This is a genomic window from Acetobacter syzygii, assembly GCF_000964225.1.
Taxonomy (GTDB): Bacteria; Pseudomonadota; Alphaproteobacteria; order Acetobacterales; family Acetobacteraceae; genus Acetobacter; species Acetobacter syzygii.
The window spans coordinates 1-57,671 of sequence record NZ_BAMZ01000021.1; the positions used below are offsets into that span (position 1 = coordinate 1).

The window sequence follows — 57,671 nt, forward strand, 5'->3', positions numbered from 1 at the left end:
GTTCAGATAAAAACGTCTCCACAAAACCCGGGGCAATTCACACGGACTGACTGACCAGTTTCATAAGAAGCCAGCACAACCCGACGCCTGAACGCGTCATCATAGGCCCGGCGCCGTTCGCCAACAATTTCAATAACCGGATGAAGGGCTCGCGATGCTGTCGCAGCGAATGTCGCTGCGACACAAGCATCATTCTGTTCTGATCGCTCTGTCATGAACAGAACACATCACCACACCATAAACTCAACAAGGCGTCTCACACCGGAAGCTTACGAAGCCGCCAGGCTGATTACCGTTGAAGCGTCTCCATAGGTATGTTATATTTCAATATAACATCTATCCAACCAGGAGCGATCAATGCACACCACCAATCTCCGCAAGGTCGGCGGATCGGTCATGATGGCCGTCCCTCCCGCCGTCCTTGAGACCTTGCATCTGTCCGCAGGGGCTAAGGTCTCAATCAGCGTGTCCGAGGGACGCCTTGTTGTCGAACCGAAAACGAAGACGAAATACACGATGGCCGAACTGCTGGCCGCGTCGGACTATTCTGGGCCGCACACCCAGGAAGATCGGGAGTGGGTCGATGCGCCGGCAGTCGGGGGCGAGATTCTGTGAAGCGCGGCGACATTTACAAAGTCGATCTTGACCCGACCGAAGGCCGGGAGCAGCAAGGATACCGGCCTGTCCTGATCGTATCGCCCGACGATTTCAATAGGGCCACGCGCCTGCCCGTCATCCTGCCCATCACGAATGGCGGGGACTTCGCGCGGCGTCTGGGGTTCGCTGTGTCACTGACCGGAAGCGGAACGGAGACGACAGGAATCATCCGGTGCGATCAGCCCCGCGTTCTGGACATCAACGCCAGGAATGGACGGCTGGTTGAGACCTTACCGGATGAAATCATGGACGAGGTTCTGGCGAAGGTGGTGACGATCTTCGAGTGAGATGACGTGGACGCGACCCCGGCGGCAGCCGGGATACCGTCGCCCCCAAGGCCCCCCCCTTCAGTCTTTCGGAACCGTTAAATTGCCCTAATCAATCCCCGTTACGAGTCAAAAAGGGTGGTTTTTGAACATCAGCTTGTCGTATTGAAACACGCCAAAAACCACTGATTGAATGCTGATCGAAAACGGGGGTTATGGTTATGAAGCGGTATGGCTATGCACGGGTGTCAACTGAAGGTCAGACAAACGACCCGCAACTGCTATCTTTACGTCGCGAGGGGTTGTCAGACGATATGATCACTCAAGACATCATTTCTGGCAGTGTGCCAGCAATGTCTCGCCCCGGCATGTCATCTTTGCTGAAAATGCTGGAAGCTGGAGACAGTCTGATTGCTGCGAAGCTGGACAGACTGGGGCGGGATACTGTGGACGTGATTGGTCTCATTCGGATTTTGAATGAGCGCTGTATAAACCTGAGAATTCTTAACATTGGGGTCGAAACAAACACACCGAATGGCCGGCTATTCCTGACCATTCTTGCCGCTTTTGCTGAGTTTGAACGGGAGATCATCAAGGAACGAACATTGGCTGGACTGGAAGCCGCACGAGCGGCCGGGAAACGGCTGGGCAGACGGCCAAAACTGACAATAAGACAAAGGGGCCACGCTCTGACGATGTCCGCATCAGGGCATACAAACGGCCAGATCGCTGACATCCTGGGCGTTTCTATCTCGACGATTCAGCGTATCACGGCTCAAAATACTCTTCAAAAAGCCGCTTTTTGAACACTTAATGTTGCGAAAACATGATGAGTGCTTGACCAGAACCCGAAAACCACCCTTTTTGAGTCGAGATACCTAAGAAGTTTCTGTGTTTAGTCGATCTCTGATAGGGAAATTGGCGGTGAGGCGATGGATGAGCCTCCCCCTAGCTTCAATGGCATTATTCGGGGAAAATTCGAAGTAATTACGTGATTGCAGAAATTATCCATTTTATAAAATTCCTAAGCGAGGAAGAATACGCCGATGATTTTATCAAAGGCAAATTTAAAATTCGGGACATAATATAGCTTCAGTGGAGGTGATCCAAAAGATGGTCGTGGTGATAAGGGTGAAAGTTTGATTTATTTACTTCATTCTAACGCCATAGAATCCGTATCCATTGGACGCGATACAATCAATTCGGATCACATTAATAGTATTGGAATTTACTCGAACCATTTAGATGACGTGAACTTATTATCTCTGCTCAGTGCAATAGAGAAAAATGGAAATATAAGGAAATTTAGTCAGTGGGCTATTTTAATGAACCCAATTAAATTTATAGAAATACTGACTATAATTTGCAAAAATAAATCAAAACCACTATTACATGCATTACTGCGTTACTGCGTTACGCAGATGATGCAACGCGCAGCAGGCAGACGGATTGAATTTCATCCTTGTTTGTAAAAGATAAATCTTATTCCCACCAAAATGATTACAAGTTTGCACTTACACATCCCACCAACTCGGAAGAGCGCGGGAAGATATATCACTAGTAAATATAGGAGATATATCTGATTTCTCCATAAAATGGAGAACTGATAATATAATAAGGTATTTTTCCAAGGAAGATAATAATGACTAAAGCGTTATCAGGCTTCAGCTTACAAAAACGCCAGCAGGAGCCATAGTCACGCCCTTATCACCAAATCGCCAACACCCGTTCCCGCGTCCTGATCTGCGCGACACGGTTAACAATGCTGGGATTATAATACCGCATCAACATATGTGGGTCTTTGTGTTCTGTGGTCTTCGCCTGTTCAAAGCAATCCCGATGCAATAGCGCAAGGCGGGTGCATCCGACGTGGCGCAGGTCATGAAAAGTCAATTCACTCGCCAGACCGGCACGCTTTGTCGCAGCACGGTCATGATACTGGACATGCCATGTTGTGAAACCGCCATCATCCGCATCGACATCAGGATCGCCAAAAAGCCAGCCATCCAATCGGCGCGGCCGGGTGTTTCGCATAGCGTGGATGTACGCTGAAGCGGCCCTGATAAGCGGCACATCGCGGGCAGAGCCGTTTTGAAGCATGGGATATGGATATGTGTCTCGTGGACAGCCATCGCTTTGAAATGAAGAGCGTCGGCAAGGGTATCGAATGTACGGCTTATAGCCACGCCTTTACGCCGGATTTTGACCTCATATTGAGCCGGGCCGCGATAGTAAATTCCCGGCTCTTTCGTCTTTGTATGCTTCGCCATTTTTGCCATCTCCATGACAAACAGACCCTGCTCGTTTCTGAGGATGATTTTAGCGTTTGTCGCAAATTGTCGCAAAAAAACGGATTTAATGACCTTGGACGAATCAGGAACATCCGTCTAAGTCATTGGAATCATTGGCGGAGAGGGAGGGATTCGAACCCTCGGTACGATTGCTCGCACAACGGTTTTCGAGACCGCCCCATTCGACCGCTCTGGCACCTCTCCGTGGCCATGGCTTATAGGTGTGCTCACGCAAATACGCAAGCGTTGATCCGCAGGATTATTGAGGCATGATTGCTCATGTGGATTACATGCTTCCAGCATCCACGGCACATCCAGCTAGCCCGACAAGGCTCCACAAAGCACATGGATGAGTCAAAATATGTATCAGACATCCATATTAAGTGAGGTTTCATGCGTTTATTCAACCCCACACTCCGGCTGTTTGCGTCTTGACGCTGAGCGCTATCTGGCGCAAGTCAGCGGTCAATCTTGTGTCTTTGTTGACACTGAATGGAATGAGGTGCCTGCGAGGCAACCGGGTTACGGTGCCCGCTTCCTCCTAGGAAAGAGCCGTTGCTTGCCATATGAGCCTGTGCAGCCATTTTTTTAATATGACAGATCGCCACAAACCGCTTCAGATCATGGGGGAAGCCTTTCAGGATACGCCTGTACAAAAGGCTCCTTACCAGACTGCGCCAAAAGCACTCAAAGTGGTCTTTCTTCTGATCGCCCAGCCGCACCAGACGCTCCATTCCCTCCCCATTGCTTTTGAAATGGCGGCCCGTCATCCCAATGTGGAAGTACATGTAACCTGCCCTACCCGGCACCATCTTGATTATGCACGCTCTCTGGGCAAGCTTTATCCTGCAGCGCACGTTATTTACGACCTCCTCCCTCTTCCAGCATGGCTGGAAAAGCTGATTGCACGGAATGGTCCCGGCCCGATTGAGCGACTGGCCGCCTTACTGTTCAGCCGCCGTTATTTTGAGCAGTTCCAAGCTATTGTGGTGCCAGAGCGCACATCCCTTTATCTCAAGCGCATGGGGGTTACCAAACCCCTTTACATATGGACGCGCCATGGCGCTGGCGACCGTGCCATTGGGTTTGCCAAAGACATCAAACGATTTGATTTTGTTCTCCTCTCTGGCAAAAAAGTGGAAGAAAGACTGCTGGAGCGCGACCTGATCACCCCCGGTGAATACCATATGGGGACTTACGCCAAGTTTGATATTGTCGAGCGCCTGCAAAAGCAGAAACCTCGCCTGTTTGATAACAACAAGCCTATTATTCTGTATAACCCACATTTTTCACGCAGCTTGACCTCCTGGTATTTGTTTGGCGAAACCATTTTGCGCCATTTTGCCAATCAGGACCGCTACAACCTGATCTGCGCGCCCCATTACCGTCTGTTCAACGGTCGCCAGAAACAGGCCGATGCACTGGTCAAACGCTATGCCCAATATAAGAACATCCTGATCGATACAGGCAGCACCCGCAGTATCGATATGACCTATACCATGGCAGCAGACCTTTATTTGGGGGATGTCAGCAGTCAGGTCGCAGAATTTCTGATCCGACCTCGACCTTGTATTTTCCTCAATGCGCACCATGCAGCATGGCAGAATAATAAAGATTACCGTTTCTGGACATTGGGTCAGGTTATAGATACCCCTGACGCACTGGACAAAGCATTGGCCAACGCCTTTGCCCACCCGGATGAATACGCAGACAAACAACACGCCTATGTAGCCGAAACCTTTGAACATCTGGATAAAGGCCCAACATCTCCCGGTGCTGCGGATGCCATTGTACGTTTTTTGCAAACCGCACGCCGATGAAGATTGCCTATATCATTAATTCGGTAGAAGGCGGTGGTGCAGCCCTGCCCGTGCCAGCCATAACAAAGGTCATGCGTGACGCCGGTCATCACGTAGAGGTTTTTGCACTTACACGGCGCAACGGTCTAGCAATTGAACCCTTGGAAGATGCAGGGTTAACACTCCATATCCGCCCCGGCACACGCAAAGACCACGTGGCCGCCATCCGCTGGTTAAACCAGCAAATGCACCATTACAAACCCGATGTGCTCTGGACATCCCTCAGCCGTGCCACACTATTGGGCCAACTGGTAGGTCAATGGCAGAACATTCCGGTTGTAAGCTGGCAGCATTCCGCCCGGCTTAAACCGTTTAATGCTGCCCTGCTCAGGCGCTTCAAAACCAAAAGTGCTCTTTGGGTTGCGGACTCATCCTGCGTAGCGGAACAGACGCGTCTGACCTTGGGTGTTCTGCCCGACCAGCTTGTGGAATGGCCTATTTTTCGGGCTGACCCTCATACGCCAACCGCCAGCCCGTGGCAGCCAGGTTCTCCCATACGCATTGGCACACTTGGTCGCCTTCATCCCGTTAAAGGGTACGACACACTCTGTGCGGCTATTGCAAAATTGCAGGCACGCCCAGATCTACCGCCTTTTGAAGTCGTAATTGGTGGCGAAGGCGAGGAACGCCCTACCCTTGAAGGGCTGATCGCACGCGAAAAACTCCCTGTACGCATTCTTGGGCATATTAAAAACCCGGCAGTTTTTCTGACCCACCTGCATCTTTATGTGCAACCCTCCTTATGGGAAGGTTTCTGTTTGGCAGCGCATGAAGCTATGCTGGCCGCCCTGCCCGTTGTTGCCTCGGATGCGGGGGAAATGTCTTCCACCATTACACCACAAACTGGCCGCCTTGTACCACCCACGGATGTCAACGCATTGGCTAACGCCTTAGAAGAACTGCTCCGCCACCCCATGCAACTGGCATCTATGGGCCAAAATGCCCGTTCCACAGTACTGACACGCTTTGGTGCACAACAGTTCGACCAGACTGGTCAACGTATTCTGGCCCGCGTTGAACAAATTGTGGAAGACAAAAAATCCAGAAGGTAAAAACCCTTATTTATTGGAAATTTTTTGTTATTCATATCGGGGTGATCGGGGAATTATTTTCACCCACCGACAAACCATTATACTCACGAAACTTGGGATAATTGTTGTTATGAATTAAATTTTCACAACAGCCCCCCATAATAGAAAATTTCAAGACACTCTAATAAATCTCATGTTTTTTGATTCTCGCTCCCCAAATACTCACAGATTGCATCTGCACCACGTTGCGAAGCCCCCAGAACCGGACTGCCAAAAGTTTCTAAAAACAGTTTTTCCTGCAACGGTCTGTAAAACTCATGCCTGTCAAAAGCCCTGAACACAGCAGGCATAATCTGGTCCGGCGTTTCCACCACTTCCCCCAATGTCCAATGAAGAAAGTTTGGATTACCCCGCCATTCCAGTTTTTTTGGATTCAAAAAAATACAGGGGCGTGGATTAGCCAGAAACTCATAAACCTGGCTACTGCCATCGCCTATATACATGGAAGCTGATGCTGTATATGTCATATCCAGCATTGCTGGAGACCCCGTATCTATAAATACAGTGTGGGTATTTTTCTTTTTTAATGCTTTTTTATAAAATCCAAAACCTTTGTGAAATATTTTAATATGTGGTGCAATTAAGAGGTTATAAGTATCCTGCTTATCAAAGCCCGCAATCATTTTGTTCAGGCAGGTATCATATGTTTTGAGTTTCTTTTGGTAATGTGGATTATACAGAACAAAATCTTTGCCATTTTTGAACGTGAAGGGCTTTTTCTGCCTGACTGCTTCAAAAACATCAAACTTTGGATACCCTATTATTTTGGAATTTTGGGCATTCAGATACCCCATGTTCTGGAAATATTTTTCCACCTTGGGGCCGGGAAGAAGAGTAAAATCAAAATTCCTGATCAACACTTCATCATTAACAAGCCGGTCCCCTGCACCGTGCATGATGCAAATCAGCTTGGGCTTTTTCAAACCCATGGTTTTTAAAATACCAGCAGTATATTCCGTTGCAACAATGGCATCATAACCATTCAGTTCTGCAATATTTTCCCGCAGAATAACAATCCGTTCACGATCAAACCGCTTGGCACGACCAAGGAGCTTTGCTAACGGAGATTTTTTAAAGAACTTAACCGGCAAATCAGGCGCATTAAGATCCCGCCTGATCCTGCTTAAATGGGCGACAGTTTCGGGGAAGTTGACATATTCGGTAACTTGATAACCGGGAAGGCGGGCCAGAGCAGAGGCCACAGACGCGGTATGGTAACACTGGTAGGGCTCAGCAATATAAATAAAAGCGACTCTGAACACAGAACCCCTCAGTCATGGACAAATGCGTAGGTTTATGGTCGACAAGGTTATGCTTAGCAACAAATCAACCGTCAACAGCATATTCCGCAATGTCGGCTTTCTAACAGCCGGGCGCATTGGCAATGCGTTATGCAGCTTCATTTACATATCGCTCACCGTCAGAACTCTGGGGCTTGCTGACTTTGGTTTGTTAATCCTTATTCACTCACTGGCCTCCACAGCATCCATGGTCTCCCGGATGCAATCGTGGCAGACACTTATTCACTTTGGTAGCGAAGCATTTGCCCGTAAGGACTTGCCACTACTTAAACAGGTTATCGGTTTTTCCATCCGCCTGGACACGCTCTCCGCCGCAACCGCGTTAGTGCTGGGGATAATTCTTGCCTTTGCTTATGGGCATATGGCCAACTGGTCACAACACACCATAACGCTCGCCTTTATTTATGCTTTTTGTAGCCCGTTTATGTATACGGGGTGGATGAATGGGATTTTAAGACTATCGGGAAAATTCCACCTTGTTCCCATTGTGGATTTTTCTGCCTCTATATTCCAGACATCTGCCGTTATAATTGGCTACGCACTCCACCTGACTTTAGGATACTTCCTGTTTGTATGGGCATTTGCGCGGATTATTGATTATTCGCTATATGTCTATTTTTCACTCTCTTCCATTAAAATCAATATTTTCAATATTTACGCGCACGCTTTCCAAAATCGAAAATGGCAGCTTGCCGGTATGTGGGCCTTTACCCGCAACATTACCCTGAATCAAACTCTCGGCTCGATCTCCGGGCAGCTTGCAACCCTGATTATCGGGGGCAATCTTGGCCCTACGGATGCCGCTATTTTTCGGGTATCACGGCAGATTGCGGACGCCATGGCAACACCAGCGCAACTCCTCTCTCCCGTTCTTTATCCAGAACTGATTAAAATGCGCGATCAGAATAACTGGAAAGGATTAAAAAAACTCACATTCGTCATGTTCATGGCTCTTCTCCTCCTTTCTCTGGCACTTGTGGTTGCATCGTTTTTTTCGGGTGGCAAAATCTTTTCTTTCATGTTCCATACCTCAATCGACAACGCATCCGTGTATATTTCAATGATGCTGATCGCCACGGCATGTAACCTGCTGCTGGTCCCCCTGGACCCGTTGCTAACCGTTATGAACCGTGTCCGGTTTTTAACAATCAACAGAACAGTCATAACATTCCTGTACTTTCCGGCCCTTTACGCCCTAACCTGCCAGATGGGGTTATATGGAGCCTGCCTGGCGACACTTATGTGCAGCGCTGCTGTTCTGGCCTCCCGGTTTGTAGGCATATGGCTGTTCAGAACTGATTTAACGGCCAGTACCTCCTGAACAATTCCAACATACAACACCGCTTACCCTTCCCCCACCATGACCGGAACACGCTCAATGGGACTGCGAAAAGACATCTGGCGCGTAGGCATTGTAAACAGCCCACTCTCCACCATACTGGCGCAAGGCACGTTGGCCGGTCTGCCTGTGACATGGACGCCCCCGATGCGCCGCTACTGTTTTCGTGCAGATCCTTTTGGTCTGTGGCGGAATGGCAGGCTCCACGTTTTTGTAGAAGACTATGATTATCGTGTGCGCATTGGCAGCATCGACGTCCTTATTTACGATGCCAGCCTGACCCTGACCGCGCACCGCAAGGTGCTCCAGACCCCATGGCACCTCTCCTACCCCTATGTGTTTGAAGCAGAGGGAGAAACATGGATGCTGCCCGAAGCCTACCGTTCTGGCAGGCTTACACTCTACCGCTGCAAACACTTCCCCGACCAGTGGGAGGAAGCAACGGTTATTGATCTTGGGGCTGACATAGCCATAGACGCCACACCGTTTTTCCATAACGGATTATGGTGGCTGTTTTATGCCTGCGCGACCCGCCCCATAGGGGCACTCCACGTTGCTTATGCCAAAAGCCTGACTGGCCCATGGCACCACCACCCCGCCAACCCGGTCAGGCTGGATGTTGCCAGCACCCGCCCCGGCGGCACCCCCTGTGTGGTCAATGGCAAACTGGTCCTGCCTGTGCAGGACTGCACACAGACATATGGTGGAGCGATCCGCCCGCTCACGTTTGATGAGCTCACACCCGAGCGGATTGTAACCCATGCAGGCAGCCCCATACGTCGGCCAGACAGCTATGCCCCTTATACAGAAGGAATGCACACGCTCTCCGCCGTGGGGGATGTAACGTTAATCGACGCAAAATATACCGACCTCTCTGCTTACGGAATTGGGTTACAGGCATACCGCGAAGTCAAAAAAATTCTGGCCCGCTAGGCATCAGTCCAGGTTGTGGCACCGCAATCGGGAGCATATGGAAGTTCTTTGTTGACGTGGCGGCGAGTCTGCCAGTAAAAGCCCCGCTAATCCACGCAGATGGAAGCATGTTGCGCAAAGCCGCGACCAAAGAATAAAAAGCGAGCTGATCTTTCGCCTGTGCCTGCGGTGCCGCGAGGGTCAAGAGATCGGAAAGAGAGACAGTTTATGTTCGCAGTTATCCGCACGGGCGGCAAACAGTACCGGGTTGAGCCCAACATGGTGCTGAAGGTAGAAAAGCTGGAAGTCGAAGCCGGCTCCACCATCACCTTTGATGACGTTCTGGCCGTTGGTGGCGAGAGCGGCACCACCATTGGTGCTCCCACTGTAGCTGGCGCAAAGGTGACGGCAACCGTCATCGCTCAGGACCGCCTCAAGAAGGTCATCATCTTCAAGAAGCGCCGTCGGCAGAACAGCCGCCGCAAAAACGGCCACCGTCAGCCGGTTACCGTTCTGCGCATTCAGGAAATTAACGCCGCCTGATTTCCTCCCGCAGGAAGATCAGATCGGTTACGACCACGGAGGACTTAGGTCATGGCACAAAAAAAAGCTGGCGGTTCATCCCGTAACGGGCGCGATAGCGCCGGACGCCGCCTTGGTGTAAAAAAGTTTGGTGGCGAGCAGGTTCTTGCTGGCAACATTATCATTCGCCAGCGTGGCACAAAGGTAAAGGCTGGCGTAAACGTTGGCGTTGGCCGCGACCACACGCTGTTTGCTCTGGTTCCCGGCAATGTGCGTTTTGAACGCCGTGCAGAAGGCCGCGTCCACGTTTCTGTTGATGCGCTGCCCCTCGCAGCCGAATAAGCGGGCTGGTTTTTCCAGCCTGCGTTTTTTAACGTAGCTGGAACGCAAAACAGGGCCGGGCCGGAAGGTTCGGCCCTTTTTCGTGTTCCGGGGCGGAAGGTATGTCATGAAGTTTCTTGATCAAGCTAAAATCTACGTTCGCTCAGGCGACGGTGGAGATGGTGTGACAGCCTTCCGTCGGGAAAAATACATTGAATTTGGCGGCCCGGACGGCGGCAATGGCGGGCGTGGGGGCGATATTATTTTTGAAGCGGTTCCCAACCTGAACACGCTGATCGATTTTCGCTATACCCAGCATTTCCGTGCCCGCAAGGGGGGCAATGGCGCAGGTTCCGACCGGACTGGAGCCGCCTCCCCGCCTGTCATCATCAAAGTACCAATCGGCACCCAGATCATGGATGATGACCGGGAAACCCTGCTGGCCGATCTGGACGTTGCAGGCAAGCGGGTTACCCTGTGCCGTGGGGGGGATGGCGGCTTTGGCAATGCCAACTACAAAAGCAGCACCAACCGCGCCCCGCGCCGCTCGGACAAAGGCTGGCCGGGTGAGGAACGCTGGGTATGGCTGCGCCTTAAACTGATTGCAGATGTGGGCCTTGTTGGTATGCCCAATGCTGGCAAGTCCACCTTTTTGTCGGTTGTGTCCGCCGCACGGCCCAAAATAGCGGATTATCCCTTTACCACCCTGCACCCGCAGCTAGGTGTTGTCCGCCTCTCCATGACCGAAGAGTTTGTGGTGGCGGACATTCCGGGGTTGATTGAAGGCGCGCATGAAGGCACAGGGCTGGGCGACCGCTTTTTGGGGCATGTAGAACGCTGCGCCGTACTGCTGCATCTGGTCGATGGGGCTGCTGGCAACGTGGTGGACACATGGCGCACCATCCGGCACGAACTGGCTGCTTATGGTGGCGGGCTGGCCGAAAAGCCGGAAATTATTGCCCTGAACAAAAGCGATGCCATGACCCCGCGTGAGGCATCGGCCCGCCGTGCAGCCTTGCAAAAAGCAAGTGGTGCGCCTGTTCTGCTCATTTCCGCCGCCACAAGGCAGGGCGTTCCGGAACTGTTACGGCTCTTGCAGAATACCGTAACCGCAGCCCGCCGGGATGATGCAGAAGCCCAGTCCTGACCACTCCTTAACCCATGCCATAGCTGGAAGGGGGAGCGCCCCCTAACGGATTAGTCCATGAGCACAGACCTTACCCGCCCCTCTCTCCTCCGTGCAAAAAGGCTGGTTATCAAAATCGGCAGCGCCTTGGTTGTGGACCCGCAAAAAGCAGCACCACGGCAGGAATGGCTGGCAAGTGTTGCCGCGGACATAGCCGTTTTGCGCCAGCAGGGTGTTGCGGTCAGTGTTGTCTCGTCCGGGGCTATTGCTCTGGCACGGCACACGCTGGGTCTAACGGCAGGCCCGCTACGACTGGCAGAAAAGCAGGCCGCGGCCGCGGTAGGCCAGATCAGCCTTGCGCAGGCATGGAGCCATGCTCTGTCCGCCCATGGGCTAACCGCAGCCCAACTGTTGCTGACCCCGGAAGATACCGAAGATCGCAAACGGTACCTGAATGCCCGTGCAACCCTGAACACCCTGCTGGAACTCGGGTGTGTGCCGGTTATTAACGAGAATGATACAATCGCCACAGCCGAAATCCGCTTTGGCGATAATGACCGGCTGGCGGCCCGTGTGGCGCAAATGACCGATGCGGATCAGCTTGTTCTGCTCTCCGATATTGATGGGCTGTACACAGCCGACCCGCGCACCAACCCCAACGCAACGCATCTGCCAGTTATTGAGAGCCTGACGCCCGAGATCGAAGCCATGGGGGGCGAACCCCCGCCGGGTTATTCCTCTGGTGGAATGCGCACCAAACTGCTGGCAGCAAACATTGCCACGCGCTCTGGCTGTGCCATGGCCATTGCCATTGGCAAAACCATGCACCCGCTCCGCGCCCTTATGGATGGTGCGCGCTGTTCGTGGTTTTTGCCCCAGCCCAACAGCCATACAGGCCGCAAGCAATGGATTGCAGGCAGCCTCAACCCTTCGGGCGAGATCAAGGTGGATGCTGGTGCAGCCGAAGCCCTGCGCAAAGGTGGCTCACTGCTCCCCGCCGGGGTGCTGGCCGTACAGGGCAACTTTACGCAAGGGGATCTGGTGGAAGTGGTGGACGCCAGCGGGCGTATTCTTGCCCACGGGCTGGCTGCCTATGATGCGGATGAGGCACGCCGCATAGCCGGACACCACTCAAGTGAGACAGCCAGTATTCTGGGCCGGCAGGGCCGGGACGAGATCATCCACCGAGATGATCTCGTTATGATCTGAACTGACCATTCTGCCTTACTGAAACCTGATCTGCCTACCCGCCAGGGCACCGTAACTGCTTACGGTTTCTGGCGGGATGGAAAATGCAGCACCGGTTCTGACCGCCCGGTATGGTCGTCATAGCGTGTATCCATTGTGGACGTGCGCTGCGGCCCCATATCGTGCGAAAAATCGGGTCTGTAAGCTTCCTGATTCGCATCAGGAGCTTTGGAGCGGCGTAGAATTTCTGCCCCGCTGGCAGGTCGTCCGGCCTCTTCCTCATGCCACGGCATACGGCGGACTGGAGCGGACCTGTATGGTTCCGGGTCCAAATGGGGTGTTGGTGGCGCATCCTGCCGTGGCTCGTAGGCATCCGACACCCTGGGGGCGCGCAGCTCGGCAAAAACGGGTGTACTGCGTGGCTGCTGAGGTTTTTCCACCACGGGCGGGCGTACCTCTTCCACCACGGGCCGGTCCTCGCCCCCCGCACGGCGGGCAAAGGGGAGCGATCCTTCGGGGTCCATACTGGTCCACCCGTTGGAGGCTCCGTTCCCCTGCATGGCGCGTGCGCGCAGTTCCGCCTGCAATTCCTCCAGCTGGAGGGAGAGTTCGGCCAACCTGCTTTTGACGCCAAAAACGGCAAAAGGCATCATCATAAACGCAAGCCCGAACACAATGCCCACGCCCAGAACCAGCAACTGGCCCCAGAGCGGCACCCATTCGGGAAAAGACAATGTCATCATGAAAAGCCGTCCCGACCCTGTGTTGCGCTTGCGCGGCGCATATTACATGCCCAAAGCGCGGCGGTAGATGTCCAGCAGGGTTTCCTGCTCTTCCACTTCCGACGGCTCCTGTTTACGCAGGCGAATAATCTGGCGGATAACCTTAACATCAAACCCGGCGGATTTGGCCTCGGTAAAAATGTCCTTAATATCGCCAGCCAGAGCCTTACGCTCTTCTTCAAGCCGTTCGACCCGCTCAATAATGCTTCTCAGACGGTCTGCGGCAATGCCGCCTACTGCTGCGTCTTCATGTTCGCCATCCATGTTCGGCTCCCTTTGTTGCGCATCGTTGTCTCAGGCTCATGAATACGGACATGACAAAACCCGTATTCCGCCGCTTACCAAAGGCGCGGGCTTATCGTGCCGCGTGCATGTGGTCAATGATCACACACCATTCTAACCCTTGCAAACACGTCCTGAGCCTTCCATAAGCTCAACAACCTTTTTGCGTTGTGGCATGTTAATGCACGTCAACGCCCATATTGACGGCGGCCCTGCCTACCACCCCTGCGGGAATGTTTTTTTCATGGCTCTGGTCAATCACACGGGACCTTTTGACTTTGTCATTTTTGGTGCAACGGGCGATCTGTCGCGCCGCAAGCTGCTCCCTGCCTTTCTGCGCCGCTTTCATGCGCAGGAATTCAGTGACGATGCCCAGATTATCTGCGTTGCCAGAACCGAGCTCAACACGGAGCAGTTCCGTGAGCAGACCGAAGCGGCTTTGCGCGAATTTGCCCCCGAAACAGCGCAGGACGAGCAGACCCTACAGCACTTTCTGGGACTGCTGACGTATATTACCCTCGACGCACTCCAGCCCGGTGGGGAGTGGCGGGCCCTCAAAAGCCTGCTTACGGCAGAAGACCGCCCCCGTGTTTTTTATCTGGCAACCGCCCCCTCGCTTTATTCCCCATTATGCGAAGCCCTTGCCCGCCACCATCTGATCAACCAGCACTCCCGTGTGGTACTGGAAAAACCGATTGGCATTAATCTGGAAACCGCACGGGCCATCAATCAGGGTGTGGGGCAGTTTTTCCCCGAAGAGTCGATTTACCGGATTGACCATTACCTTGGTAAAGAGGGGGTCCAGAACATTCTGGCCCTGCGCTTTGCCAACCCCGTACTGGAAAAACTGTGGTCATCCGAGGCCATAGCCCATGTGCAGATTACAGCAGCCGAAACTGTGGGCGTTGGCAGCCGCGGCTCTTATTACGATGAATCGGGCGCCCTGCGTGACATGGTGCAAAACCACCTGCTGCAGGTTTTGTGCATGGTTGCCATGGATGCTCCCGCCTCCCTCCGCTCTGATGACCTGCGGAACGAAAAGCTGAAAGTCCTGAACGCCCTGCGCCCCATGACACCCGATATGGTGCGCCGCAATGTTATTCGCGGGCAGTATGTGGCAGGCGAGATCAAACGTCAGGACGTACCCGGCTATAACGAGGACCTTGGCAAAAACCGCGCCAGCAATACGGAAACTTTTGTAGCCATCCGCACCAAAATCCGCACGGCACGCTGGGGTCACACCCCCTTTTACCTGCGTACTGGCAAGCGACTGGCCACCAAAACTACCGAAATTGTCATTCAGTTCCGCCCGCAGGTCTGGCCGATTTTTACCAATATGCCCTCACCGGGGCGGCTGGTCATTCGCATTGCCCCGCGGGAGGAACTCTCGTTTGTCATGGCCGTGCGCGACCCCGGAGCCGGTGGCTTTCGGGTTCGCAATGCCAAACTGGGCATGTCTTACGAAAACGCGTTTTCCGTCACCTATCAGGATTCGTACGAACGGCTGCTGCTCGATGCCGTGCGCGGCGACCCGGCCCTGTTTATCCGCCGCGATGAGATTGAAGCATCCTGGCAATGGATCGAACCTATTCTGAATTCCTGGCGCCATGCCATGACCCCGCTTGAGCCATACCCGGCGGGTAGCTGGGGCCCGGCCTCCACCAGAGCCCTGCTCGCCCGCGATGGCGCCTTATGGCACGAAGACATGCTGACATGACCAATACAAAAAAATCCCCCACTCCCTCCCCCAGCACCCCAAAGCGCGGACCTTTTGCCAAGCGGACACTGCGCCAGCATATTCTGCGCAGGCTTGCCATGGTGCTCCCCCTGACAGTGCTGATGATTGTGCTGGCAAAAAGCGGCATTCTTGAACGCATGGTGGACCGCTACACATTCTCGGCTCAAAGCTGGTACGATGATACGGCTCTGGTCCAGCACCTGCGGCTCAAGGTCACGCAGAACGGCATGACACATGATAAACCCGAATGCCTGCTGTTTGTGGTGAACGGCAACGACCAGCCCACGGCATCACGCATTGATGTGATGGAAAAAAGCACAGGCAACTGCCCTGCTCCCAAAGGGGAACTGAACAAACTGTTCACGCTCAAGGTCGATCGCATGAACCGGATTATCCTCTCCGATCAGGGCTCCCCCGACCAGTTCCACCCCATTCCCTAATCCGCTGGCCTTTAATACGCCGCTCAGAATTTACACTCTGCCCGCAAATGCTTTGCGGAGTGCGCGCCCGCCAAGCCGCAAAGCGGCCTTGCCATGCGGCATAAGCGCGTAAAAATTGAGAAAGGCGTGGAGAGTGCCCCGGTAGCAACGGTACAGCACAGGCACCCCTGCCCGCTTAAGGGCCTGCGCATAGGCATGTCCCTCATCACGCATGGGGTCACACTCAGCCGTTACAATAACCGCCTGTGCCAAACCGTGCAGGTCTGTTGCCAGACCCGGCACAAAGCGCGGGTGCGTCCAGTCCTCATCCCGTCGGATATATTGGGCCGCATACCATTCCATTGACCTGCGGGATAAAAAATACCCTTCCGCATATGTCTGCTGCGAAGGCAAGGCGTTGCGGCCATAGAGCGAGGGATAATACAGCAGTTGCAAAACCGGGTTGGGGCATTGCCCCGCCCTGCCAGCCTGCGCCAGCACAGCCGCCAGATTACCCCCTGCACTATCCCCTGCAACAGCCACCTGCCCCCCCCAGTACCGGGCGGATGCCCGCGCCAGCCAGCGCAGAACAGCATGGCCATCCTCCACCGCAGCAGGAAAAGGATGTTCGGGCGCCAGACGGTAATCCGGCAAGAGCACAGCAGCGCCAGAAGCCCGGGCCAGACGGCAGCATATCCCATGGTGGGAGTTCAACCCACAATGCACAAACCCGCCTCCATGCAGGTAAAGAACAGCCCCCCGCACACGCCCGCGAGGAATATAAAGCCGTGCATCCAGTGGTCCCGCAGCCCCCGGCACCCGCAGCCGAACAACCCGGCGCAACGGCAAGGCGGACAGGATTTGCGGAAAAGAAGGGGTATCCATTGCCTTACGCAAAACACGCAAAAAATGCTGTTGCTGCGCCAGCATTCCCTGCTCCAGCGGCTGGGACTGCTGATTTGTTTTGGCATTAACTGTAGCTGCGTTCCGGGCTGCCTGCTTTTTTTTGCGCTGTTCCTGCCTGCGAATACCCCAAAGCAGCAGGCGGGATGGCAGATTGGGCACAAGCGGCCGGGATGCAGAAGATGGAACCGAAAAATCCGACATGTCTGTATGATGTGCACTCTTGCCTTTGCTGCCAAGAGTGCTTTTCCGCCACAAAGCCCTTGACCTGCGCCAACGGGCAACGCAGGGTGCGCGGGCCAGACGGTCGGACGGTCGCTGTTGTGCGCTTTTGTGCACAATGGAGGAAAGTCCGGGCTCCACGGGAAGAACGGTGCCGGTTAACGACCGGCGAGGGTGACCTTAGGGAAAGTGCCACAGAAAACAGACCGCCTTCCTGGTTCCGTATCATGGGAAACCATGGGACGGGCTGAAGGTAAGGGTGAAACGGTGCGGTAAGAGCGCACCGCTCCGCTGGTAACAGGGGAGGCACGGCAAACCCCACCGGGAGCAAGACCGAATAGGAACGGCAGAAACTTTCGGGTTTCGGGGGTTCTCCCGCCCCGTCGTTCGGGTTGGTCGCGTGAGGCATGTTGCAAAACATGTCCCAGAGGAATGATCGTCCAGGCCCTTTTGGGCTAGACAGAACCCGGCTTACAGACCGTCTGGCATTACCTTTCCCCCACTGTGCAGCAACTCCGCATGGGTTTTTATGTCCCCTCGGGAACTGTAAAAGAACATAACACGAACAAATAATGTCATCCTTTGGTGCGATTCTACAGGATCAATACATGGGTGCGCCGCACAGGCAGAGTATGAATACTTTATAAACGGCAGTTTTCTGCTGTTTTTTCTTCGCTTTTAATTTGCGTCCCATGCTGTCCCATGCTATCCCACGTCAGACCACACAATATGGTTGCGGCCCCATGTTCCCCGCTCTCAAAGAACAGAAACCATTGGCTCGAAAGGACTTCTGAACTTCGTGAGTGTGTTCCTCGGCACGCATGAAAATCGATTCGACGCAAAAGGACGCGTCTCGATTCCTGCTGGGTTCCGCTCTGTTCTTAAGTCCCAGCAAAAGGAAGGCGACGCGCTGGTGATTCTCCGCCCCTCCCATACGCTGCCCTGCATAGAGGCGTGGCCCGCCGTGGCCTTTGCACGCCTGACCGAACCACTGGACCGGCTGGATATGTTCTCCGATGAACATGATGATCTTGCAGCCGCCATTTACGCAGATGCCTACCCCATGGACCCGGACCGCGAGGGGCGTCTGATTCTGCCAGATTTTTTGCGTGAACATGCCAGTCTGCAGGATGCCCCGACGGCGGCATTTATGGGTGTTGGCCGTATTTTTCAGATCTGGGAGCCGGAGGCCGCACGCCAGCGCCGGACCGAAGCGCGGCAGAAGTCCCGTCGTGTAACCATTCCCGCAGCCCCCCATACCAGCAGCCAGAGGGAAGACTAGGCCATGAATGCGCTTGTGCTCCCCTCCACCATTACCCCTCCAAGCAGTGGCCATGTGCCGGTTATGCTGGCCGAAGTGCTGCATTACCTGACCCCGGCCAATGGCGAGGCCATTCTGGACTGCACCTTTGGCGGGGGCAGCTATAGCTGCGCCATACTGAATGCGGCAGACTGTTCCGTATGGGCCATAGACCGCGACCCGGATGCCATTGCACGTGGGCAGGCCCTTTGCGCCACCTTGCAGCAAACCGAAGGCCGTTCGCGCCTGCATATGCTTGCTGGCAGCTTTGGCCACATGGCCGAACTGGCGGAGCAGGCCCACGCTCCGCGTTTTGATGGCATTGTAATGGATCTGGGGGTTTCCTCCTTCCAGATTGATGAGGCCGAACGCGGTTTTTCATTCCGCTTTGATGGACCGCTGGACATGCGCATGGCCCGGCAGGGCCGGAGCGCTGCGGACATCATCAACACAGCGCCCGAAGCTGAACTGGCCGATATTTTCCATTTTTACGGGGAAGAACGCCACGCCCGCCGCGTTGCCCGGGCCATTGTTGCCGCACGGGCAGAAACCCCGCTCCACACCACCTTGCAACTGGCAGAAGTCATTCGCAGTGTAGTGCCACAGGACCGTTCAGGCATTGATTCAGCAACCCGCAGCTTTCAGGGGCTACGCATTGCAGTCAATGACGAACTGGGGGAGATCGAACGCGGGCTGGAACAGGCGCTGACCCTGCTCAACGCGGGCGGGCGGCTTGTTGTGGTGTCCTTCCATTCGCTGGAAGATCGGCTGGTCAAGCGTGCCATGCAACGCGCTCTTGGCAAGGATGTCAGCTTTTCCCGCCATGACCCGCGTGCATCTTTGGCACCTGTTGCCCCGCCCGCCTTTGCTGGCCTGACCAGCAAGGCCATCCGCCCGACCGATGCCGAATGCAAGGCCAACCCGCGCGCCCGCAGCGCACGGCTCCGCGCCATGATGAAACGCCCTTCTCCATCCGCTTCTTTGACTAAAGGATTGAGTGCATGATTCCCCGCCCATTCACATGCTGCTGCGCTGTTCTGGCGATTGCATCGGGGTTCTTCCTTTATACAAAGAAACACCAGACAACCCTGCTGGACCAGCAGATATCCAGCATTGTTCATGAGACCGAGCACGTGCGCGCGCAAACCGCCATGCTACGAACGGAATGGGCACTGGAAAACCAGCCAGAACGGCTGAGCGCACTTGTCAGCAAGCACGCAGCCTACCTGCAATCCATGGAACCAGCCCAGTTTGTGCGCATGGCCGATCTGGTGCAGCACTTACCTAATGTAACCAAGGACGCAGCGCCTGCGGCCTCCGGTACCGTACAGGCCGTGGCTCAGGCAGGCGGCAAGGTTATTGCACCACCGGCTGCTGTAGCAGCTGTGGCAGCACCCGTTGCCATAGCACAGGCCGTAGTTGCCACACCGCATATGGCTCCCCCGGAGCCTGAGCACGAGCGCGCGGCCACCGTAGCAGACGCAACACCACCCCGCCCCCTGCCCGTGCGCACCGTGCGCACCGTGCGCCCACACCCGATGGTTGTGGCCATGAACAATCCGGCCCCTTCTGTGGCGCATGTTCTGGTTGCCCCAACCCCGGCACAGCCCACAGCTGCGCATGATGCCCCCGTGGTGCGCACAGCAAGTGTGGCGCACCGCCAGCCCTTACAGGCAGCCGAAACCGCAGTCCGCCCTACCCGGCAGACTGTAAGCGTTGCCAGCGCGGATGATGCGGAAACCGCCACCACACGCCATGTCGCCCCTGCTGCAAGCAGCCGGGCAGATGCCATGGCTCCCCGCCGTCTGGCCCAGAACAGCGATGATGCCACCCCCGTGCGCCACCCGCTGCCTGTTGCAGCCGCAAGCTGGCACCCGGTACGCCAGCATAGAGCGCCCCTGAACGAAGGCTATATGGAAGCCCGCGCGACTTCCGGTTATACGAACGGGTCTTTGTTGAGTCGCGGTAGCGATGCGCTGCCTGCACCTGTTCCTGTAACCAACTGATCGTTTTGGCTGAAAGTCCTCCTGATACGATATGGTCGTTCCCCCACGCCATGATTCCGAAACCACACACACGATTGGTGTAACGGGGGAAGACCTGCGCGCCCGTGCGCACAGGGAACAGATGCATGTGCGGCTTTTGTGGGTTTCCGCCGGGTTCTGCTTTCTGTTCTCTCTTGTCGCGGTTAAGCTGACAATCGCAACCGTGCTGCGGCCCATGGCACCCGAGCAGCGGCAGATTGCGCCACAGGTTCCCAAAATTCCCAAAATTGACCCCAAGGGCAGCTTGGCGGGCGATTACGCTCTGCCACAGGTGCACCGTGCATCCATTGTGGATCGCAACGGGCAAACCTTGGCCCTCTCCTTGCCTGTGGCACAGGTTTACGCCAACCCGCAGGAACTGATTGACCCGCAGGACGTGGCACACAAGCTTAAATCTGTTCTGCATGACCTGAACGAGCAGGAAACCGCACAGCGACTGGCCCGGCACAAGCAGTTTGTGTACATCGCACGCAACATTACGCCACAGCAGGAACTGGCGATTAACAACCTTGGTATTCCCGGAATTTACTTTGAACCGGGGGAACAAAGGCATTACCCGCTTGGTCACATGGCCGCCCAGATCATGGGGGCTGTGGATATTGACGATAACGGCATTGCCGGTGTGGAGCGGTTTTTTAACAAACGCCTTCTGGTAGACCGCAAACCCCTGCGGCTGTCGCTTGATATTCGCGTGCAATCCGCTGTGCGGGAAGAAGTTGCTGCGGCAAAAGACATGTTTCAGGCCATAGGGGCGTGCGGCATTGTTATGGATGTCCGCACCGGCGAAATTATTGCCATGGTCAGCCTGCCTGATTATGACGCAAATGAATTTTCCCACGCAACAAACGACGAGCGGTTTAACCGGGCCGTAACCGGGTTGTATGAACCCGGCTCCACCTTCAAGCTGCAAACAACCGCCATGGGGCTGGAAACGGGGACAATCCATATATGGGATAGTTTTTCCTCCGTTCCGCTCAAAATCGGCCGCTTTACCATCCGGGATATGAAGAACGACCACTTTGCACCGTGGCTGTCCCTACCGGAGGTCATGGCTTATTCCTCCAACCCGGCAGCGGCCCATATTGCATTGGATGTAGGCGGCAAAAGGCAGGCGGAATGGCTGCGCGGCATGGGCTTTTTTGCCCCCGTTCCCGTAGAACTGCCAGAAGCCGCCCGACCGCTTGTGCCCCGCCAGTGGGGGCTTGCCACCACCATGACCGTGGGCTTTGGCCATGGTGTGGCTGAACCGCCTCTGGCAATCGTGCGGGGTACGGCTGCCACGGTCAATGGGGGTATTCTGGTAACCCCAACCCTGCTGGATCAGGAAAATCTGGATACAGAGGAGCAGCCCCTCTCCCCTGCGGCCCAGTTCCAGCAAGGCGTGCAAAATGCGGCTTTAAGCCAGACGCTCTCCCCCTCCGCCACGGGAACGCCTGCCACCAGTACCGGCGCGTCCATGCCAGAGGCACCCGTTGTTCCGCAGGGTGTGCGGGTTCTATCCGAAAGCAATTCAGCACTGCTGCGCAAGCTGCTGCGGCTGGACGTAACGCAGGGTACAGGCAAAACGGCTGAATCCCCGGGGTATTTTGTTGGCGGCAAAACCGGCACGGCAGAAAAAATTGGCCCACATGGGGGCTACCTCAAACACGTCAACATTTCTGCCTTTACCAGTATTTTCCCCATGAACGCCCCGCGCTACGCCGTGTACGTCATGCTCGACAGCCCGCAGGCCACGCCACAGACACATGGGTGGACAACGGCAGGGTGGAACGCAGCCCCCACGGTTTCGCGCATTATTTCGCGCATTGGTCCAATGTTGCAGATTTTCCCCGATCTGGCCCATGCCAGCCAGATTGATGCACAGCTTGCCATTCCCATGCACCCGGCGGTTCCTCGTGGTGTCCGGCCACTTGGGCCGGGGAATGACCCCGGCGACCCACGCAAGCTGGAGGCCGAGCACCGTGCCGCCAAACTTGCGGCCAAGCAGGCGCTGGCCATCCGCAAAAAAACAGCAGCGGAGACCATGGACGAATGAGCACTTCCCTTTCCACTTTGCTGCATACATTTGGCCTGACCGCAAACAGTGGCCTGGACCCGTCTATTACCGGCATTACAGCGGATAGCCGGCAGGCGGGGCCGGGCATCATATTTGCGGCCCTTCCCGGCACACGGGTGGATGGCCGTAATTTTATTGGCACTGCCGTGGCGCAAGGTGCGGCTGCCGTTCTTGCCCCGACCGGAACAGTGTGGCCGCAAGGCGTGCCCCCTTGCCCATTGGTTACCTGCCCCAACCCCCGCCATATGCTGGCTTTGTGGGCTACGGCACTGGCAGGCCCACAGCCTGCCCATCTGGTGGCCGTAACAGGCACAAATGGCAAAACCAGCACAACCGACTTTCTGCGCCAGCTATGGACCCTGCAAGGCCACAAGGCCGCAGGTATTGGCACGTTGGGGCTGACCGGCGCAGAGGGAACGGGCGTCAGCTTCCCTGCCCTGACGACCCCAGACCCCGTTGCCCTTGCCAATGGTCTGGCCGCGCTGGAGAATGCGGGCGTGCATTACGCTGCACTCGAGGCATCCTCCCACGGGTTGGAACAGGGGCGGCTGGATGGGCTGCACCTTCAGGCCGCAGGCTTTACCAACCTGACCCGCGACCATCTGGACTACCACGGCACAATGGAGGCCTACCGCGCCGCCAAGCTGGGACTGTTTGAAAGGCTTTTGCCAAAAGGGGGCATTGCGGTTGCCAATGCGGATATGGACCCCGCAACACTGGACGCCCTGCGAACCCTTACCCAAAGCCGCAACCAGCACCTGCGCCTAACGGGGAGCAATGGCACAACCCTGCGCCTGCTGGCCTGCCGCCCCCTGCCCAGCGGGCAGGAGTTGAGTGTGCGCTGCAATGGGCACACCCAAACAGTCATGCTTCCCCTCCCCGGGCGTTTTCAGGCAGACAATGCCTTGCTGGCCGCAGCACTGGCTGTGCAGGACGAGGCCGCATTACCCCATGTTCTGGACCTGCTACCTGCACTTACCGGTGTACGCGGGCGCATGGAGCGTGCCGTATTACTCCCCAACGGGGCCAGTGCCTATGTGGATTATGCCCATACACCAGATGCGCTGGGTCACCTGCTGTCTTCCCTGCGCCCCCATGCGCATGGGCGGTTGATTGTGGTCTTTGGCGCAGGGGGAGACCGGGACAAAGGCAAACGCCCCCTTATGGGCGAGGCCGCCACCAATGGTGCGGATATTGCCATAATTACAGACGATAACCCCCGCTCGGAAGACCCGGCGCACATTCGTGCGCAAGTGCGCGCAGGCGCACCCGGTGCGCTTGAAATTGGGGATCGGAGGCAGGCCATAGCAGAGGCACTGTCCATGCTTGGATCGGAGGATGTGCTGGTGGTGGCTGGCAAAGGCCATGAACAGGGCCAGATTATAGGCTCAACCGTTCTGCCGTTTGATGATGCGGCCGTTATTCGCACTCTGGCAGGTCAACCATGACCAGCCTGTGGACACGCACGGAGCTGGAACAGGCGACAGGCGGGCGCTTCCTCCCCGCGGGTGCGCAATCTGGTGCAGCACAGACCGATTTATCCGTAACCGGTATTTCCATTGATACACGGACCCTGCGGCCCGGAGACCTGTTTATTGCGCTCAGGGGTGATGCAAGCGACGGACACGCCCACGTGCAGACCGCACTGGACAAGGGAGCCGCCTGCGCCATGGTGCACACGGCGGATGGCTTTACAGACCCCCGCGTGCTGGTTGTGGCAGATACAATGGAGGGCCTGCAGCATCTGGCGCGCGCAGCGCGCGCCCGCTTTGCAGGCAAGGTTGTGGCTGTCACCGGCAGTGTTGGCAAAACCACCACCAAAGAGATGCTGCGCCTGTGCCTTGGTGCCAATGGCAAAACCCATGCGGCTGAAGCCTCCTACAACAATCACTGGGGTGTTCCGCTCACTCTTGCCCGCCTCCCCCGGGATGCCGCGTTCTGCATTAGTGAAATCGGGATGAACCATCCCGGCGAAATTCTCCCCCTTGCCAGCATGGTCCAGCCAGATGTGGCCATAATAACCACCATAGGGTCCGCTCATCTGGGCCATATGGGGAGCCTGGATGCCATTGCGGCGGAAAAAGCGTCCATCATCACCACCCTGCCCACAGGCGGGATTGCCATTGTGCCCGATGATGCGCATGGCGCATCCTTTTTTGCTGCGGCAGCACAACACACCGGTGCAACCCTTTGGGCAGCGGGAGCCAGCCCCAACAGCACCGCGTATATGAGCCATATCCGCTCAGGGGCTGATGGCACTCATTTTACTGCCCGCATTGCCGGAGCGGAAGAGTTGGTCCATGTGCCCGCACCCGGCCTGCATCTGGCCCGCAACGCCCTGAGCGCACTGGCCGCCTGCGCAGCCCTTGGCGCAGACCTGCCCAAGGCTACAGCAGCGCTGGAGCTTTGGGCTCCGGGCAAAGGGCGCGGCGCGCTCAGCCATATTGCAGGGGGAGCCATCACCTTGCTGGATGAGAGCTATAACGCATCCTCCGCATCCATCCGTGCGGCACTGGATGTTCTTCATCACCTCCCCGCCACCCGACGCATTGCCATTCTGGGCGACATGCGGGAACTCGGGGACTTTTCCACGGTTGAACATGCGGCCCTTGCCCAACCGGCAGCTGCCTCAGCCGATCTTGTTTTTTGCTGCGGACCTCACATGAAAACCCTTTTTAATGCCCTGCCCCACGCCAAGCAGGGCGCATGGGCGGACAATGCCGCCTCTCTTGCTCCTCTGGTCTGCGCAGCACTGCGCGGGGGGGATGCCGTTCTGGTCAAAGGCAGTCTGGGCAGCCGCATGAGCGATGTGATTGCAGCCCTTGGCACCCTGAACACTGTGGAGCCTGCCTGAATGCTCTATCTTCTGGTCTCCCACGCTGTGCATGACGGGCACATTACGCTCCTCAACCTGCTACGTTACATCTCCTTCCGGGCTGGTTGCGCCTGCATGACCGCACTGGGCATAAGCCTGTTGCTGGGCAGGCCACTGATTACCATGCTCCGTCGCATCCAACGTTACGGGCAGCCCATCCGCGCCGTGGGGCCAGAACGGCATATTACTGAAAAAGCCGGAACCCCCACCATGGGGGGAATGCTGATCCTGATTTCGCTGACCATAGCCACGCTGTTATGGGGCAATCTGGAGAACGGGTTTGTCTGGGCGGTTCTGCTGACCACTCTTGGCTTTGGCGTTATTGGCTTTGCCGATGATTACCGCAAACTTGCCCGGCGCAATACGGACGGTCTTTCCAAACGTGCACGGCTGGGGTCGGAATTTGCCATATCGCTCATATGTGGTGGGTGGTTGCAGTATTTAATGCCGCCAGAACTGGCCAACCATCTGGCCTTCCCCTTTGCCAAGGAGCTGCTGCTCCCCCTTGGTCTGCTTTACCCGGTATTCGCCATGATCGTGATTACCGGCTTTGGCAATGCCGTTAACTTTACAGACGGGCTGGACGGGCTGGCAATTGGCCCTGTGGTGGTGGCGTCCTTGGTATTTGCCATTTTGTCCTACGTTGTGGGCAACCATGTTTTTGCCGACTATCTTCAGGTGCACGCCGTACCGGGCACTGGGGAACTTGCTGTTTTCTGCGCCGCACTTGTTGGCGCGGGGCTTGGTTTTTTGTGGTTTAACGCCCCTCCGGCTGCCGTGTTCATGGGCGATACCGGGTCGCTCTCCCTTGGGGGCGCGCTTGGCTCCCTTGCCGTCGCCATCAAGCATGAACTGGTCCTGTGCATTGTTGGGGGGCTGTTTGTGGTAGAAACCCTCTCCGTCATTATTCAGGTTTTCTGGTACAAACGCACTGGGCGGCGGGTATTCCTTATGGCGCCCATTCACCACCATTTTGAGAAAAAGGGCTGGGCCGAGCCCAAAATTGTTATCCGGTTCTGGATTGTCTCCATTGTATTGGGCATGTGTGGTCTGGCCACACTCAAACTACGATGAACACATTGAACGCCGCACTGTTTGCCGTGAAACGTTTTGCCGTTCTGGGTCTTGGCCGCAACGGCCTGCCTGCCGTGCAGACCCTTTCCGCCTGCGGTGCGCAGGTTCAGGCATGGGATGATGGAGAGGCAGGCCGACAGGGCCTGCACGCCGCTCTGGCCCATATGCCCCCCGCACAGGCGGCCCGCATAAGCTGCGCACCACTGGATCGTCTGGATGGGTTTGACGCACTTGTGCTCTCCCCCGGCATTCCACACCACCTCCCCCGTGTGCATCCGGTAGCGGCTCTGGCCATTGCAGCAGGGGTGCCCATTCTGTCCGATGCGGAACTGCTTTACCGGGCTGTACGTGCCGCTGGCAGCAAAGCGCGTTTTGTAGGTATTACCGGCACCAACGGCAAATCCACCACCACCACCCTGCTCGCGCATATTCTGCAACAGGCCGGTCTGCCTGTGGCCGCAGGCGGCAACCTTGGCCCTGCGGCCCTTGCCCTCCCCCTGCTGCCCGATAACGGCATTTATGTGCTGGAAATGTCATCCTACATGCTGGAAAGGCTGGACAGCCTGCACTTTGATGCCGCCTGCCTGCTTAACCTGACCCCCGACCATCTGGACCGCCATGCGGGCATGGAAGGATATGCGCAGGCCAAACAGCGCGTGTTTGCCGGGCAGACAGCACAGGATCTGGCCGTTATTGGCATTGATGACGCATGGTGCACCAGCATTGCCACAACACTGGCCAAGGCTGCGGCTCCGTGCATAACCGTTTCCGGCGCAAATTCCGCAGCCAGTTATTACGGCAAAAATGGTGCGATCTGGCACAACGGTACGGAACTGGCCACAACAGGCCCTGCCCTGCCCGGCACCCATAATGCCCAGAACGCAGCCGCTGCCCTGGCCATGGCGCTCTTTTTGGGCGTGGACAAAACCGTAGCCGCAGCCGCCATTGCCACATTCCCCGGCCTGCCGCACCGGCAAAAGCTGGTTGAAAGCTGCAACGGCGTTGCCTTTATAGATGACAGCAAAGCCACCAATGCCGATGCCGCATCCCGCGCTCTGGGGTGCTATGACCGATTGGTCTGGATTGCTGGCGGCATGGCCAAAGAGGGTGGGATTGAACCATTAGCGCCCTATTTTAACCGCATTGAACATGCTTTTCTGATCGGGCGGGACGCGGCAGAACTGGCGGCAACGCTTGCACACCACAATGTGCCCCATACCGTGGTGAACACACTGGAAAATGCGGTACCGCAGGCTTACACTCTGGCACAGCAGACTCACACACCCGTCATTCTGCTCTCACCCGCCTGCGCAAGTTTTGACCAGTACGGTGGGTTTGAGGCACGCGGGCAGCATTTTCAGGCGTTGGCCCGTGCGGTTCATGCGCAACAGATGAGCAGAACGGGGCAATAGAACAAGCATGGCCGGTTACTCCCGCACGGATGATTCGCCCTTCGGTCGCTGGTGGCGGAATGTGGACCGCACAACGCTGATCTGTACCTTTATCCTGATCGGTTTTGGCTACATTCTTATGCTGGCAGCCAGCCCCGCTGTGGCTGTGCGTATTGGCGCATCGCGCAATATGTTCATTTTCAAACAGGTCATGTTTCTCAGCGTGGCCGGGTTGATTGTTACGGGTGTGTCCATGCTCTCGCGCAGGGCCGTACTCAGGCTCTCGCTTATAGGCGGTGTGCTTATGCTGGGGGCCACCATGCTGACCCTTGTGCATGGAATAGAAATCAAGGGGGCGCGGCGCTGGATTGCGCTCCCCCTTATGTCTTTACAGCCATCGGAGTTTCTCAAACCCTGCTTTGCGGTGGTCACCGGCTGGTTGCTGACGGAGCGCCGCACCTCGCGCTATTTTCCCGGAATGCTCATAGCCTTCGGGTTGTACGGGCTTATTCTGCTTCTGCTCAAATCCCAGCCCGATATTGGGATGCTGACGGTTATTACCGCCGTTTTTCTGGTGCAGCTTTTTGTTGATGGGCTAAACCTGATTTTTGTTGGTTTTGGCTTTGGCTGCATGGTAGCCGCCGGGATTGCGGCGTTCTTTATTTTCCCGCATGTGCGCTCGCGCGTAGAGCGGTTCATGCACCCCAATGTGGGTGACCATTACCAGATCGATACCGCCCTGCGTGCCTTTGGCAATGGCGGCCTGATGGGCCGTGGCCCGGGGGAAGGACGGGTCAAGGACCTGCTGCCAGATGCACACGCGGACTTTGTGTTTGCCGTAGCCGGGGAAGAATACGGGCTGGTCGTGTGTATGCTGATCATCTGCATTTTTGCAGCCATTGTTGTCCGCACCCTGCTCCGCCTGATCCGGGAGGATGATCCGTTTGTAGTCATTGCCACATCGGGGCTGCTAACGGGTTTTGGCTTGCAGGCTTTTGTTAACATGGCTTCAACCTTGCATCTTATCCCCACCAAGGGCATGACGCTGCCATTCATTTCCTACGGGGGGTCATCTGCCATGTCTGTTGCACTCGCCATTGGCATGGTGCTGGCTTTAACGCGGCAGCAACCGGGGGGACTACGCCCGGGAACCAGCTTTATCACCACTCTCAGACAATGGCGGTCAGCATGACGTCCCGTACTATTGTGATTGCGGCTGGGGGCACCGGCGGACATTTTTTTCCTGCCGAGGCTCTGGCCGATGCGCTGGTTGCGCGCGGCCACCACATTGTGCTCATGACCGATGCACGGGCAGGCAAGCGTTCCAGCGGCGTATTTGCCCATAGCCCTCAGTTTGTCCTGCAAGGTGCCGGTGTTGCCGGGCGCGGTCCCATCCGTGCCCTGCGGGCAGGGGTTACGCTCCTTGCCAGCGCATGGAAGGCCCGCAACCTGTTGCAGGACGTGCAGCCAGATGCCGTGGTCGGCTTTGGTGGTTACCCTTCCATTCCCCCCCTACTGGGGGCACGGCTGATGGGGCGCAAACACCCGGCCCTGATCATCCACGAAGGGAACGCGGTTCTGGGCAAGGCCAATGCCGTGCTCTCCCGCTTTGCCGATGTGATTGCCACATCTTTTCCCACCGTTGCCAAACTCCCCATGGGCGCCAGAACCGTACTGACCGGAATGCCGGTGCGCCCTGCCATTGCCGCCCTTGCAGGGGACCCATGGCAGGAGCCGGACAATGGCGTTCATCTGCTGGTATGGGGTGGCTCTCTGGGCGCCCGTATTTTTTCGCAGGTTGTCCCGGCCGCCATTGCCCGCCTGCCAGATACCCTGCGTACACGCATAAGCATAACCCAGCAGGCCCGCGCGGATGATGTGGAAGCCGTGCGCCAAGCCTATGCTGGCATGGGTGTAAAAGCCCGGGTAGAACCTTTCCTGAACGATGTGCCTGACCTGCTCCGTTCTGCCCATCTGGTTATCGGGCGGGCTGGTGGCTCCTCCGTTGCGGAAATTACAACAGCCGGTCGCCCCTCGCTTCTGGTGCCGCTGCCCATTGCCGCCTCTGATGAGCAGACAGAAAATGCCCGCGCCATAACCGATGTGGGTGCAGGCTGGATGATCCGCCAGCCCGACTTTACCGCCCAAACGCTGGCAACACGCCTGCAAGACCTTTTCACCGCTCCGGACGAACTGGCCCGTGCTGCTGCTGCCGCGGCAACGCTGGCCCGCCCGGACGCCGCCCTCCGTCTGGCTGATATAGTAGAAGAATGCCTCCAACTTTCTCCTTCACCCGTTCCTCCGCCCTCCAGCAAGACGGAGACACGCACATGAGAGCCCTGCCCCTTTCCATCGGAACCATCCATTTTGTCGGCATTGGCGGCATTGGCATGTCCGGCATTGCGGAGGTGCTGTGCCTGCTCGGCTACTCCGTGCAAGGCTCGGACATAGCAGAAAACGCCAATGTCAAACGTTTGCGGGCCGCAGGTATTCCAGTCACAATCGGGCATGATGCCAGCAATCTGGGCAATGCACAGGTCGTGGTGATTTCCACCGCGGTCAAGCGCGACAACCCGGAAGTTGTTGCCGCCCGCGCCAAGCTTATTCCGGTTGTACGCCGGGCGGAAATGCTGGCCGAACTGATGCGCCTGCGCTGGTCGGTTGCCATTGGCGGCACGCACGGCAAAACCACGACAACCAGCCTGGTCGCCGCCGTGCTGGAGGCCGCAAAGCTGGACCCTACGGTTATTAACGGCGGTATTATCGAGGCTTATGGCACCAACACCCGCATGGGCAAAGGTGACTGGATGGTGGTGGAAGCGGATGAGAGCGATGGCTCCTTCCTGCGCCTGCCTGCTGTTATTTCGGTCGTGACCAACATGGACCCCGAACATCTGGACCACTGGGGCTCCGCAGAGGCCATGGAGGCCGCTTACGACCAGTTTGTCTCCAACGTGCCATTTTATGGTTTTGCGGTTCTGTGCGTTGACCACCCAGCCGTGCAGCAGATGATCCCGCGCCTGTCCGACCATCGGATTGTCACCTATGGCTTCTCGCCCCAAGCGGACGTACGGGCCGAAAAGGTGATTACCGACAAGCTGGGTGCTACTTTTGAGGTCACCCTGACAGACCGCGTCAGCCGCCGTACCCGCAAGGCTGGCCCCTTCCGCCTGCCCATGCTTGGTGCGCACAATGTGCAGAACGCCCTTGCCGCCATTGCCGTCGCAACCGAGATGGACATTAGCGATGATGTCATCCGTTCCGGTCTGGCCAGCTTCCGCGGTGTCAAGCGCCGCTTTACCCGCACGGGGGAAGCAGGGGGCATTACCGTAATCGATGATTACGGCCACCACCCGGTAGAAATTGCAGCCGTGCTGAAGGCCGCAAGGCAGGCCGGGGCCAACCACGTTATTGCGGTTATGCAGCCCCACCGCTACTCGCGCCTGCGCACATTATTCGCGGACTTCTGCACCTGCATGAACGACGCGGATACCGTTATTGTCTCCGATGTCTATGCCGCAGGCGAAGACCCCCTGCCCGATGCCAGCCGTGACAGGCTGATAGAAGGTCTGCGCGAACGTGGGCACCGCTCGGTGGTGCCGCTCTCCAGCCCTGACCATCTGGCGGAAATGATCAACGCCATTGCCAAACCGGGCGATTATGTTGTCTGCCTTGGTGCGGGCACCATTACCAACTGGGCACAGGCCCTGCCCGCCCAGCTTGCCACCCTGCAGGCAGAACAAAAAGGTGGAAGTGCTGCATGACCACCCCATCCGCAACCACCTTGGAAGACATGGTCCGCCATGCCTTTGATGGCACACGCGGGCGGGTAACCGCGCAGGCACCACTGGGCGCACGGACGTGGTTCCGCGTGGGTGGACCGGCGGAATGGCTGTTCCAGCCCAAGGACGCGGAAGATCTGGCAGGCATGTTGTGCCGCCTCTCCCCCGAACTGCCGGTTATTGCCCTTGGAGCCTGCTCCAACGTTATTATCCGAGACGGTGGGCTGGATGGCATTGTTGTGCGTATGGCCCGGGGCTTTGCGGAGATTACCGTGGAAGCCGATGGTCTGGTGGTTGGCAGCGCCTGCCTGGACGCAACAGTGGCGGAACATGCAGCGCAGGCCGGACTTGCCGGGCTGGAGTTTCTGGCTGGTATTCCCGGCTCCATTGGTGGAGCTGTCCGCATGAATGCTGGGGCTTACGGGGCAGATATTGCCAGTGTACTGGACTGGGCAGATATTATAACGCGCGATGGCAACATGCTCCGGCTGGGCAATGCCGCGCTACGGTTTGGTTACCGCCGTTCCGGCCTGCCAGAAGGGGCTATGGTCGTCCGGGCACGCCTGCGCGGGACCGAGGCAAACCCGGCCGAAATTGCCGCACGGATTGCCGATATCCGCGCAGCGCGCGAGCAGTCCCAGCCCGTACGGGCACGTACGGGTGGCTCTACCTTCCGTAACCCTGACCCCGATATTTCCACCCGCAAGGCATGGGAGCTGATTGATCAGGCCGGATGCCGTGGCCTGCGCAGGGGGGATGCGCAGGTAAGCGAAAAACACTGCAACTTCCTGATCAACCTTGGCCATGCCACAGCCCATGATCTGGAAGCGCTGGGCGATGATGTACGCCACCGCGTAGCCCAGCATTCCGGCGTGCATTTGCATTGGGAAATCAAACGTCTTGGCCGCACGGAAGGACCCTGCGCATGAGCACGACCAAAAAACGTATTACCGTGCTTATGGGTGGCGTATCTTCGGAGCGGAGTGTCAGCCTGTCCTCCGGTCAGGGGGTGGCAGAAGCCCTGCGCAGTCTGGGCCATACCGTCAACACACTGGATGCAGGTGCGGATCTGGGCGTGCTGGTGGCTGAACTTGCTGCGCAAAAGCCCGATGTGGTGTTTAACGCCCTGCACGGTCGCTTTGGCGAGGATGGCTGCATTCAGGGTATTCTGGACTGGATGGGCCTTGCCTATACGCATTCTGGCGTGCGTGCTTCCGCTACAGCCATGGACAAGGCTGCCGCCCGCGCCGTTTTTCTGGCTGCGGGCCTGCCCGTTGCTCAAGGGCGGGTTATTCGCATTGCCGAACTGGCAGCAGATGACCCCCTACCCGCCCCTTATGTGGTCAAACCTGTGTGCGAAGGGTCGTCTGTCGGGGTTTCCATCATCCGGCCGGGGACCAATGTGCGCGCACATATTGCCCGTAACTGGACATATGGCCCACAGGCACTGGTGGAAGAGTTTATTCCCGGGCGCGAAATTACCGTGGGCGTTATGGGGGAACGTGCCCTGACGGTCACGGATATAACTCCCACCGGCCCGGGCCATGATTTTTATGATTATGATGCCAAATATAACGCGGGTGGGTCACAGCATGTGCTGCCCGCCCAGATTGACCCCGCGGTTGCACGGCAGGCCATGGATGTTGCGGTTGCAGCCCACAAGGCACTGGGCTGTTCCGGGGCATCCCGCTCTGACTTCCGGCTGGATGATACAAACCCGGCCAACCCGCGCCTGATCCTGCTGGAGGTCAACACCCAGCCGGGCATGACCGCAACATCGCTCCTGCCCGAACAGGCTGCCTATTGCGGCATAAGCTACCCGGAACTGTGCAACTGGCTGGTTGAGCAGGCCGCCTGCCGCCAATGAAGCGCCCTGCAAGCCGCCCCTCCCGTACTGGACTTTTCCTCAAGCGCCAGAAGCGCCTGCTACGGCCCGTTATCGGGCTTGTGCTGCTGGCGGGCGTTGGAGGTGTGGCGTATCTGGCGCTGCCATTACCCGTCATACAAAAGCAGATTGCCCCCCTGCGTGACAAACTGTTGGGCACCTCCGCCCTGCGGGTCACCAGTATTCGTATTGATGGCGCAAACCTGACCAGCGACAGTGCAATCCGTGCGGCTTTGAATATTGCCGTAGGCGACCCGGTCCTGAACTTTAATGTCTCCCACGCGCGGGAAATGCTGACCGCCATGCCCTTTGTTGATCACGTCAGTGTGGAGCGCCACCTGTCGGGCGAAATTGACGTGCATATTACCGAACGTCCGCCTTATGCAGTCTGGCAGCATCAGGGGCATTTTATTCTGATCGACAGACAGGGGCAAAAAGTGCCTGATCAGGGTACAAACGACAAGGATGCCACAGCCTTTGCAAAATTGCCGCTCGTCGTTGGCGATGGCGCAAACGAGAATGCGGCAGCGCTTATTGATGTGCTTTTGCAAGAACCTGACGTTAAATCCCGCGTAACGGCAGCCGTGCGCGTAAGCGACCGCCGCTGGAACCTGAGCCTGAAGGACGGTGCAACCGTGCTCCTGCCCGAGGGGGAGGAAGCACCGGCCATTCACCGTCTGGCACGGCTGAATGCCAGCACACAGCTACTGGACCGCCCGGTGGTGCTGATTGACATGCGCCTGCCCGACCGGCTGACCATTCGGGAGCGTCCGTCCGAACCACCCCCACCCAGCACAATGCCACAGGTGGGAGATGCAGCCAAAAATGCGGCTATCCCCCATGCCGTCCCTACTGGCAAGGACACCCCCCACACGCCGCCCCACCACACACCCACCAAAGACACCCCCAGATCAGCCACGGAGGAAAGCCGAGATGAATGAGAATACCCCCTTCCCAGCTTCCCCCGATCGCAGCCTGACCGACCGCCTGCACAAAAAACGGACGTCCACCACAACGGGCAGCACACTGCGCATGAGCGGGGGCGACGGCTCTCTCCCTCTCCCCCCGAGCGAAAAAAACAAGCGCCCTCACACATGGCGTAACGGTTACAGCGCGGTGCTGGATATCGGCTCCACCAAAATTACCTGCCTTATTGGCAAAGGGGAGCCCAACGGAATGCTGCGCGTGGCTGGCTATGGCTGGCGTCGCTCCGCTGGGGTGCGCAACGGTGCCATTACCGAGTTGCAGGAGGCTGAAGCCGCCATACGTGCCACCGTGGCACAGGCCGAAAACATGGCCGAGCGCACCATAGACAAAGTTGTTGTCAACCTGTCGTGCGGGCACCCTGCAAGCCGCCTGTTCAATGTTCGCTGGCCCATTGGCGGGCGCGTGGTAACGGAGGCAGACATTCGCCGCGTGGTAACGGAAGGGCGGGTACAGGCCACCGTGCAGGGGCGTGAGGTCATACACACCCTCCCCATCGATTTTACCGTGGATGATACGGAAGGTGTCTCCGACCCCCGTGGGCATCTGTGCGAAACGCTCAAGGCCCGCCTACATATTATTGATGCTGCCACCACCGCCCTGCTGAACCTTGAAACCGTACTCAACCGCGCCGAACTGCGGATGGAAGCCCTTGTCTCCTCCCCTCTGGCCTCTGGCCTGTCCGTGCTGGATGCGGATGAGCGCGACCTGGGCACCACTGTTGTGGATATGGGGGGTGGCACCACATCGCTTGCAGTTTTTGGCGAAGGCCAGATCCTGCACACGGCCCAGATTGGCGTGGGTGGCCTGCATGTTACGCGTGATATTGCGCGTGGCCTTGGCACCTCGCTCGATAATGCAGAACGGCTGAAAACCGTTTACGGCAGCGCTGATCTGGCTTCCGATGTGGAAGATGATGTTCTGACCGTGGAACTGCTGGGGAACGATGTTCCCCATTTTGAGCAGATCTCGCGCGCAATGCTTGGCCGCATTATTCGCCCCCGTATGGAGGAAACTCTGGAACTGGTGCGCGAAAAACTCGATGGGGCTGGTCTTGGCATGGCTGCCAGCGGTCGCATTGTGCTGACGGGTGGCGGGTCATTGCTGGATGGAATCCGCCCTTTGGCCGAGCGTATTCTGGGAGTTCCGGTCAGTGTTGGCCGCCACTCCGGCCCCGGCTTTACGCGCTCTGTCCGCCTTGGCCGCCCCAAAAACATTGCCGGTCTGCCAGAGGATACAGCCGCTGCCGCAGGCTTTGCCACTGCGGCCGGGCTGCTGTTCTGGGCGGCTAGTGCGGAACGTCCTTTTAGTGATGTAGAATTCCGCGAAGCCGCGCCAAGTGGTTTTTTACAAAAACTGGTTGCTTTTATTCGTGAGAGGGTTTGATTTGCGCCACAAAAGATTGGTAAACTATTTGCAATCTTATCCACTCCTCCACCGTTAACCCGCCGCAGTCCGGGAGAGAAACATGACCCTCAACCTAACCGTTCCACCCCAGACTCATGCTGATTTTTCGCCCAAAATCACCGTTATTGGCGTTGGCGGGGGGGGGACGAACGCGGTTGACAACATGATTGCCTCCAACCTGCAAGGTGTGGAATTTGTTGTTGCCAATACCGACGCGCAGAGTCTGGCCAAAAGTCTGGCAGACAGCCGCATCCAGCTTGGCCCGCACCTGACCCACGGTCTGGGTGCCGGGGCCAAGCCCGAAGTCGGCCGCGCCGCAGCGGAAGAAGCTGCGGACGAAATTGCCCGCTATCTGGACGGCGCTCATATGGTGTTCATCACCACAGGCATGGGGGGGGGCACCGGCACCGGGGCAGCCCCTGTTATTGCCCGCATGGCACGGGAGCGGAACATTCTGACCATTGGCGTGGTCAGCAAGCCCTTTGCATACGAAGGCAAACGCCGCGCCCGCGTGGCTGATGAGGGTATTCAGGAACTCCAGCAGTATGTTGATACGCTGATTGTGATTCCCAACCAGAATCTCTTCCGTATTGCCAACGAACGCACCACCCTGCGCGAAGCCTATAAGCTGGCTGACGAAGTTTTGAATATGGGTGTGCGCGGCGTAACCGACCTGATGATGGAACGCGGCTACGTTAACCTCGACTTTGCCGATATCCGCAGCGTTATGGCCGAAATGGGCAAGGCGATGATGGGGACAGGTGAAGCCGAAGGCGACAACCGCGCCGTGGAAGCGGCCGAAGCCGCCATTTCCAACCCACTGCTTGAAGATACCTGCATGGCCACGGCCAAGGGTCTGCTGGTCAATGTCACCGGCGGTGAAGACATGACCTTCTTCGAGGCGGAAGAAGCCTTCAACCGCATCTGCCGCGAAGTCCCCGAAGATGCCAACATGATCTTCGGGACCGTGATCGAGGAAAAAATGAGCGGGCGCGTCCGTGTGTCCGTTGTGGCAACGGGTATTGATGTCCCTCCTACGGGGAATGAACGCCCACATCTGGCTGCTGTAGAAAACGAAGCTCAGCCAGAACCGCAATACGCAGCACCCGAGGCCCAGACCAACACCGGCGCGGCACCAGTGGCACAAACGCAGGCACCGGCAGCCGAGCAGCCTGTAGGGGCGCCGTCACAGGGGTATGCCCAGCAGCAGCCCGCACCCCGCCATGCAGCCCCCCCGGCCCATACCGTACCGGGCCAGGTTGCGGCTGCGGCCCAGCAGCCCCGCCAGCCTGCCCCTCCTGCGGCTCCCGCGGCCTCCAAGCACGCCAACCTGTTCAGCGAACCACCACGCCCTTCGGCCTACCCAGTGCAGGACCCTAACGCCCGTAGCCTGTTTGGCCGCGTAACAGGGGCATTCCGCCGCGCAACAACGCCCGAAACACGGCAGGAACCCGTAGCGCAATCCCACCCCACCATTAGTCAGGCAGAACAGGGTGCTCCCCGTAGCGAAGGGGATAATGGTCTGGAAATTCCAACTTTTCTGCGCCGTTAAGCACTTCTTAATCTATCCTGTGGCATGGCCTCCGCCATGTTGCAGGGTATGAAACAGACCGCAATAATCATTGACTCGCATCTAACCCGGACAGGCTCTAACGTTAACGTGTCGTAAGTTTTCACACGAACATGGATGGTCGGGATCATGGATAATCTGACTGGGGATCTTGCCCCGTATTCCAAGTCTGCGGAGATCCTTCCAACCACTATGCGACAAATGCGCAAAAAACATTCTCCGGTCCAGCATACGCTGCACCATGCCATCCATGCTGTTGGTATTGGCCTGCATACGGGCCGCCCCATTACCATGACCATGGAACCCGCACCGGCAGGCCACGGCATTGTTTTCCAGCGCACGGACATTCCCGCCGCAGCGCCACTGCCCGCACGGTATGACCATGTGGTAGAAACCCGGCTCAGCACTGTTCTGGGCGAAAAAGACCGCCCCGAAAACCGCGTTGCCACTATTGAACACCTTATGGCAGCCTTGTGCGGGTGCGGCATTGATAACGCCCGCATTCTGGTAGATGGCCCGGAAACGCCGGTTTTTGATGGCTCGGCCGCCGATTTTGTTTTTCTGCTCGACTGCGCCGGGCGTAAAGCTCAGGACCTTCCCCGCCGGACCATACAGGTTATAAAACCTGTCCGGGTCACACACAAAGACTCATGGGTAGAACTGCTCCCCCACGATGGCGCGACCCCACACCTGTCCATGAGCATTGATTTTCCAGCCAGCGCCATTGGCGCGCAAAGCTACGATCTGGACCTGACCCCCACATCCTTCCGCAACGAACTGGCTGCCAACCGCACGTTTACCATGCGGCAGGAAATTGAAGCCCTGCATCAGGCCGGGCTGGCGCTGGGTGGGTCTTTGGACAACGCTATTGTGGTGGACAATGACTCCGTGCTGAACCCGACCGGCCTGCGCTGCCCGGACGAATTTATCCGCCACAAGGTTATGGATGCTGTGGGGGATCTGTATCTGGCTGGCTGTGTGCTCAATGCACGCTTTCATGGCCACCGTTCTGGCCATACGCTCAACAACAAGCTGCTCCATACCCTGTTCGCACAGAACACGGGATGGCAGGATATGACCAACCTCCAGTCCACATCCGCCGCCGCCTGACCAGCTTTTTGCGAGGCACGGTCAATAATCAGCGTTTCGGTGCTTTTCTTGACCCGCTGACATGCTATAAGATTTTGTCTCGATCTGAAGAGCCGGTATGTTTGATATTTCTATAAAAACACAGTCAGTCCGTCGTCGTCTGCCGTTCCTGCTCTCAGCTCTCATGCTGACGGGGCTGAGTGGTTGCAGCCTTTTTTCCGGCAGCAAAACACCGCCTCCAGCCCCCAAAATTGCTCCGCCGGAAACGCTCTACAATAATGGTATAGATGCCCTGCGCACCCGCCGTTACGAGCTTGCTGCCGCAGAGTTTGAAACACTCCAGCAGAATTACCCGTATTCCGGCTACATTCCCAACGCCCAGCTGATGGAAGGGTATGCTTACTACCTCAAGACCAAGTATCCTGAGGCCGTGCAGCAGCTCAACCGCTTTATCAGTCTGCACCCCACCAGCACCGATTCCGCCTATGCTTACTACCTGCGCGCACTCTGCTTTTATGAGCAGATTGCAGACGTACGGCGTGACCAGCAGGGCACGGCAGAAGCCATGGATGCGCTGGAAGAAGTTGTAACCCGCTTCCCCCAGAGTAAATACGCCCGGGATGCCCAGCTTAAAATTGACCTTTGCCGCGACCACCTTGCCGGGAAAGAAATGCTGGTCGGCCGCTATTACCAGCGCGAACGTAATTACGAAGGGGCCATTAACCGCTACCAGCGCGTTGTGCAGGACTTCCAGACCACCAACCATGTGCCTGAAGCCCTTGAGCGAATGGTGGAAGTTTACCTTGATCTGGGTCTCACAGATCAGGCCCGCAAAGCCGCTACGGTTCTCGGCTACAACTATTCCGGCAGTCAGTGGTACAAATATGCCTATGATAAGCTGAAAAGCCACAAGCTGCTTGATGGCAAACTGCCTGCCCCCGGCACGGTTGTTACAGCTCCTGCCAAAAAAATGACGGTCGAATCCCATACATCCGACACCCGGGATGAGCGCATGGCCGCACCCGCCGCCATGCAGCAGACAGATACGCCGCCACAGCCCAACACAGCCCAGCCGTCTGCCACGGCTCCGGCAAATGCCCAGCCTGCAGCACAGGTGCCTACGGCCACTAAAAAGTAACACTGTTTTTCCAACTTTGCTCTTGAATTAAGAACACAACAAGAACATACAGAACAGACCACTCCTATCCCAAGGAGTGGATGTGTCTGTTCAGGCTCTGGCTGGGGCAGGCGCGTTTGTTTGGTCTGCTCCGCAGACTCCAGTTATTTCAGGTGAGAACCTAAACGCCGGATGTCGCCATGCTGACACATCTTTCCATCCGAGACGTTGTGCTGATCGAAGCACTTGACCTTAATCTCCACCCCGGTTTTACCGCCTTAACGGGGGAGACGGGGGCGGGAAAATCCATTCTGCTTGACAGTCTGGGGCTGGCCATGGGCGAGCGTGCCAATGCGGGCCTTGTACGCTCCGGCGCGGAAGAAGCACGTGTAACAGCCTGTTTTGAAACACCGGCAAGCCACGCGATTTACGCACAACTGGAAGAACAGGGCATTCCCGCGGATAAGGGGGAGCCGCTTGTTCTGCGTCGCGTTATTTCGCGCGAGGGGCGTTCGCGCGCATGGATCAACGACCAGCCCGTCGGTCTGACCCTGCTGCGCAGAATGGCCGCCCAACTGATTGAAGTTCAGGGGCAGCACGAACAGATGGGTCTGGCCGATGCCGCAACCCACCGTGGCCTACTGGATGCCTACGGCATAAAACCTGCCCTGCTCAAAAAGGTCGCGCAGGCTTTTACCCACTGGCAGGACCTCAACCTCAGCCTTACCCGCGCCCAACAGGCACTGGAAGAGGCCACCCGAGAGGAAGAATGGCTGCGCCATACAGTAGATGAACTTTCCACCCTTGCACCCCAACCAGGGGAGGAAAGTCAGCTTGCACAGCAGCGCCACGCACTCCAGCAGGCTGAGCGTCGGGGCGAGGCTGTTGCTGCGGCTTTATCCGAACTCACCCCGCGGGACAGGCGCTCCACCGGGCCTGCAGCAGCCCTGCGCGCTGCCAGCCGGGCACTCCTGCGGCTTGTCCCCTCCTCCCCCTCATCCGACAGTCCAACCTCTGAACCGGACGTACTGGCAACCCGTACAACGGAAGCCCTGAGCGCTTTGGAAAATGCCGAGAATGCTCTGGCCGAAGCCGAAAGCCTGCTCTCCCGCCTTATGGCGGATACGGAGGCCAACCCGCGTGAACTGGAGGATACCGAGGAACGGCTGTTTGCACTCCGTACCGCCGCACGCAAACACAATGTTCTGGTGGATGATCTGGCAGCATTACTGGCCCAACTGACCAGCCGCCTGAGCGTAATGGAAAACGGGGCAACAGAACTGGAGGGGTTACGCCAAGCTGCGGAGGATGCCCGGCTGGCTTATAGGGATGCAGCCCAGAACCTGACAGATGCCCGCACCCATGCTGCAAAAAAAATGGAGCAGGCCGTTACTGCTGAACTCAAACCGATCAAACTGGAAAAAGCCCGCTTTCTGGCCGAATTGCAGCCCCTGCCCCCAGAACAGTGGAGCCGCCACGGTATGGAGCAGGTCATCTTTCTGATTGCAGCCAACCCCGGGCAGCCCCCCGGCCCTATAGCCAAGGTTGCATCGGGCGGGGAACTCTCTCGCCTTATGCTTGCACTCAAGCTGGTTCTGGCCGGGCAATCCGGTATTGGCACGCTTATTTTTGACGAGATCGATGCCGGGGTCGGCGGTGCCACGGCTGCGGCCATTGGCGAACGCCTGCACCGCCTTGCACTAAGCGTACAGGTTCTGGCTGTTACCCATAGTCCGCAAGTCGCCGCCAGTGCAGATGCGCACCTGCGTATTGGCAAACAGACCCGCAACGGGCAAACAGCCACGCACGCCACTCCATTGGCCCAGACAGAACGCAGGGAAGAAATTGCTCGTATGCTGGCAGGAGACACAATAACCGATGCGGCCCGCGCCGCTGCTGCCAGCCTGCTGGAACCCAAAAAATGACTGCTACCCAACCAACTGCACCAATGGACCTTCCGCAGGCCCGCGCCAGGTTGGCAGACCTTGCCGAGCAGATTGCACACCACAACACCGCTTACTACCGCCATGATGCGCCAGAAATAAGCGATGCGGACTACGACCTGCTCCGCCAGCAGTACAACACCCTTGTCGCCCAGTACCCAGAGGCCGAACCGGAAAACAGCGCCGCCAATACAGTCGGCGCCACCCCCGACACGGCTTTTGGCAAACACACCCACCTTGTTCCCATGCTCTCGCTCGACAATGTTTTTGGGCGCGAAGAGTTTGAGAGTTTTATAAGCCGCGCCAGCCGCTTTTTGGGGCTGGAGCAAAAAGATTCCACCTCACTTCGCCTGATAGGCGAACCCAAGATTGACGGACTTTCCATTAGCCTGACCTACGAGCACGGCAAATTTATCCGTGGCACAACCCGAGGCGATGGCACGGAAGGTGAGGACGTAACGGCCAACCTGCGCACATTACGCGACCTTCCGCTGGAACTCCCCGCCCCTTACCCTGACCTGATTGAAATCCGCGGGGAAGTATTCCTTTCCAAACACGATTTTCTAGCACTCAACATCGCACAGGAGCAGGCTGGTAAACGCCTGTTTGCCAACCCGCGCAACGCGGCGGCCGGGTCCCTGCGCCAGCTTGACCCCAGCATTACCGCCCAGCGTCCGCTCTCTCTCTTTGCTTATGCGCAGGGGTTCTGTTCCCAAAAAACAACCAGAAGCCACTGGGCCTACCTGCAACAGCTCCGGGCATGGGGTTTTTCAGTCAACCCGCTGTGCCGCCAGATTGATGGCGCGGCCCACGCTGAAGCTTTTTTTGAAGACATCAGCCGTGAACGGGCGGATCTGGCCTACGATATTGACGGTGTTGTTTACAAGATTGACGACCTGAGCCTTCAGGAACGATTGGGGTTTGCAGGGCGCGCGCCCCGCTGGGCCATAGCGTGGAAGTTTCCCGCCGAGCAGGCCACAACACGGCTGAACACCATAGAAATTCAAGTCGGACGTACTGGCGCATTAACCCCTGTTGCCCATCTGGAACCCGTTAATGTGGGAGGCGTGCTTGTAACCCGCGCAACCTTACACAACGAGGATGAGATTAACCGTAAGGACGTGCGTGAAGGAGATCTGGTATTTGTCCAGCGTGCGGGCGATGTTATTCCTCAGGTGCTGGGGCTTGCTCCGCAGGGGTCAAACGCTACAGAGCGTGGGCAGCCATTCCAGTTCCCAGACCATTGCCCCGCCTGTGGTGCGCTGGCAGTGCGCCCCGAGGGCGAGGCCGTGCGGCGCTGCACAGGTGGCCTTACCTGCCCTGCTCAGGCAGTGGAACGTCTGATTCACTTTGTCTCCCGCCTTGCGTTTGACATTGAAGGACTGGGTGACCGCAGTATTCGCGAATTTTATGATGCGGGGTTAATCCGCACCCCAACCGATATTTTCCGGCTTAAAACCCATGCCCCCGCACTGGAGCAGCGCGATGGCTGGGGCGAACAGTCCGTGCGCAATCTCCTGCAGGCCATTGAGGACCGGCGGACAATTTCACTCTCCCGCTTTATCTATGCGCTGGGCATCCGCCGCATTGGGGAAAGCAACGCCCGCCTGCTGGCCCGCCACTATGGCAGCTACACCAACTGGCTCTGCCAGATGGAGGCCGCTACCGTTATTGGTTCGGATGCCCGGCTGGAGCTTGGCTCCATTACCGGTATTGGCAATGCCATAGCCACGGATGTTGTGGCGTTTGTCGCTGAACCCCACAACCAGACCACTCTGGCCGAGCTAAGTGCAGAACTGCACATTACGGAGGAGAGTGCAGCCAGTGGCGGCCCGCTGGCTGGCAAGACCGTTGTGTTTACTGGCTCCCTGCTGACCATGACACGGCCAGAGGCCAAGGCCACGGCCGAACGCATGGGGGGCAAGGTATCCGACTCCGTCTCAAAAAAAACGGATCTGGTTGTGCTGGGGGAAAAAGCGGGGTCCAAAGCCAAAAAGGCGGCAGAGCTGAACATCCAGACCATGGATGAAGCGGAGTGGAACGCCTTTTGTGTAACAAACGGGTAGAAGCACCACACCCCCAGTTTTTTACCATTCGCGTGTAAAAGAGAGATTGCCCGGCAGCCAAATCTGCGCCATGCTGCGGGGCAACGAAGGGGTGGAGTTCGTCGTCCTAACCAAGAATAAAAATTCCGTGCCCAGTCTGGCTGCTGTTCCGGTATCCCCTGTTCCCATCCCCTCGGTCGGAACTTCAGCTCATCTGGCACAATAAAGAATGAAGTGAACGGCAAAATGACCAAGTGGATCTACAGTTTCGGTGCTGGCCAAAGCGAAGGCAACGCCGGGATGCGCAATCTCCTCGGCGGTAAAGGGGCTAACTTGGCAGAAATGGCCAATATTGGCCTGCCTGTGCCGCCCGGATTTACCATTACCACTGAAGTCTGCACCGCCTTTTACGACAACGGACGGAAGTATCCGGCTGAGCTGGAATCCCAGCTTGAAGCTGCCATGGGTCTGGTAGAAAAGGCCATGGGCCTGCGCTTTGGCGATGCCAACAACCCGCTTCTGGTTTCCGTCCGCTCTGGCGCGCGCGTTTCCATGCCCGGCATGATGGACACAGTGCTCAACCTCGGTCTGAACGACACAACGGTTGAAGGCCTTGTCCGCTCTTCCGGCGATGCCCGCTTTGCGTGGGACAGCTACCGCCGCTTCATTCAGATGTACGGCTCTGTTGTGCTGGGCGTACCGCACCATGAATTTGAAGATCTGCTGGAGCAGGTCAAGCGCGCCACCAACAAGCTGGACGACACAGCCCTGACGGCAGAAGAATGGCAGGATGTCGTTAAGAGCTACAAGCAGATTGTACTCAAGGAAACGGGTTCTGCCTTCCCCGAAAATCCCAAGGATCAGCTGTGGGGTGCCATTGGTGCCGTTTTTGGCTCATGGATGAACCCACGCGCCAACACCTATCGCAAACTGCACGATATTCCCGCAAGCTGGGGCACCGCTGTTAACGTACAGTCCATGGTGTTCGGCAACATGGGGGATGACTGTGCAACAGGTGTGTGCTTTACCCGCGACCCCTCCACCGGTGAAAACATTTTCTACGGTGAATACCTGATTAACGCTCAGGGTGAGGACGTTGTGGCCGGGATCCGGACCCCGCAGCCCATGGCGGAATGTCGTGCGGTCGAGGGCCAGACCTCGATGGAAAAGGCCCTGCCCGGTGCTTACAACGAACTGCTCAAGGTACGTGACCTGCTTGAACGCCACTACCGGGACATGCAGGACATTGAATTTACGGTTCAGGCCAACAAACTCTACCTGCTACAGACCCGTTCCGGCAAACGCACCGCAGCAGCAGCCCTGCGCGTAGCCATTGATATGGCCAAGGAAGGTCTGATCACGCAGGAAGAAGCCATTACCCGCGTGCCGCCTGCTTCTCTCGACCAGCTGCTCCACCCCGTGCTTGACCCCAAGGCGGAACGTGTACAGCTCACCCGTGGCCTGCCCGCCTCCCCCGGCGCTGCCACCGGCATTATCGCATTCTCTGCTGAAGATGTAGAAGATCGCGCTGCCAAGGGTGAGGACGTTATTCTGGTCCGTATTGAAACCTCCCCAGAGGACGTGCATGGAATGCACGCAGCCCGTGGCGTGCTGACCACGCGCGGCGGCATGACCTCCCACGCGGCTGTTGTGGCGCGTGGTATGGGCCGCGTGTGCGTAGCCGGCGCTGGCAGCATTGCCGTGGACTACAAGGCCCAGACCATGACCGTGGACGGCCACACACTCAAGGCGGGTGACTGGATTACCCTCGATGGTGGCACGGGTGCTGTTTACAAAGGCCGCGTTCCTACCATTCCGCCTACGCTTTCTGGCGATTTTGCAACCCTTATGGGCTGGGCAGATGGTGTTCGCCGCCTTGGCGTCCGCGCAAATGCCGAAACACCGGAAGATGCTCAGACCGCGCGCCGCTTTGGTGCGGAAGGCATTGGCCTGTGCCGGACCGAACACATGTTCTTTGGTCCAGACCGTATTGGCCACGTCCGCCAGATGATTATGGCAGACGACGTTGCCACTCGTGCCCGTGCCATTGAAGCCCTGCTGCCATTCCAGCGCGGTGACTTTACGGAACTGTTCCGCATTATGGCGGGCCTGCCCGTAACCATCCGCCTGCTGGACCCACCGCTGCATGAGTTCCTGCCGCATGGTGAGGCTGAACTGGCTGATGTTGCCAAGGCACTGGGTAAAGACGTGGAAAGCCTGCGCGCACGCCGCTCCGCCCTTTCCGAATCCAATCCGATGCTTGGCCACCGTGGCTGCCGTCTGGGTATTACCTACCCGGAAATTTACGCCATGCAGGTGCGCGCCATTACCGAGGCCGCTCTGGACATTGCCAAGGAAACAGGCAAAGCCGTTGATCCGGAAATCATGATCCCGCTGATTGGCACCAAGGCCGAGCTGGATCTGGTTCGCAAATCCTGCGAAAGCGTGATTGCGGATGTGCTTAAGGAACGCGGTACACAGCTTTCCTACAAAATTGGCACCATGATTGAGCTGCCCCGTGCTGCTCTGACCGCTGACCAGATTGCACAAAGTGCTGACTTCTTCTCCTTCGGCACCAACGATCTGACACAGACAACACTCGGTCTGTCACGCGATGATGCAGGCTCCTTCCTGCCTGAATACGTGGAAAAAGGGCTGCTGCCGCAGGATCCCTTTATTTCCATCGACCGTGAGGGCGTTGGATCACTAGTCCGTATGGGTGTGGAAAAAGGCCGTGCTTCCAAGCCGGACATCAAACTTGGCATCTGTGGTGAACATGGTGGCGACCCGCTCTCCATCGCCTTCTTTGAAGAAGTCGGGCTGGATTACGTCTCCTGCTCGCCTTTCCGTGTGCCAGTAGCCCGACTGGCCGCCGCTCAGGCAGCCCTGGCTGCACGCAATAACAAGGCTGTTAAAGCCTAAGGAAAGAGTGGCCGCCTCCCACCCGAGGCGGCCATTTTTCAATCTGGTATCATGCAAAAAATTCTTACACTCCACCTCGTTTCCGAGGCTACGGGGCAAACGCTTGATTCCGTGGCGCGGGCATGTATTGCACAGTTCCCCAATACGGAAGTCCGGCTACGGCACTGGAATCTTATTCGTACCCAGATTCAGCTCCGGCGGGTTTTGCGGCATATTGCCAATAACCGTGGTCCGGTCATGTCCACCCTGACCGACCCTATTCTACAGGCTGATATGGAAGCAGGGTGCGCCAGCCTTCACATCCGGCTTCTGGACGTACTGGATAATGCGCTACACTTTCTGGCCGAAGAAACCGGGGAAGAAGCAACACGCCACCCTGGCGGCCAGTATATTATGGACGAAAACTACTATCAGCGCATTGAGGCCATGCACTACGTTCTGGCCCATGATGATGGGCAGGAAACACGCGGCCTGAACAAAGCCGATGTGATTCTGGTTGGTGTCTCCCGCGTGTCTAAAACGCCGACCTGCTTTTATCTGGCCAACCGGGGTATTAAGGCTGCCAACGTGCCGCTAGTCATGGGGATTGAACCGCCAGAAGCACTGTTCAACACCACCAAGCCGGTTATTGGCCTAACAATCGACCCCGAACGATTGATAGAAATTCGCCGTAACCGTTTGAACCAGATGATGCCCGGCAAATCCCGCCCCGAGGCGGTAACGGATTACGCTTATATTGATCTGGAAAAAGTGCAGGAAGAACTGCACTGGGCCCGGCGCTTGTGCCGCCGCCATAACTGGCCAGTTATTGATGTAACCCGTCGTTCTATTGAAGAGACATCCGCCTCTATTCTGGAACTGATCGCCATTACTGCCTGACCAGCCCCATGCACCGTTATTGAACCAACGGTGCATGGTTTCTGGCTACTCAACCACTCCGGGCTACACAGCAGGTCAGACTAATCCGCCATTTCCTCTGGTGTGAGCCTTTGCACCCGTATGGCCTGCCCCTGTGCATTGTAATAAATCACACTGCTTCCACGCCGCTGGGCGTACCCATCGGGCTGGCCATCTTTGGTCCAGAATAGCAGGCGGTTTGTATCGGGCTGCTCCACCACCCGGTCACCCGGCGGGGTAAAGTGGTATTTGCTAAAATCCTTACGCGCACGGGGGAGTGGCAGTTTGCCCGCCAGATTATGCATACTCGATGCACGGTGGGCATCGGAATCATCATCGTCCCCGTCACCTTCAGCATGTGCAGGAACACCGGCCACCAGAGGCAGCGCCAGCGCACACAGACCGAACATGATTGTCCATTTTTTACGGAATACCGGCACCATGTCGGTTCTTCCTCCTTTATGCTGACCTTTAGTAGCCAGGCTTTGCTGTTACAGAACTATCGGTATCAGTTTTGGCACGAGCACCTTGCTTGGCAAGAGGCAAAACACCTTAAAATAGCAAAGTGCCCCCGGACCACACCGACTTGCCCGAACCCAACCGAAAGGGATAAGAAGGCGGCATGACAGAAACGCTGGTTGGCCCTTTTGAGCTGGAACGGGATATTAAGAAAAGCCGGTTTCTGGCCCGCGCCATACCCATAGCCAACCCAGAAGAAGCAGATGCCTTTATTGCCCGCATTGCAGCAGCCGAGCCTGATGCCACGCACCATTGCTGGGCCTGGCAATATGGCCCGCACTGCCGCTGCCACGATGCGGGAGAACCTTCCGGCACTGCTGGGCGGCCTATTTTGCAGGTTGTTGTCGCCCAGAAGCTGGACCGGGTGGCCATTGTTGTCTCGCGCTGGTTTGGCGGGATCAAACTTGGAGCGGGGGGACTGGTGCGTGCCTATGCGGGCACAGCCGCAGAATGCCTGCGAGAAGCCCCAAAGGAAGAGCTGATCGAACGGATCAGGCTGGGCTTCCATTGCCCATTTTCACTGCTGGGTCTTGTTCAGGCACGCCTGCCTGAATGGGGGGTGGAGGCCGACCACCCGATTTTTGACGAAAACGGAGCGCAGTTCCAGCTCCTGTTGCCGCAGGCTTTACATGATGATGTGTGCCGCAAGATAACCGACCTAACCAGTGGTCAGGCCGAGATACGCCTTATAGAAGACTGAGCGGCCTGCCCGTTAACGGGGGATAACCCAGCCGTTCCCTGTAGAATCCCCGACCTGACCGGACCCGAACGGGCCGGATGTCTGGTACGCGGAGCCATAGCGCGACAGGTCTGAACCCGTTACCGAATCCCTGTGTACCTTAGCCAGATGGTCTGGGTCATCCCCATGCTGGAAATCCATGGATGGTGCATCCTGGTAACCAGGTGGCAGGCTACGGTGCCCATGCACGGTTTTTGATTCGGTGGATTTGCTCGCACCCGCCCCCGTATCCATGGCGCCACTTCCTTCGGAAAAGGAGACATCATCATTAGGGGACATCAGAGGGTCCGCATGGGCAACACTGACTGCCCCCAGCAGGCTTGCGCCCATCAGCAGGCCGGACATTACGTTTACAAACGGTCTACGCAGCTGCGCCATTGCGCGTTACCCCGCAAGAAAAAAAGAAAAACACCCCGTAAAGCCATTAGGCTTAACAGCCTTGCGGGTTCCATACTTAGACCCTTATCACACCAAAAGGGCAAAAATCCAAATTCTCTGCATCCAAGTGGGGCAGATGCCACACCCTTGACCAGAACATGGCTTGAGCCAACAAACGCTATTTGCGTAATTGCTGCATATTAGACATAAAGGCAGCCGCCTTTGGCAATTTCATGGCCAAGAGAGATTGTTTTTACCCTTCTGCTTACCATCTGTGTGTAATCAGCCAAACTGAACAGGAACGCGTTATGAGTGCCACGCTCACCCAGCCCAACCCGACGTCTGAGACCTGGATGCCGGATAGCTGGCGTTCGTTTCCGTTCAAGCAGATCCCTACTTATCCGGATGCAGCAGCACTCAAAAATGTGGAAGACCGGCTGAGCACATACCCGCCGCTGGTTTTTGCCGGGGAGGTCCGCCGCCTGCGCAACCATCTGGCACAGGCCGCTCAGGGTAAGGCCTTTGTGCTGCAGGGTGGCCCATGCGCGGAAAGCTTTGGCGAGTTCAAGGCCGATATTGTGCGCGATACCTTCCGGGTTCTGCTGCAAATGGCTGTGGTGCTCACTTTTGGCGCCAAGGTGCCGGTTATCAAGCTCGGTCGCATGGCGGGGCAGTTTGCCAAGCCGCGTTCGTCCGATACGGAAACCGTGGATGGCGTAACCCTCCCCTCCTACCGGGGGGACATTATTAACGGGCCGGAATTCACACCCGGAGCCCGTATTCCCGACCCTGCCCGGATGGAAACAGGCTACTTCCAGTCCGCCGGGATCCAGAACCTCCTGCGCGCATTCTCCCGCGGGGGGTACGCCAACCTGCACGAAGTCCACCGCTGGAACCTTGGCTTTGTGGAGCGCTCTCCCCTTGCCAACCGTTACCGCACTATGGCTGAACGTATTGGCGAAACCCTCGCCTTTATGCAGGCCTGCGGGATTGATGCCGCCTCCTCCGCACAGGTGGACGAAACCGAATTCTACACCTCGCACGAAGCACTTCTGCTGCCGTATGAGCAGGCGCTGACACGGATCGATTCCACATCGGGCGCATGGTATGACTGCTCCGCACATTTTGTATGGATCGGGGACCGCACACGCCAGCCCGATGGCGCGCATGTTGAGTTCCTGCGTGGTGTGCGTAACCCCATTGGCATCAAGGTTGGCCCAACCACCAGTGTGGAAGACATCAAACGCCTGACCACGGTGCTGAACCCCCAGAACGAGGCCGGGCGTATTACCCTGATCTCACGCATGGGGGCAGAAAAAATCGAGCAGTTCCTGCCTCCGCTCATGCGCGCAGTCAAGGAAACGGGGCAGCCTGTTACGTGGATCAGTGATCCCATGCACGGCAACACCATTTCCACCGACAGCAAGGTCAAAACCCGCTCGTTTGATGCGGTTATGAAGGAAGTTAAAGGCTTTTTTGCCGTGTGTGCGGCAGAAGGCGTGCCTGCTGGCGGTGTTCATCTGGAAATGACGGGCCAGAACGTGACGGAATGCGTGGGCGGTGCCCAGCGCCTGACCGAAGCAGACCTTGGCGCACGGTATGAAACCTTCTGTGACCCGCGCCTGAACGCTGAGCAGTCGCTTGAACTGGCGTTCCTGATCGCGGAGGAGTTGACCGGTCGCAGCTAGGCCGCCCGCTCTTTAGCCTGATCACAGTAGCGGGGGGTGGTCTTTACGCCCCCCACTATCGCACCCATGATCTGTGTAGAGTGTATTTGGCAGAAAAGAGCATTTCAGCAATGACGCAATCCTTCTCCGGCGTGGCAGCTCCTGGCGTTACCACAGCCCAGGCCGCCACAGCATTGTCGGATTCCGAAATCCGTGCCCGTACGGATTCCTACTTCAACCGGACCCGGCAGATTGTCAGCCACTTCGGGGATTGCGAGGTGACTTACGCCTTTTTCCTCCGTTGTCCGGTTATATCCGCCCCCGGTATTATGCTGGAATGGCTCAAAAACGTTATGGCTGCACGCAACTGCGCCTACACGGTCGATGTGCTCCACCCGGAAGGGGAGTGGGTGGGAGCGGGTGAACCACTGGTTTATATAACCGGCTCGTTCCTGCATCTGGCGGATCTGGAAACCCTGCTGCTTCAAAAACTGGGGAGCGCCTGTGTTGCGGCTCTGCGCGCTTACCAGATGGCGCTTTCCCTGCCTCATACCCGTTTTTTAGCCATGGATGCCCGCCATTGCGCCGGGTATGAAATGCAGGAGCTTATGGCCTATGCGGCCTCTATTGGTGGACGGGCAGCCCAAAAAGATGGCGCAGTCGGGTTTGTCGGTACTGCGAACGATGCCGTAGCCTCTTTTTTTGGCACGGCAGAAGGGGCTGGCACCATGCCCCACGCCCTTATTGGTTACGCTGGCTCCACCGTGCGGGCGGCAGAAATGTTCCACGAGACATTCCCCAACACCGACCTTGTCGTTCTGGTCGACTATTTTGGGCAGGAAACCACGGACGCACTGGCCGTATGCCGCCGGTTTGAAGACTTGGCCAGAGCTGGCCGCATTGCCGTACGGCTGGATACGCACGGCGGGCGGTTTATGGAGGGGTTAAACCCGCAGGAATCCTATGCTGTGGTTAACCGCCATGCGCCAGAAGCCCTGCGCCGCTACCGCTCCGACCGGGAGTTGCGGTACCTGATTGGCACTGGCGTGTCCGCCGCCTCGATCTGGAAAATGCGTGAAACACTGGACGAAGCCGGGTTTAACAAAGTGCGCATTATTGCCTCCTCTGGCTTTGGGGTGACCAAATGCGCGTGTATGGCCGATGCCCACGCCCCCATAGATGTTGTTGGCACAGGCTCGTTCATTCCCGAAATATGGAACGAGACCTACGCAACAGCCGATATTATTTCTTACAACGGTGTTGAGCGGGTTAAAATCGGACGGGAATTCCTGTTTGCATCAGCCCGCAACCGAAAAGACAGCAAGGAAAATCCATGAACGAAACAGCCCCCCCGCAGGAACAAGGCTGGAAAGTCCGTATTCTGGACCTGTCCGGCGGTGCTGAAGACAATATTGTGGAAGATATTGGCATTTTTCATGATCTGGCCCATGCCAACGCTTTTGCCCGCGCCTATGTGCGCGACAGCGTAGAACGGTGCCGCACCCCCGGTGCCTCTGCCAAAGACGTGCTGGAAACATGGACCAGCTTTGGCGAGGACGCCATAGTGGTGGATGCTGGCGAGGATGGCTGGCGCTCTGCCAACGAACTGGACGATTTTACCGCCACCCCGGCTACCCCCATGGAACGTGACTGGCGTATGCTGGACCCCCGCCGTCTGGTGGATGGTGAGGAAATCATCCTTGAAGACGACGAAAGTGAAGGAGAGGACGGGGAAGAGAGCGAAGATGACGCGTTTGACCCCGGCCTGCACAACCTGCACTAACTAAGCCACCCGCTGGCAAGGGGGCCAGAACTGCCTGTGGCATGGCGCCCCTGCCCTGTTTTCTGTTCTCTTCGTGCTGGTCTTTCCAGCCCAATCACGGCATAAGCCTCTGTTATGAAACTCCGCTTTGCGCCCAGCCCTACCGGCCTCCTGCATGTGGGCAATGCCCGCCTTGCCCTTGCCAACGCCCTGTTTGCCCGCCGCAACGGTGGCAAATTCCAACTGCGTATTGATGATACAGATACCGGTCGCTCCCGCGAGGAACTGGTTGGTGCCATTCAGCAGGATCTGGAATGGATGGGCATTACGTGGGACGAAACCTTCCGCCAGACCGAGCGGCTGGACCGCTATGCCGCCGCCATTGAAAAACTGAAGGCATCCGGCCACCTGTACCCCTGCTTTGAAAGCGAGCAGGAACTGGCCGCCAAGCGCGAAACCCAGATCCGCCAGCGCCGTGCCCCTGTGTACGACCGCGCCATGCTCCGCATGACCGAACAGCAGCGCGCACAGGCAGAAGCCAACGGCAAGGTGCCTTACTGGCGCTTCAAACTCTCCGGCCGCATTGTGCGCTGGCGCGACCTTGTAATGGGGGAATGTCAGGTCAAGCTGCCGTCTGTCTCCGATCCGGTTCTGGTCAGGACCGATGGCACGGTCCTGTACACACTCGCTTCCGTTGTGGATGATCTGGAAACCGGGATCAGCCACATTATCCGCGGGGAAGACCACGTAACCAATACTGGCGTGCAGATTGACATTGCCGAAGCTCTGGGCGCACGCCCTGACCACTTCCGTTTTGCCCACCTGCCCCTGTTGCTGGACGAAAACGGCGGCAAGCTCTCCAAACGGTTTGATGCATGCTCCCTGCGCACATTGCGGCAGGATGGGGTGGAAGCTCAGGCGCTCATTTCCTACCTTGCACGCCTTGGCAGCTCGGACGACCCGGCGTTAATGCCGTTTGACGCTCTGGCCCAGAGCTATGATCTGTCCCATATCTCGCGCTCTGCCGCCCGCTTTGATACACGCCAGCTTTTGGGGCTGAACCACCGCTACCTTGCCCAGCTCCCCTTTGATGCCATTGCCGACAAACTGCCCAAAGGCGCAACAGAAGCGTTCTGGCTGGCAATCCGCAGCAATATTGACCTGCTTTCCGAGGCCAAGCTGTGGTTGCAGGTTGTGGAAGGGGACATTATCCCCCCTGTGCAGGAAGCGGACGAAGCGTTCCTGAAGGATGCCGCAGCCCTTCTCCCGGCAGAACCGTGGGATGAAGGCACATGGAAAACATGGACCACGGCTATTAAGGACAAAACCGGACGGAGCGGCAAAGCCCTGTTCCATCCGCTGCGCGTAGCCCTGACGGGGGAAGAGCATGGTCCAGAACTGCGCGACCTGCTGCCCCTTATTGGCCGCCCCCGGGCGCTGGCCCGTCTGCTGCCTTCCCACGGATAAAGGGCAGTATCCGGCACCAGCCTAAAAACACCCATACAGCCCCGGCACACCCACCGGAGCTGTATGGCCAGGCCGGAACAAAAAGCCACACAGGTTGACCCGGTTGAATGGCCATACCCATAAACATGACTTGACCATGCGTGCTCTCACCTTTCACATAGAAAGGATTGTGCCGCTCCCTGTCAGTCTGGATTTTGTATGCGCCCTGTTCTGCACCGCCGTACATTTGGTTTGGGTCTGACCGCGCTTTTAGCCGCCCCCGCCACCGGGTATGCAACCGCCATACCCGACCTTATGGACCGCCCACCACCCGAGTTGGAAGAACTCAAGTGGTACCCACCACTCCGGCAGGCCATTCAGGCGCTCATTAACGCCAATGGCCAATATTCCGAGCACTACAACGCCAGCAGCCCTCCTTATGTGGTGATGGACTGGAATAACATGGCCATAGTGGGCGATGTGCAGCAAACGCTGTTCCTGTTCATGCTGGAGCACTTCTGCTTTCTTATGCCTGCACAAAAGTTCCGCAAGCTGATCCATGTCCATGCTTCCAGCCACCCACTTCCGGCTCCTTTTACAAACATGGCTGGGCAGCCGGTCGCTTTTCCCGACCTTGTGGCGGACATTGTAGAAGATTACAGCGCACTGGCGGCCCGCTACGGGCACATGCCCCACCCCATTGCGCGCGAGGCGTTACAGGATGACCCCGCGATGCTAGCGTTCAGGGCACGTATGGCCTTCTGCCATCAGGCTGTTGCCGCGTTACATGGCCCCGACGCGGCCCAGCAATGGATGATCCGGCTTGTGGCAGAACAAACCCAGACGGATGTTATTGCACTCAGCCGCGCTGCTAATGAATGGTGTCTTGGAGCCTCCATTGCCGCGCAAAAATGGGTCTGCCCTTCCACACGCCCCGGCAAGGCTGGACCTGTACAGGTCAACGTCACCCAAATGCTGCGCCTGACACCGGAGATGGGCAACCTGCTCCAGATTTTGCAAGAACACGGCATAGATCCGATTATCTGCTCTTCAGCACTGGAAGATCTGGTGGCCCTGTTCGCAACCTCGGCCGAATATGGCTATAACCTGCGGCATGAGCACGTGTTTGGCGCACGGCTGGTCGAACGCAAAGGGGTTATGGAACCGGTTGAGGTTCCCCACTATCCATTCCCCGCGGGTGTAGGCAAAACCGAGTTGATCCGCCTCCACTATGAGCAAAAAAGAAAACAGCCACCGCTCATGATTTTTGCTGGTGAAGACAGCACGGCAAACCTGCTGCAATCTTTTCCCGATACGCCCTTATGCTGCCTGATCAACCGCCAGCAATCCGAAGATATGCAGGTGTTTTTACGTGCAGCCGCACAACCACCCCCAACTGCCGTACCCCGCAGGCTTTACCTGCAAGGGCGGGATGAAAATACCGGAGAATGGCGGCCCCATGCCTCCAGCCTGCTGTTGGGCAGTTCCACACCCACCCTGCCTACGTGACCATTCCCGCTCTGCAATCCAGCGTTCGAGCACTCATCAGGACCAGACCTTGCGCGGCTTCCAGCGGTTGAGCAGGAGGGAGTTGCTCACAACCGATACGGAACTCATTGCCATAGCGGCACCAGCCAGAACCGGGTCCAGCAATCCGAATGCCGCCAATGGCAGGCCCAATATGTTGTAAATAAAAGCAAAAAACAGGTTTTGCCGAATTTTGGCAACCGTTGCGCGTGAGAGCGAGAGCGCATCGACCAAAGCCGTTAACTGGCTACGGACAAGCACGACATCCGCTGTTTCCAGCGCAATATCGGCCCCTGCACCAATGGCAAAACTCACATCAGCCAAAGCCAGAGCAGGGGCATCGTTTATGCCATCCCCCACCATGCCTACGCAGTGTTCATGCTGGCCGCGCAGCCGTGCAATCTGGGTTGCTTTACCATCTGGCAACACACCGGCTATGACTTCGTCTATGCCGACCTGACGGGCTACGGCCTGTGCCGCCCGCTCGTTATCGCCACTCAGCATGACCACGCGCACGCCCTCGCTCTGCAATGCCCTCATGGCAAGCTGCGCCTCTGGCCGGACCTGATCTGCCAGTCCAAAATATGCCACCACTGCACCGGCACGCGCCAAGGCCACAATGGTCTGCCCCCGTGCCTGCCAGCCATCGGTGAGGGTGCGGTCAATCTGGCATCCGATCTGCTGCATGAAGGCCAGAGACCCCATAAAAACATCATCGCCCCCCATACGGGCCTGCACACCCCACCCTGGTATGGCCTTAAAAGCAGTTATGGCAGCAGGCTCCGCCCCCTGTACCCTGGCATACGCAACAACCGCACGCGCCAGAGGGTGTTCGGAACTCTGCTCCAGCGCATAGGCCAGACCCAGCACGCTCTTCTGGTCCACGGTGGGGGGGAAGTCCGCTTGAATTACGCCGGGCCGCCCCATGGTAAGCGTGCCGGTTTTATCTGTTACCAGAATATCCATTTTGCGCGCCTGCTCGAGCGCATCCGCATTTCGGAACAGAATACCAGCCTGTGCGCCAAGCCCCGTGCCGACCATAATGGCTGTTGGCGTGGCCAGCCCTAATGAACAGGGGCAGGCAATGACCAATACGGATATGGCATTGACCAGACTAACGCCAAGATTGCCCGAATACGCCCAGCCCACGCCAAAAGTCAGCCCTGCCAGCCCTAACACGGCAGGCACAAACACAGCCGCCACACGGTCTGCCAAACGTTGCACACTGGCTTTGCTGCCCTGTGCCTGCTCCACCATGCGCACAATGCCTGCCAGCACAGTCCGGGCACCAACGTTGGTCGCCTGTACGCGCAAAACGCCTGTCTGGTTTAGCGTACCAGCAAACACAGGTTCCCCCGTGGTTTTGGCAACTGGCAGGCTCTCCCCCGTCAGCATGGACTCGTTCAGGTCGGATCGTCCCTCCAGCACGGTACCATCTACCGCCACACTCTCCCCCGGGCGGACCATAAACACGGCTCCCGGAGCAATCTGCTCAACGGGCAGGTCCACCCACTGGCCATTCTGCTCCACATGAGCTGTGCGGGGTTGCAGGTGCATCAGACTTTGCATACCCGCCCGAGCACGGGCTTTGGCGCGGGCCTCCAGCAGCCGCCCCAGCAGCACCAGTGTGATCACCAACGCGCTGGTTTCAAAATAAACAGGCTGATCCAGCCCCATGGCTGCCACAACCGCGCTGAAGGCAAAGGCTATGCCTGTTCCCATAACCACCAGCACATCCATGTTGGCAGCACCAGCACGCAACGCATGAATGGCGCCACCATACAAAGCCCGTCCGCACCAGAACTGCACAAGAGCTGCCAGACCAAGCTGCCCCCACCATGGCAGCATAAAGGTGTGAACGCCCACCATCATTCCTAGCATCTGGGCCAGAAACGGCAGGCTTACCAAAGCCGAGAGCAGAAAATTCCACCACTCGCTCCGCCATTCAGCCTGATTCTGCCTGTTTTGCTCATCCGGGTCCTGAGGGGTGTAAAGGCTTGCACCAAATCCCGCTTTTTCTACACTGGCGATC

General features: G+C 57.4%; 49 protein-coding genes, 1 tRNA gene and 1 other RNA gene (1 of these 51 running past the window's edge). 42 read left to right on the plus strand and 9 right to left on the minus strand.

Annotated features, from left to right (window positions below; all coding sequences use genetic code 11):
* The first annotated feature begins 357 nt into the window (after positions 1-357).
* The 3 genes from Absy_RS08155 (at position 358) to Absy_RS08165 (ending at position 1,729) form a co-directional block, all read left to right on the plus strand.
* Entirely contained in the window at positions 358-615 is a 258-nt protein-coding gene (locus tag Absy_RS08155; protein ID WP_048854257.1) for an AbrB/MazE/SpoVT family DNA-binding domain-containing protein, read from the plus strand.
* On the plus strand, positions 612-944 hold the full coding sequence (locus Absy_RS08160; RefSeq protein WP_048854258.1) for a type II toxin-antitoxin system PemK/MazF family toxin: 333 nt from the start codon (positions 612-614) through the stop codon (positions 942-944). The genes Absy_RS08155 and Absy_RS08160 overlap by 4 nt, the downstream gene beginning before the upstream one ends.
* 200 nt (positions 945-1,144) lie before the next feature.
* The gene (locus tag Absy_RS08165; protein WP_048854346.1) at positions 1,145-1,729 is read left to right on the plus strand and encodes a recombinase family protein; all 585 of its coding nucleotides are present in this window, start codon (positions 1,145-1,147) and stop codon (positions 1,727-1,729) included.
* 1,083 nt (positions 1,730-2,812) lie between these two features.
* Here Absy_RS08165 and Absy_RS08170 read toward each other — a convergent pair.
* Both Absy_RS08170 and Absy_RS08175 read right to left on the minus strand, forming a co-directional pair.
* Entirely contained in the window at positions 2,813-3,208 is a 396-nt protein-coding gene (locus Absy_RS08170) for a hypothetical protein (RefSeq protein WP_048854259.1), read from the minus strand.
* Between the two features lie 120 nt (positions 3,209-3,328).
* Positions 3,329-3,418, minus strand: a tRNA-Ser gene (locus tag Absy_RS08175).
* A 389-nt stretch (positions 3,419-3,807) separates the two neighbouring features.
* Between Absy_RS08175 and Absy_RS08180 the strand changes: the two genes are divergently transcribed.
* Together Absy_RS08180 and Absy_RS08185 are read left to right on the plus strand one after the other, a co-directional pair.
* Entirely contained in the window at positions 3,808-5,034 is a 1,227-nt protein-coding gene (locus Absy_RS08180) for a CDP-glycerol glycerophosphotransferase family protein (protein WP_245614779.1), read from the plus strand.
* The gene (locus tag Absy_RS08185) at positions 5,031-6,125 is read left to right on the plus strand and encodes a glycosyltransferase (protein ID WP_048854260.1); all 1,095 of its coding nucleotides are present in this window, start codon (positions 5,031-5,033) and stop codon (positions 6,123-6,125) included. The genes Absy_RS08180 and Absy_RS08185 overlap by 4 nt, the downstream gene beginning before the upstream one ends.
* Positions 6,126-6,295: 170 nt before the next feature.
* Here the strand turns inward: Absy_RS08185 and Absy_RS08190 are convergent, their stop codons facing one another.
* On the minus strand, positions 6,296-7,426 hold the full coding sequence (locus Absy_RS08190) for a CDP-glycerol glycerophosphotransferase family protein (protein WP_048854261.1): 1,131 nt from the start codon (positions 7,424-7,426) through the stop codon (positions 6,296-6,298).
* 34 nt (positions 7,427-7,460) lie between these two features.
* On the opposite strand from Absy_RS08190, the gene Absy_RS08195 reads away from it, so the two are divergent.
* From Absy_RS08195 to proB, 6 genes are all read left to right on the plus strand, one after another.
* Entirely contained in the window at positions 7,461-8,786 is a 1,326-nt protein-coding gene (locus Absy_RS08195; protein ID WP_245614780.1) for a lipopolysaccharide biosynthesis protein, read from the plus strand.
* A 57-nt stretch (positions 8,787-8,843) separates the two neighbouring features.
* Positions 8,844-9,737, plus strand: coding sequence for a glucosamine inositolphosphorylceramide transferase family protein (locus tag Absy_RS08200; protein WP_048854262.1), 894 nt, complete (start codon positions 8,844-8,846; stop codon positions 9,735-9,737).
* Between the two features lie 207 nt (positions 9,738-9,944).
* Positions 9,945-10,259, plus strand: coding sequence for a 50S ribosomal protein L21 (gene rplU, locus Absy_RS08205; RefSeq protein ID WP_025826492.1), 315 nt, complete (start codon positions 9,945-9,947; stop codon positions 10,257-10,259).
* A 51-nt stretch (positions 10,260-10,310) separates the two neighbouring features.
* The gene (rpmA, locus tag Absy_RS08210; protein WP_048854263.1) at positions 10,311-10,580 is read left to right on the plus strand and encodes a 50S ribosomal protein L27; all 270 of its coding nucleotides are present in this window, start codon (positions 10,311-10,313) and stop codon (positions 10,578-10,580) included.
* 106 nt (positions 10,581-10,686) lie between these two features.
* Positions 10,687-11,706, plus strand: coding sequence for a GTPase ObgE (obgE, locus tag Absy_RS08215; protein WP_048854264.1), 1,020 nt, complete (start codon positions 10,687-10,689; stop codon positions 11,704-11,706).
* A gap of 57 nt (positions 11,707-11,763) precedes the next feature.
* Positions 11,764-12,894 (plus strand): glutamate 5-kinase, encoded by a 1,131-nt coding sequence (gene proB, locus Absy_RS08220; RefSeq protein WP_048854265.1) that lies wholly within the window; start codon positions 11,764-11,766, stop codon positions 12,892-12,894.
* 59 nt (positions 12,895-12,953) lie between these two features.
* Here proB and Absy_RS08225 read toward each other — a convergent pair whose 3' ends face one another.
* Both Absy_RS08225 and Absy_RS08230 read right to left on the minus strand, forming a co-directional pair.
* Entirely contained in the window at positions 12,954-13,616 is a 663-nt protein-coding gene (locus Absy_RS08225) for a hypothetical protein (RefSeq protein ID WP_048854266.1), read from the minus strand.
* A 42-nt stretch (positions 13,617-13,658) separates the two neighbouring features.
* Complete coding sequence (locus Absy_RS08230; protein ID WP_025826482.1) at positions 13,659-13,919, minus strand: DUF2312 domain-containing protein; 261 nt, start codon at positions 13,917-13,919, stop codon at positions 13,659-13,661.
* A gap of 199 nt (positions 13,920-14,118) precedes the next feature.
* Here Absy_RS08230 and zwf point away from each other — a divergent pair, with 199 nt between their 5' ends.
* Together zwf and Absy_RS08240 are read left to right on the plus strand one after the other, a co-directional pair.
* A complete protein-coding gene (gene zwf, locus Absy_RS08235; RefSeq protein ID WP_371861718.1) occupies positions 14,119-15,654 on the plus strand; it encodes a glucose-6-phosphate dehydrogenase in 1,536 nt (511 codons plus the stop codon).
* Entirely contained in the window at positions 15,651-16,115 is a 465-nt protein-coding gene (locus Absy_RS08240; protein ID WP_048854267.1) for a hypothetical protein, read from the plus strand. The genes zwf and Absy_RS08240 overlap by 4 nt, the downstream gene beginning before the upstream one ends.
* A gap of 30 nt (positions 16,116-16,145) precedes the next feature.
* Here the strand turns inward: Absy_RS08240 and Absy_RS08245 are convergent, their stop codons facing one another.
* The gene (locus Absy_RS08245; RefSeq protein WP_048854268.1) at positions 16,146-17,201 is read right to left on the minus strand and encodes an alpha/beta hydrolase; all 1,056 of its coding nucleotides are present in this window, start codon (positions 17,199-17,201) and stop codon (positions 16,146-16,148) included.
* 95 nt (positions 17,202-17,296) lie between these two features.
* Between Absy_RS08245 and rnpB the strand changes: the two genes are divergently transcribed.
* The 23 genes from rnpB (at position 17,297) to Absy_RS08360 (ending at position 47,583) form a co-directional block, all read left to right on the plus strand.
* An RNA gene (gene rnpB / locus Absy_RS08250) (RNase P RNA component class A) lies at positions 17,297-17,709 on the plus strand.
* A 309-nt stretch (positions 17,710-18,018) separates the two neighbouring features.
* Complete coding sequence (gene mraZ, locus Absy_RS08255) at positions 18,019-18,501, plus strand: division/cell wall cluster transcriptional repressor MraZ (RefSeq protein WP_048854269.1); 483 nt, start codon at positions 18,019-18,021, stop codon at positions 18,499-18,501.
* A gap of 3 nt (positions 18,502-18,504) precedes the next feature.
* The gene (gene rsmH, locus Absy_RS08260; RefSeq protein ID WP_048854270.1) at positions 18,505-19,524 is read left to right on the plus strand and encodes a 16S rRNA (cytosine(1402)-N(4))-methyltransferase RsmH; all 1,020 of its coding nucleotides are present in this window, start codon (positions 18,505-18,507) and stop codon (positions 19,522-19,524) included.
* Positions 19,521-20,525, plus strand: a complete 1,005-nt coding sequence (gene ftsL, locus Absy_RS08265) for a cell division protein FtsL (RefSeq protein ID WP_048854271.1) — start codon at positions 19,521-19,523, stop codon at positions 20,523-20,525. The genes rsmH and ftsL overlap by 4 nt, the downstream gene beginning before the upstream one ends.
* 31 nt (positions 20,526-20,556) lie before the next feature.
* The gene (locus tag Absy_RS08270; protein ID WP_048854272.1) at positions 20,557-22,599 is read left to right on the plus strand and encodes a peptidoglycan D,D-transpeptidase FtsI family protein; all 2,043 of its coding nucleotides are present in this window, start codon (positions 20,557-20,559) and stop codon (positions 22,597-22,599) included.
* Positions 22,596-24,068 (plus strand): UDP-N-acetylmuramoyl-L-alanyl-D-glutamate--2,6-diaminopimelate ligase, encoded by a 1,473-nt coding sequence (locus Absy_RS08275; RefSeq protein ID WP_048854273.1) that lies wholly within the window; start codon positions 22,596-22,598, stop codon positions 24,066-24,068. The genes Absy_RS08270 and Absy_RS08275 overlap by 4 nt, the downstream gene beginning before the upstream one ends.
* Positions 24,065-25,474, plus strand: a complete 1,410-nt coding sequence (locus Absy_RS08280; RefSeq protein WP_048854274.1) for a UDP-N-acetylmuramoyl-tripeptide--D-alanyl-D-alanine ligase — start codon at positions 24,065-24,067, stop codon at positions 25,472-25,474. Before Absy_RS08275 ends, Absy_RS08280 begins: the two co-directional genes overlap by 4 nt.
* Positions 25,475-26,569, plus strand: coding sequence for a phospho-N-acetylmuramoyl-pentapeptide-transferase (gene mraY / locus Absy_RS08285; RefSeq protein WP_048854275.1), 1,095 nt, complete (start codon positions 25,475-25,477; stop codon positions 26,567-26,569). It begins immediately after the preceding gene.
* Positions 26,566-27,981 (plus strand): UDP-N-acetylmuramoyl-L-alanine--D-glutamate ligase, encoded by a 1,416-nt coding sequence (gene murD / locus Absy_RS08290; protein ID WP_048854276.1) that lies wholly within the window; start codon positions 26,566-26,568, stop codon positions 27,979-27,981. The genes mraY and murD overlap by 4 nt, the downstream gene beginning before the upstream one ends.
* 7 nt (positions 27,982-27,988) lie before the next feature.
* Positions 27,989-29,152 (plus strand): FtsW/RodA/SpoVE family cell cycle protein, encoded by a 1,164-nt coding sequence (locus Absy_RS08295; protein ID WP_048854277.1) that lies wholly within the window; start codon positions 27,989-27,991, stop codon positions 29,150-29,152.
* Positions 29,149-30,294, plus strand: coding sequence for an undecaprenyldiphospho-muramoylpentapeptide beta-N-acetylglucosaminyltransferase (gene murG, locus Absy_RS08300; RefSeq protein ID WP_048854350.1), 1,146 nt, complete (start codon positions 29,149-29,151; stop codon positions 30,292-30,294). Before Absy_RS08295 ends, murG begins: the two co-directional genes overlap by 4 nt.
* A complete protein-coding gene (murC, locus tag Absy_RS08305) occupies positions 30,291-31,724 on the plus strand; it encodes a UDP-N-acetylmuramate--L-alanine ligase (protein ID WP_048854278.1) in 1,434 nt (477 codons plus the stop codon). Before murG ends, murC begins: the two co-directional genes overlap by 4 nt.
* Positions 31,721-32,671, plus strand: a complete 951-nt coding sequence (gene murB, locus Absy_RS08310; RefSeq protein WP_048854279.1) for a UDP-N-acetylmuramate dehydrogenase — start codon at positions 31,721-31,723, stop codon at positions 32,669-32,671. Before murC ends, murB begins: the two co-directional genes overlap by 4 nt.
* Positions 32,668-33,609, plus strand: coding sequence for a D-alanine--D-alanine ligase (locus Absy_RS08315; RefSeq protein WP_048854280.1), 942 nt, complete (start codon positions 32,668-32,670; stop codon positions 33,607-33,609). Before murB ends, Absy_RS08315 begins: the two co-directional genes overlap by 4 nt.
* On the plus strand, positions 33,606-34,568 hold the full coding sequence (locus Absy_RS08320) for a cell division protein FtsQ/DivIB (protein WP_048854281.1): 963 nt from the start codon (positions 33,606-33,608) through the stop codon (positions 34,566-34,568). Before Absy_RS08315 ends, Absy_RS08320 begins: the two co-directional genes overlap by 4 nt.
* Entirely contained in the window at positions 34,561-35,997 is a 1,437-nt protein-coding gene (gene ftsA / locus Absy_RS08325; protein ID WP_048854282.1) for a cell division protein FtsA, read from the plus strand. Before Absy_RS08320 ends, ftsA begins: the two co-directional genes overlap by 8 nt.
* Positions 35,998-36,079: 82 nt before the next feature.
* The gene (gene ftsZ, locus Absy_RS08330) at positions 36,080-37,570 is read left to right on the plus strand and encodes a cell division protein FtsZ (protein ID WP_048854283.1); all 1,491 of its coding nucleotides are present in this window, start codon (positions 36,080-36,082) and stop codon (positions 37,568-37,570) included.
* Positions 37,571-37,717: 147 nt separating this feature from the next.
* Positions 37,718-38,698, plus strand: a complete 981-nt coding sequence (gene lpxC / locus Absy_RS08335) for a UDP-3-O-acyl-N-acetylglucosamine deacetylase (protein WP_048854284.1) — start codon at positions 37,718-37,720, stop codon at positions 38,696-38,698.
* A gap of 97 nt (positions 38,699-38,795) precedes the next feature.
* Positions 38,796-39,815 (plus strand): outer membrane protein assembly factor BamD, encoded by a 1,020-nt coding sequence (locus tag Absy_RS08340; RefSeq protein ID WP_048854285.1) that lies wholly within the window; start codon positions 38,796-38,798, stop codon positions 39,813-39,815.
* 179 nt (positions 39,816-39,994) lie between these two features.
* A complete protein-coding gene (gene recN / locus Absy_RS08345) occupies positions 39,995-41,719 on the plus strand; it encodes a DNA repair protein RecN (protein ID WP_048854286.1) in 1,725 nt (574 codons plus the stop codon).
* A gap of 23 nt (positions 41,720-41,742) precedes the next feature.
* Positions 41,743-43,803 carry an NAD-dependent DNA ligase LigA gene (gene ligA, locus Absy_RS08350; RefSeq protein WP_052945730.1) on the plus strand — a complete coding sequence of 687 codons (2,061 nt, stop codon included), beginning with the start codon at positions 41,743-41,745 and terminating at the stop codon, positions 43,801-43,803.
* A gap of 225 nt (positions 43,804-44,028) precedes the next feature.
* The gene (gene ppdK, locus Absy_RS08355) at positions 44,029-46,704 is read left to right on the plus strand and encodes a pyruvate, phosphate dikinase (RefSeq protein ID WP_048854288.1); all 2,676 of its coding nucleotides are present in this window, start codon (positions 44,029-44,031) and stop codon (positions 46,702-46,704) included.
* A 51-nt stretch (positions 46,705-46,755) separates the two neighbouring features.
* Positions 46,756-47,583: a pyruvate, water dikinase regulatory protein gene (locus Absy_RS08360; protein ID WP_048854289.1), complete on the plus strand. Its 828-nt coding sequence runs from the start codon at positions 46,756-46,758 to the stop codon at positions 47,581-47,583.
* Positions 47,584-47,663: 80 nt separating this feature from the next.
* On the opposite strand, the gene Absy_RS08365 is transcribed toward Absy_RS08360, so the two are convergent.
* Complete coding sequence (locus Absy_RS08365; protein WP_084597020.1) at positions 47,664-48,044, minus strand: hypothetical protein; 381 nt, start codon at positions 48,042-48,044, stop codon at positions 47,664-47,666.
* Positions 48,045-48,223: 179 nt separating this feature from the next.
* Here Absy_RS08365 and Absy_RS08370 point away from each other — a divergent pair, with 179 nt between their 5' ends.
* On the plus strand, positions 48,224-48,820 hold the full coding sequence (locus Absy_RS08370) for an IMPACT family protein (RefSeq protein ID WP_048854290.1): 597 nt from the start codon (positions 48,224-48,226) through the stop codon (positions 48,818-48,820).
* Positions 48,821-48,832: 12 nt separating this feature from the next.
* Here Absy_RS08370 and Absy_RS08375 read toward each other — a convergent pair whose 3' ends face one another.
* Entirely contained in the window at positions 48,833-49,237 is a 405-nt protein-coding gene (locus Absy_RS08375; protein WP_048854291.1) for a hypothetical protein, read from the minus strand.
* Positions 49,238-49,545: 308 nt separating this feature from the next.
* On the opposite strand from Absy_RS08375, the gene Absy_RS08380 reads away from it, so the two are divergent.
* From Absy_RS08380 to Absy_RS08400, 5 genes are all read left to right on the plus strand, one after another.
* On the plus strand, positions 49,546-50,925 hold the full coding sequence (locus Absy_RS08380; protein WP_048854292.1) for a class II 3-deoxy-7-phosphoheptulonate synthase: 1,380 nt from the start codon (positions 49,546-49,548) through the stop codon (positions 50,923-50,925).
* A 110-nt stretch (positions 50,926-51,035) separates the two neighbouring features.
* On the plus strand, positions 51,036-52,241 hold the full coding sequence (locus Absy_RS08385; RefSeq protein WP_048854293.1) for a beta/alpha barrel domain-containing protein: 1,206 nt from the start codon (positions 51,036-51,038) through the stop codon (positions 52,239-52,241).
* Entirely contained in the window at positions 52,238-52,687 is a 450-nt protein-coding gene (locus tag Absy_RS08390; protein WP_048854294.1) for a hypothetical protein, read from the plus strand. Before Absy_RS08385 ends, Absy_RS08390 begins: the two co-directional genes overlap by 4 nt.
* Before the next feature lie 114 nt (positions 52,688-52,801).
* A complete protein-coding gene (gene gltX / locus Absy_RS08395) occupies positions 52,802-54,133 on the plus strand; it encodes a glutamate--tRNA ligase (protein WP_048854295.1) in 1,332 nt (443 codons plus the stop codon).
* 198 nt (positions 54,134-54,331) lie between these two features.
* On the plus strand, positions 54,332-55,621 hold the full coding sequence (locus Absy_RS08400; protein ID WP_048854296.1) for a hypothetical protein: 1,290 nt from the start codon (positions 54,332-54,334) through the stop codon (positions 55,619-55,621).
* A gap of 36 nt (positions 55,622-55,657) precedes the next feature.
* Here Absy_RS08400 and Absy_RS08405 read toward each other — a convergent pair whose 3' ends face one another.
* On the minus strand, positions 55,658-57,671 hold the 3' portion of the coding sequence (locus Absy_RS08405; protein WP_084597022.1) for a heavy metal translocating P-type ATPase. The gene runs 368 nt beyond the window's last position; only the last 2,014 of its 2,382 coding nucleotides appear in the window; its start codon lies off the right edge, out of view; the stop codon is at positions 55,658-55,660.

Bases quoted from the DNA above. Each gene is read 5' to 3' on its own strand.
- Absy_RS08180 (WP_245614779.1), top strand. From the start codon at position 3,808: ATGACAGATCGCCACAAACCGCTTCAGATCATGGGGGAAGCCTTTCAG.
- Absy_RS08155 (WP_048854257.1), top strand. From the start codon at position 358: ATGCACACCACCAATCTCCGCAAGGTCGGCGGATCGGTCATGATGGCC.
- mraY (WP_048854275.1), top strand. From the start codon at position 25,475: ATGCTCTATCTTCTGGTCTCCCACGCTGTGCATGACGGGCACATTACG.
- Absy_RS08375 (WP_048854291.1), bottom strand. From the start codon at position 49,237: ATGGCGCAGCTGCGTAGACCGTTTGTAAACGTAATGTCCGGCCTGCTG.
- Absy_RS08360 (WP_048854289.1), top strand. From the start codon at position 46,756: ATGCAAAAAATTCTTACACTCCACCTCGTTTCCGAGGCTACGGGGCAA.
- Absy_RS08170 (WP_048854259.1), bottom strand. From the start codon at position 3,208: ATGGAGATGGCAAAAATGGCGAAGCATACAAAGACGAAAGAGCCGGGA.
- rsmH (WP_048854270.1), top strand. From the start codon at position 18,505: ATGAATGCGCTTGTGCTCCCCTCCACCATTACCCCTCCAAGCAGTGGC.
- Absy_RS08370 (WP_048854290.1), top strand. From the start codon at position 48,224: ATGACAGAAACGCTGGTTGGCCCTTTTGAGCTGGAACGGGATATTAAG.
- murG (WP_048854350.1), top strand. From the start codon at position 29,149: ATGACGTCCCGTACTATTGTGATTGCGGCTGGGGGCACCGGCGGACAT.
- lpxC (WP_048854284.1), top strand. From the start codon at position 37,718: ATGGATAATCTGACTGGGGATCTTGCCCCGTATTCCAAGTCTGCGGAG.
- Absy_RS08280 (WP_048854274.1), top strand. From the start codon at position 24,065: ATGACCAGCCTGTGGACACGCACGGAGCTGGAACAGGCGACAGGCGGG.
- Absy_RS08320 (WP_048854281.1), top strand. From the start codon at position 33,606: ATGAAGCGCCCTGCAAGCCGCCCCTCCCGTACTGGACTTTTCCTCAAG.
- murC (WP_048854278.1), top strand. From the start codon at position 30,291: ATGAGAGCCCTGCCCCTTTCCATCGGAACCATCCATTTTGTCGGCATT.
- proB (WP_048854265.1), top strand. From the start codon at position 11,764: ATGAGCACAGACCTTACCCGCCCCTCTCTCCTCCGTGCAAAAAGGCTG.
- obgE (WP_048854264.1), top strand. From the start codon at position 10,687: ATGAAGTTTCTTGATCAAGCTAAAATCTACGTTCGCTCAGGCGACGGT.
- Absy_RS08385 (WP_048854293.1), top strand. From the start codon at position 51,036: ATGACGCAATCCTTCTCCGGCGTGGCAGCTCCTGGCGTTACCACAGCC.
- Absy_RS08230 (WP_025826482.1), bottom strand. From the start codon at position 13,919: ATGGATGGCGAACATGAAGACGCAGCAGTAGGCGGCATTGCCGCAGAC.
- Absy_RS08315 (WP_048854280.1), top strand. From the start codon at position 32,668: ATGAGCACGACCAAAAAACGTATTACCGTGCTTATGGGTGGCGTATCT.
- Absy_RS08240 (WP_048854267.1), top strand. From the start codon at position 15,651: ATGACCAATACAAAAAAATCCCCCACTCCCTCCCCCAGCACCCCAAAG.
- zwf (WP_371861718.1), top strand. From the start codon at position 14,119: ATGCACGTCAACGCCCATATTGACGGCGGCCCTGCCTACCACCCCTGC.
- ppdK (WP_048854288.1), top strand. From the start codon at position 44,029: ATGACCAAGTGGATCTACAGTTTCGGTGCTGGCCAAAGCGAAGGCAAC.
- Absy_RS08340 (WP_048854285.1), top strand. From the start codon at position 38,796: ATGTTTGATATTTCTATAAAAACACAGTCAGTCCGTCGTCGTCTGCCG.
- ftsA (WP_048854282.1), top strand. From the start codon at position 34,561: ATGAATGAGAATACCCCCTTCCCAGCTTCCCCCGATCGCAGCCTGACC.
- ftsL (WP_048854271.1), top strand. From the start codon at position 19,521: ATGATTCCCCGCCCATTCACATGCTGCTGCGCTGTTCTGGCGATTGCA.
- Absy_RS08270 (WP_048854272.1), top strand. From the start codon at position 20,557: ATGGTCGTTCCCCCACGCCATGATTCCGAAACCACACACACGATTGGT.
- Absy_RS08185 (WP_048854260.1), top strand. From the start codon at position 5,031: ATGAAGATTGCCTATATCATTAATTCGGTAGAAGGCGGTGGTGCAGCC.
- Absy_RS08295 (WP_048854277.1), top strand. From the start codon at position 27,989: ATGGCCGGTTACTCCCGCACGGATGATTCGCCCTTCGGTCGCTGGTGG.
- Absy_RS08245 (WP_048854268.1), bottom strand. From the start codon at position 17,201: ATGTCGGATTTTTCGGTTCCATCTTCTGCATCCCGGCCGCTTGTGCCC.
- Absy_RS08390 (WP_048854294.1), top strand. From the start codon at position 52,238: ATGAACGAAACAGCCCCCCCGCAGGAACAAGGCTGGAAAGTCCGTATT.
- recN (WP_048854286.1), top strand. From the start codon at position 39,995: ATGCTGACACATCTTTCCATCCGAGACGTTGTGCTGATCGAAGCACTT.
- Absy_RS08275 (WP_048854273.1), top strand. From the start codon at position 22,596: ATGAGCACTTCCCTTTCCACTTTGCTGCATACATTTGGCCTGACCGCA.
- Absy_RS08365 (WP_084597020.1), bottom strand. From the start codon at position 48,044: ATGGTGCCGGTATTCCGTAAAAAATGGACAATCATGTTCGGTCTGTGT.
- Absy_RS08380 (WP_048854292.1), top strand. From the start codon at position 49,546: ATGAGTGCCACGCTCACCCAGCCCAACCCGACGTCTGAGACCTGGATG.
- murB (WP_048854279.1), top strand. From the start codon at position 31,721: ATGACCACCCCATCCGCAACCACCTTGGAAGACATGGTCCGCCATGCC.
- murD (WP_048854276.1), top strand. From the start codon at position 26,566: ATGAACACATTGAACGCCGCACTGTTTGCCGTGAAACGTTTTGCCGTT.
- gltX (WP_048854295.1), top strand. From the start codon at position 52,802: ATGAAACTCCGCTTTGCGCCCAGCCCTACCGGCCTCCTGCATGTGGGC.
- Absy_RS08225 (WP_048854266.1), bottom strand. From the start codon at position 13,616: ATGATGACATTGTCTTTTCCCGAATGGGTGCCGCTCTGGGGCCAGTTG.
- Absy_RS08165 (WP_048854346.1), top strand. From the start codon at position 1,145: ATGAAGCGGTATGGCTATGCACGGGTGTCAACTGAAGGTCAGACAAAC.
- Absy_RS08195 (WP_245614780.1), top strand. From the start codon at position 7,461: ATGGTCGACAAGGTTATGCTTAGCAACAAATCAACCGTCAACAGCATA.
- Absy_RS08200 (WP_048854262.1), top strand. From the start codon at position 8,844: ATGGGACTGCGAAAAGACATCTGGCGCGTAGGCATTGTAAACAGCCCA.
- ligA (WP_052945730.1), top strand. From the start codon at position 41,743: ATGGACCTTCCGCAGGCCCGCGCCAGGTTGGCAGACCTTGCCGAGCAG.
- rplU (WP_025826492.1), top strand. From the start codon at position 9,945: ATGTTCGCAGTTATCCGCACGGGCGGCAAACAGTACCGGGTTGAGCCC.
- ftsZ (WP_048854283.1), top strand. From the start codon at position 36,080: ATGACCCTCAACCTAACCGTTCCACCCCAGACTCATGCTGATTTTTCG.
- Absy_RS08400 (WP_048854296.1), top strand. From the start codon at position 54,332: ATGCGCCCTGTTCTGCACCGCCGTACATTTGGTTTGGGTCTGACCGCG.
- rpmA (WP_048854263.1), top strand. From the start codon at position 10,311: ATGGCACAAAAAAAAGCTGGCGGTTCATCCCGTAACGGGCGCGATAGC.